The sequence below is a fragment of the Streptomyces bullii genome (genome assembly GCF_042657145.1).
Classification (GTDB): domain Bacteria; phylum Actinomycetota; class Actinomycetes; order Streptomycetales; family Streptomycetaceae; genus Streptomyces; species Streptomyces bullii.
Genome location: NZ_JBHSNY010000010.1, coordinates 286,720 through 342,947, shown reverse-complemented (window position 1 = coordinate 342,947; position 56,228 = coordinate 286,720). Strand labels below are relative to the sequence as shown.

General features: G+C 71.7%; 50 protein-coding genes, 1 tRNA gene and 1 pseudogene (2 of these 52 only partly in view). 27 read left to right on the top strand and 25 right to left on the bottom strand.

The annotated features are described in order from the left end of the window. The 3 genes in view from ACFPZJ_RS28750 to ACFPZJ_RS28740 are tightly spaced (at most 30 nt apart) and all read left to right on the top strand, a layout consistent with a single transcriptional unit that may run on beyond the window. Positions 1-510 carry the 3' portion of an SDR family oxidoreductase gene (locus ACFPZJ_RS28750; RefSeq protein WP_381027436.1) on the top strand. It extends 264 nt beyond the left edge of the window, so only the last 510 of its 774 coding nucleotides appear in the window; the start codon falls outside the window, past its left edge; its stop codon occupies positions 508-510. Beyond that, entirely contained in the window at positions 507-2,171 is a 1,665-nt protein-coding gene (locus ACFPZJ_RS28745; protein ID WP_381027434.1) for a class I adenylate-forming enzyme family protein, read from the top strand. The genes ACFPZJ_RS28750 and ACFPZJ_RS28745 overlap by 4 nt, the downstream gene beginning before the upstream one ends. 30 nt (positions 2,172-2,201) lie before the next feature. After that, the gene (locus tag ACFPZJ_RS28740) at positions 2,202-2,795 is read left to right on the top strand and encodes a TetR/AcrR family transcriptional regulator (RefSeq protein ID WP_381027431.1); all 594 of its coding nucleotides are present in this window, start codon (positions 2,202-2,204) and stop codon (positions 2,793-2,795) included. 87 nt (positions 2,796-2,882) lie between these two features. On the opposite strand, the gene ACFPZJ_RS28735 is transcribed toward ACFPZJ_RS28740, so the two are convergent. Together ACFPZJ_RS28735 and ACFPZJ_RS28730 are read right to left on the bottom strand one after the other, a co-directional pair. Further along, a complete protein-coding gene (locus tag ACFPZJ_RS28735) occupies positions 2,883-4,106 on the bottom strand; it encodes an acyl-CoA dehydrogenase family protein (protein ID WP_381027428.1) in 1,224 nt (407 codons plus the stop codon). Positions 4,107-4,109: 3 nt separating this feature from the next. Continuing rightward, entirely contained in the window at positions 4,110-5,144 is a 1,035-nt protein-coding gene (locus ACFPZJ_RS28730; RefSeq protein ID WP_381027425.1) for a phosphotransferase family protein, read from the bottom strand. 222 nt (positions 5,145-5,366) lie between these two features. Between ACFPZJ_RS28730 and ACFPZJ_RS28725 the strand changes: the two genes are divergently transcribed. Further along, positions 5,367-6,329 carry an NADP-dependent oxidoreductase gene (locus ACFPZJ_RS28725; RefSeq protein WP_381027422.1) on the top strand — a complete coding sequence of 321 codons (963 nt, stop codon included), beginning with the start codon at positions 5,367-5,369 and terminating at the stop codon, positions 6,327-6,329. Positions 6,330-6,350: 21 nt separating this feature from the next. Here ACFPZJ_RS28725 and ACFPZJ_RS28720 read toward each other — a convergent pair whose 3' ends face one another. The 4 genes from ACFPZJ_RS28720 to ACFPZJ_RS28705 all read right to left on the bottom strand — a co-directional run bounded on the left by ACFPZJ_RS28720 (position 6,351) and on the right by ACFPZJ_RS28705 (position 8,890). Continuing rightward, positions 6,351-6,674 (bottom strand): DUF202 domain-containing protein, encoded by a 324-nt coding sequence (locus ACFPZJ_RS28720; protein ID WP_381027420.1) that lies wholly within the window; start codon positions 6,672-6,674, stop codon positions 6,351-6,353. Continuing rightward, positions 6,671-7,063: a YidH family protein gene (locus tag ACFPZJ_RS28715; RefSeq protein ID WP_381027417.1), complete on the bottom strand. Its 393-nt coding sequence runs from the start codon at positions 7,061-7,063 to the stop codon at positions 6,671-6,673. The genes ACFPZJ_RS28720 and ACFPZJ_RS28715 overlap by 4 nt, the downstream gene beginning before the upstream one ends. Positions 7,064-7,130: 67 nt before the next feature. Next, complete coding sequence (locus tag ACFPZJ_RS28710) at positions 7,131-7,646, bottom strand: NUDIX domain-containing protein (protein WP_381027414.1); 516 nt, start codon at positions 7,644-7,646, stop codon at positions 7,131-7,133. A 350-nt stretch (positions 7,647-7,996) separates the two neighbouring features. After that, complete coding sequence (locus tag ACFPZJ_RS28705) at positions 7,997-8,890, bottom strand: DMT family transporter (protein ID WP_381027411.1); 894 nt, start codon at positions 8,888-8,890, stop codon at positions 7,997-7,999. Between the two features lie 394 nt (positions 8,891-9,284). On the opposite strand from ACFPZJ_RS28705, the gene ACFPZJ_RS28700 reads away from it, so the two are divergent. The 4 genes from ACFPZJ_RS28700 to ACFPZJ_RS28685 all read left to right on the top strand — a co-directional run bounded on the left by ACFPZJ_RS28700 (position 9,285) and on the right by ACFPZJ_RS28685 (position 13,431). Beyond that, positions 9,285-10,235: a tetratricopeptide repeat protein gene (locus ACFPZJ_RS28700; protein ID WP_381027408.1), complete on the top strand. Its 951-nt coding sequence runs from the start codon at positions 9,285-9,287 to the stop codon at positions 10,233-10,235. Between the two features lie 114 nt (positions 10,236-10,349). Continuing rightward, entirely contained in the window at positions 10,350-11,936 is a 1,587-nt protein-coding gene (locus tag ACFPZJ_RS28695; RefSeq protein WP_381027406.1) for an APC family permease, read from the top strand. A gap of 74 nt (positions 11,937-12,010) precedes the next feature. Then, complete coding sequence (locus ACFPZJ_RS28690; protein ID WP_381027403.1) at positions 12,011-12,805, top strand: molybdopterin-dependent oxidoreductase; 795 nt, start codon at positions 12,011-12,013, stop codon at positions 12,803-12,805. A gap of 2 nt (positions 12,806-12,807) precedes the next feature. After that, complete coding sequence (locus tag ACFPZJ_RS28685; RefSeq protein WP_381027400.1) at positions 12,808-13,431, top strand: cytochrome b/b6 domain-containing protein; 624 nt, start codon at positions 12,808-12,810, stop codon at positions 13,429-13,431. A 101-nt stretch (positions 13,432-13,532) separates the two neighbouring features. On the opposite strand, the gene ACFPZJ_RS28680 is transcribed toward ACFPZJ_RS28685, so the two are convergent. The 4 genes from ACFPZJ_RS28680 to ACFPZJ_RS28665 form a co-directional block, all read right to left on the bottom strand. Continuing rightward, entirely contained in the window at positions 13,533-14,564 is a 1,032-nt protein-coding gene (locus ACFPZJ_RS28680; protein ID WP_381027397.1) for an L-idonate 5-dehydrogenase, read from the bottom strand. 17 nt (positions 14,565-14,581) lie between these two features. Then, positions 14,582-15,346 (bottom strand): SDR family oxidoreductase, encoded by a 765-nt coding sequence (locus tag ACFPZJ_RS28675; RefSeq protein ID WP_381027394.1) that lies wholly within the window; start codon positions 15,344-15,346, stop codon positions 14,582-14,584. 13 nt (positions 15,347-15,359) lie between these two features. After that, on the bottom strand, positions 15,360-16,757 hold the full coding sequence (locus tag ACFPZJ_RS28670; RefSeq protein ID WP_381027392.1) for a GntP family permease: 1,398 nt from the start codon (positions 16,755-16,757) through the stop codon (positions 15,360-15,362). A gap of 91 nt (positions 16,758-16,848) precedes the next feature. Further along, positions 16,849-17,367 (bottom strand): gluconokinase, encoded by a 519-nt coding sequence (locus ACFPZJ_RS28665; protein ID WP_381027390.1) that lies wholly within the window; start codon positions 17,365-17,367, stop codon positions 16,849-16,851. Positions 17,368-17,505: 138 nt separating this feature from the next. Between ACFPZJ_RS28665 and ACFPZJ_RS28660 the strand changes: the two genes are divergently transcribed. Continuing rightward, the gene (locus ACFPZJ_RS28660) at positions 17,506-18,207 is read left to right on the top strand and encodes a FadR/GntR family transcriptional regulator (RefSeq protein WP_381027388.1); all 702 of its coding nucleotides are present in this window, start codon (positions 17,506-17,508) and stop codon (positions 18,205-18,207) included. Positions 18,208-18,211: 4 nt separating this feature from the next. Here the strand turns inward: ACFPZJ_RS28660 and ACFPZJ_RS28655 are convergent, their stop codons facing one another. Further along, entirely contained in the window at positions 18,212-18,586 is a 375-nt protein-coding gene (locus tag ACFPZJ_RS28655; RefSeq protein ID WP_381027385.1) for a YchJ family protein, read from the bottom strand. Positions 18,587-18,652: 66 nt separating this feature from the next. Further along, positions 18,653-18,737, bottom strand: a tRNA-Leu gene (locus ACFPZJ_RS28650). Positions 18,738-18,933: 196 nt separating this feature from the next. Here ACFPZJ_RS28650 and ACFPZJ_RS28645 point away from each other — a divergent pair. The 3 genes from ACFPZJ_RS28645 to ACFPZJ_RS28635 all read left to right on the top strand — a co-directional run bounded on the left by ACFPZJ_RS28645 (position 18,934) and on the right by ACFPZJ_RS28635 (position 21,708). Then, positions 18,934-20,259 (top strand): M20/M25/M40 family metallo-hydrolase, encoded by a 1,326-nt coding sequence (locus ACFPZJ_RS28645; RefSeq protein WP_381027383.1) that lies wholly within the window; start codon positions 18,934-18,936, stop codon positions 20,257-20,259. Positions 20,260-20,432: 173 nt separating this feature from the next. After that, positions 20,433-20,666 (top strand): chaplin ChpH, encoded by a 234-nt coding sequence (gene chpH, locus ACFPZJ_RS28640; RefSeq protein WP_381027381.1) that lies wholly within the window; start codon positions 20,433-20,435, stop codon positions 20,664-20,666. A 193-nt stretch (positions 20,667-20,859) separates the two neighbouring features. Continuing rightward, the gene (locus ACFPZJ_RS28635; protein WP_381027378.1) at positions 20,860-21,708 is read left to right on the top strand and encodes a chaplin; all 849 of its coding nucleotides are present in this window, start codon (positions 20,860-20,862) and stop codon (positions 21,706-21,708) included. Between the two features lie 57 nt (positions 21,709-21,765). On the opposite strand, the gene ACFPZJ_RS28630 is transcribed toward ACFPZJ_RS28635, so the two are convergent. Further along, positions 21,766-21,954, bottom strand: a complete 189-nt coding sequence (locus ACFPZJ_RS28630; RefSeq protein ID WP_125500254.1) for a DUF5703 family protein — start codon at positions 21,952-21,954, stop codon at positions 21,766-21,768. A 47-nt stretch (positions 21,955-22,001) separates the two neighbouring features. Here ACFPZJ_RS28630 and ACFPZJ_RS28625 point away from each other — a divergent pair, with 47 nt between their 5' ends. After that, positions 22,002-22,706: a hypothetical protein gene (locus tag ACFPZJ_RS28625; protein WP_381027375.1), complete on the top strand. Its 705-nt coding sequence runs from the start codon at positions 22,002-22,004 to the stop codon at positions 22,704-22,706. 88 nt (positions 22,707-22,794) lie between these two features. On the opposite strand, the gene ACFPZJ_RS28620 is transcribed toward ACFPZJ_RS28625, so the two are convergent. Further along, a complete protein-coding gene (locus ACFPZJ_RS28620) occupies positions 22,795-24,972 on the bottom strand; it encodes a helix-hairpin-helix domain-containing protein (RefSeq protein ID WP_381027372.1) in 2,178 nt (725 codons plus the stop codon). Continuing rightward, on the bottom strand, positions 24,969-25,952 hold the full coding sequence (locus ACFPZJ_RS28615; protein ID WP_381027370.1) for an aldo/keto reductase: 984 nt from the start codon (positions 25,950-25,952) through the stop codon (positions 24,969-24,971). The genes ACFPZJ_RS28620 and ACFPZJ_RS28615 overlap by 4 nt, the downstream gene beginning before the upstream one ends. Before the next feature lie 165 nt (positions 25,953-26,117). Between ACFPZJ_RS28615 and ACFPZJ_RS28610 the strand changes: the two genes are divergently transcribed. Both ACFPZJ_RS28610 and ACFPZJ_RS28605 read left to right on the top strand, forming a co-directional pair. Continuing rightward, a complete protein-coding gene (locus ACFPZJ_RS28610; protein ID WP_381027368.1) occupies positions 26,118-27,173 on the top strand; it encodes an LLM class F420-dependent oxidoreductase in 1,056 nt (351 codons plus the stop codon). A gap of 303 nt (positions 27,174-27,476) precedes the next feature. Then, a pseudogene (locus ACFPZJ_RS28605) lies at positions 27,477-28,263 on the top strand (ferritin-like domain-containing protein). A gap of 21 nt (positions 28,264-28,284) precedes the next feature. On the opposite strand, the gene corA reads toward ACFPZJ_RS28605, so the two are convergent. After that, positions 28,285-29,277: a magnesium/cobalt transporter CorA gene (corA, locus tag ACFPZJ_RS28600; protein WP_381027365.1), complete on the bottom strand. Its 993-nt coding sequence runs from the start codon at positions 29,275-29,277 to the stop codon at positions 28,285-28,287. Positions 29,278-29,354: 77 nt separating this feature from the next. Between corA and ACFPZJ_RS28595 the strand changes: the two genes are divergently transcribed. The 4 genes from ACFPZJ_RS28595 to mshC all read left to right on the top strand — a co-directional run bounded on the left by ACFPZJ_RS28595 (position 29,355) and on the right by mshC (position 32,826). Next, complete coding sequence (locus ACFPZJ_RS28595) at positions 29,355-30,041, top strand: histidine phosphatase family protein (RefSeq protein ID WP_381027363.1); 687 nt, start codon at positions 29,355-29,357, stop codon at positions 30,039-30,041. Between the two features lie 87 nt (positions 30,042-30,128). After that, on the top strand, positions 30,129-30,719 hold the full coding sequence (locus tag ACFPZJ_RS28590) for a DUF3090 domain-containing protein (RefSeq protein WP_381027361.1): 591 nt from the start codon (positions 30,129-30,131) through the stop codon (positions 30,717-30,719). Continuing rightward, on the top strand, positions 30,683-31,501 hold the full coding sequence (locus ACFPZJ_RS28585) for an SCO1664 family protein (RefSeq protein WP_381027358.1): 819 nt from the start codon (positions 30,683-30,685) through the stop codon (positions 31,499-31,501). The genes ACFPZJ_RS28590 and ACFPZJ_RS28585 overlap by 37 nt, the downstream gene beginning before the upstream one ends. 95 nt (positions 31,502-31,596) lie before the next feature. Continuing rightward, on the top strand, positions 31,597-32,826 hold the full coding sequence (mshC, locus tag ACFPZJ_RS28580) for a cysteine--1-D-myo-inosityl 2-amino-2-deoxy-alpha-D-glucopyranoside ligase (RefSeq protein WP_381027355.1): 1,230 nt from the start codon (positions 31,597-31,599) through the stop codon (positions 32,824-32,826). Positions 32,827-32,912: 86 nt separating this feature from the next. Here mshC and ACFPZJ_RS28575 read toward each other — a convergent pair whose 3' ends face one another. The 6 genes from ACFPZJ_RS28575 to ACFPZJ_RS28550 form a co-directional block, all read right to left on the bottom strand. After that, positions 32,913-33,908 carry a PAC2 family protein gene (locus tag ACFPZJ_RS28575; RefSeq protein WP_381027352.1) on the bottom strand — a complete coding sequence of 332 codons (996 nt, stop codon included), beginning with the start codon at positions 33,906-33,908 and terminating at the stop codon, positions 32,913-32,915. A 214-nt stretch (positions 33,909-34,122) separates the two neighbouring features. After that, positions 34,123-34,794: a FadR/GntR family transcriptional regulator gene (locus ACFPZJ_RS28570; RefSeq protein ID WP_381027350.1), complete on the bottom strand. Its 672-nt coding sequence runs from the start codon at positions 34,792-34,794 to the stop codon at positions 34,123-34,125. A 237-nt stretch (positions 34,795-35,031) separates the two neighbouring features. Then, positions 35,032-36,648: a glycerol-3-phosphate dehydrogenase/oxidase gene (locus ACFPZJ_RS28565; protein ID WP_381027347.1), complete on the bottom strand. Its 1,617-nt coding sequence runs from the start codon at positions 36,646-36,648 to the stop codon at positions 35,032-35,034. 8 nt (positions 36,649-36,656) lie between these two features. Then, the gene (glpK, locus tag ACFPZJ_RS28560; RefSeq protein WP_381027344.1) at positions 36,657-38,195 is read right to left on the bottom strand and encodes a glycerol kinase GlpK; all 1,539 of its coding nucleotides are present in this window, start codon (positions 38,193-38,195) and stop codon (positions 36,657-36,659) included. A gap of 85 nt (positions 38,196-38,280) precedes the next feature. Then, complete coding sequence (locus ACFPZJ_RS28555) at positions 38,281-39,075, bottom strand: MIP/aquaporin family protein (RefSeq protein WP_381027342.1); 795 nt, start codon at positions 39,073-39,075, stop codon at positions 38,281-38,283. 342 nt (positions 39,076-39,417) lie between these two features. Beyond that, on the bottom strand, positions 39,418-40,182 hold the full coding sequence (locus ACFPZJ_RS28550) for an IclR family transcriptional regulator (RefSeq protein WP_381027339.1): 765 nt from the start codon (positions 40,180-40,182) through the stop codon (positions 39,418-39,420). A 347-nt stretch (positions 40,183-40,529) separates the two neighbouring features. Here ACFPZJ_RS28550 and metH point away from each other — a divergent pair, with 347 nt between their 5' ends. The 4 genes from metH to ACFPZJ_RS28530 all read left to right on the top strand — a co-directional run bounded on the left by metH (position 40,530) and on the right by ACFPZJ_RS28530 (position 48,848). Beyond that, entirely contained in the window at positions 40,530-44,042 is a 3,513-nt protein-coding gene (gene metH, locus ACFPZJ_RS28545) for a methionine synthase (RefSeq protein ID WP_381027336.1), read from the top strand. 363 nt (positions 44,043-44,405) lie between these two features. Further along, the gene (locus tag ACFPZJ_RS28540) at positions 44,406-45,104 is read left to right on the top strand and encodes an HAD family hydrolase (RefSeq protein ID WP_381027333.1); all 699 of its coding nucleotides are present in this window, start codon (positions 44,406-44,408) and stop codon (positions 45,102-45,104) included. Between the two features lie 456 nt (positions 45,105-45,560). Continuing rightward, on the top strand, positions 45,561-47,165 hold the full coding sequence (locus ACFPZJ_RS28535) for an ABC transporter substrate-binding protein (protein WP_381027330.1): 1,605 nt from the start codon (positions 45,561-45,563) through the stop codon (positions 47,163-47,165). A 102-nt stretch (positions 47,166-47,267) separates the two neighbouring features. After that, positions 47,268-48,848 (top strand): ABC transporter substrate-binding protein, encoded by a 1,581-nt coding sequence (locus ACFPZJ_RS28530; protein WP_381027328.1) that lies wholly within the window; start codon positions 47,268-47,270, stop codon positions 48,846-48,848. 160 nt (positions 48,849-49,008) lie between these two features. Here the strand turns inward: ACFPZJ_RS28530 and ACFPZJ_RS28525 are convergent, their stop codons facing one another. Beyond that, positions 49,009-49,680: a response regulator gene (locus tag ACFPZJ_RS28525; protein ID WP_020141342.1), complete on the bottom strand. Its 672-nt coding sequence runs from the start codon at positions 49,678-49,680 to the stop codon at positions 49,009-49,011. 14 nt (positions 49,681-49,694) lie between these two features. After that, entirely contained in the window at positions 49,695-50,588 is an 894-nt protein-coding gene (locus ACFPZJ_RS28520) for a RecB family exonuclease (RefSeq protein WP_381027701.1), read from the bottom strand. Between the two features lie 391 nt (positions 50,589-50,979). Between ACFPZJ_RS28520 and ACFPZJ_RS28515 the strand changes: the two genes are divergently transcribed. The 3 genes from ACFPZJ_RS28515 (at position 50,980) to ACFPZJ_RS28505 (ending at position 54,574) form a co-directional block, all read left to right on the top strand. Continuing rightward, positions 50,980-52,776, top strand: coding sequence for a site-2 protease family protein (locus ACFPZJ_RS28515; protein ID WP_381027325.1), 1,797 nt, complete (start codon positions 50,980-50,982; stop codon positions 52,774-52,776). Positions 52,777-52,835: 59 nt separating this feature from the next. Further along, on the top strand, positions 52,836-53,738 hold the full coding sequence (locus ACFPZJ_RS28510) for a tRNA (adenine-N1)-methyltransferase (protein WP_381027322.1): 903 nt from the start codon (positions 52,836-52,838) through the stop codon (positions 53,736-53,738). A gap of 257 nt (positions 53,739-53,995) precedes the next feature. Continuing rightward, positions 53,996-54,574, top strand: a complete 579-nt coding sequence (locus ACFPZJ_RS28505; RefSeq protein ID WP_381027319.1) for a hypothetical protein — start codon at positions 53,996-53,998, stop codon at positions 54,572-54,574. Between the two features lie 58 nt (positions 54,575-54,632). On the opposite strand, the gene ACFPZJ_RS28500 is transcribed toward ACFPZJ_RS28505, so the two are convergent. Further along, entirely contained in the window at positions 54,633-54,938 is a 306-nt protein-coding gene (locus ACFPZJ_RS28500; protein ID WP_381027317.1) for a ferredoxin, read from the bottom strand. A 246-nt stretch (positions 54,939-55,184) separates the two neighbouring features. On the opposite strand from ACFPZJ_RS28500, the gene arc reads away from it, so the two are divergent. Then, positions 55,185-56,228, top strand: partial view of a proteasome ATPase gene (gene arc / locus ACFPZJ_RS28495; RefSeq protein ID WP_381027314.1) — the 5' portion only. 723 nt of this gene lie beyond the right edge of the window; only the first 1,044 of its 1,767 coding nucleotides appear in the window; its start codon is at positions 55,185-55,187; its stop codon lies beyond the right edge, outside the window.

Below are 56,228 nucleotides of genomic sequence, written 5' to 3'. Positions count from 1 at the left end.
GGCGACGCGACCGCGCCGCTCGACGAGCAGGCCTGGGCGGCCTCCTGGGACGTCAACGTGATGGCCCACGTCCGCGCCGCCCACGAACTGCTGCCCGCCTGGCTGGAGCGCGGCGGCGGCCGCTTCGTCTCCACCGTGTCCGCCGCCGGGCTGCTCACCATGATCGGGGCGGCACCGTACGCCGTCACCAAACACGGCGCGTACGCCTTCGCCGAGTGGCTGTCGCTCACCTACCGCCACCGCGGTCTGAAGGTGCACGCCATCTGCCCGCAGGGCGTACGGACCGACATGCTCGCCGCGACCGGCAGCGCGGGCGACCTGGTGCTCCAGCCGACCGCGATCGAACCGGACGCGGTCGCGGACGCCCTGTTCCAGGGCATCGAGGAGGACCGCTTCCTGATCCTGCCGCACCCGGAGGTCGCCGGGTACTACCGGGCCCGGGCCACCGAACCCGACCGCTGGCTCAGGGGCATGAACCGCGTCCAGCAGCAGTGGGAGGCGACCCGGTGACCGAGTCCCGTTACGCGGCCAAGCCCTGGCTGGCCCTGCTGAACGACGCCCAGAAGGCCCCGGTCAGCCCCGCCGACTCCCTCGTGCACGCCCTGCGCCGGGCCACGGCCGAGGCGCCGGACCGCGTCTTCCTCGCCTACTTCGACGGGCGGCTGACCTACCGGGAGGTGGACGAGCTCAGCGACTCCGTCGCCGGGTACCTCGCTGCACGCGGCCTGGCACGCGGCGACCGGGTCGCGGTCCTGCTGCAGAACTCCCCGCTGTTCGTGCTCGCGGTGCTCGGCGCGTGGAAGGCCGGAGCGGTCGTCGTACCGATCAACCCGATGTACAAGTCGGGCGAGGTGACCCATGTCCTGCGGGACGGCGAGGTGGCCGCGCTGATCTGCTCGGACCGGGCGTGGGAGGCGTACCTGCGCGAGACGGCGGCCGACTCGTCCGTGCGGATCGCGCTGACCGGCTGCGAGCTGGACTTCCAGACGCGGGACGACAGCCGCGTCCTGGCCTTCGAACGGCTGCCGCAGGCCCCCGACGCCGACGACCTGACGGCCGTCGCGGGCGCGGGCCACCCGGCGCCCGAGGGCCGTGATCCGGGCCCGTCGGACATCGCCCTGATCAGCTACACCTCCGGCACCAGCGGCACCCCCAAGGGCGCCACCAACACGCACGCCACCCTCATGTACAACGCCGAGCGGCAGCGGACCGGCCTCGCACTGCCCGAGGCGCCGGTGTACTACGCGCTGGCGCCGCTGTTCCACATCACCGGCATGGTGTGCCAGTTCGGCGCCTGCCTGAACAGCGCGGGCACGCTCGTCCTGGCGTACCGCTTCGAGGCGGGCGTGGTGCTGGACGCGTTCGCCGAGCACCGGCCGCACTACACCGTCGGTCCGTCGACCGCCTTCATGGCGCTGGCCGCCCACCCGTCCGTCACCCGCGACCACTTCTCCTCCTTCCGGGTGATCTCCTCCGGCGGCGCCCCGCTGCCGCCCGCCCTGGTGGAGAAGTTCCGGGCCGGCTTCGGGCCGTACCTCCGCAACGGCTACGGCCTGACCGAGTGCACCGCGCCCTGCGCCTCCGTCCCCCCGCACCTGGAGGCCCCCGTCGACCCGGCCTCCGGAACGCTCGCCGTGGGCGTGCCCGGCCCCGACACGGTCGTGCGGATCGTCGACGACCGGGGCGCGGAGGTGCCCTTCGGGCAGCAGGGGGAGATCGTCGTACGCGGCCCGCAGGTCGTGCCCGGCTACTGGCGGCGCCCCGACGCCACCGCCGAGACCTTCCCCGGCGGCGAGCTGCGCACCGGTGACATCGGGTTCATGGACGAACAGGGCTGGCTGTACGTCGTCGACCGCAAGAAGGACATGATCAACGCGTCGGGCTTCAAGGTGTGGCCGCGCGAGGTCGAGGACGTGCTCTACACGCATCCCGCGGTGCGCGAGGCGGCCGTCGTCGGGGTGCCCGACGGGTACCGTGGCGAGACCGTCAAGGCGTACATCAGCCTGCGGCCGGGCGCCGAGGCGGACCCCGGTGAACTCGCCGCGTACTGCAAGGAGAGACTGGCCGCCTACAAATACCCGCGGCAGGTGGAGATCCTGCCCGACTTGCCGAAAACGGCCAGTGGGAAGATCCTCCGTCGGGAACTGCGTTCCCTCACGCACGACAACTGAGAAACGGAAACGGAAAGGCAGGTGGCGGCAGTGCCCAGGACGACGGACGGTGACGGCACTCCCGTGCCCCAGCGGCTCCTGGCCGCCGCCACCCGGCTCTTCGCCGAGCAGGGGTACGACCGCACCTCGGTGCAGGAGATCGTCGAGGCGGCCGGCGTCACCAAGGGGGCGCTCTACCACTACTTCGGCTCCAAGGACGACCTCCTGCACGAGGTGTACGCGCGCGTGCTGCGCCTCCAGCAGGAGCGCCTGGACGCCGTCGCCGCGTCCGGCGAGCCGGTGGACAAGCGGCTGCGGGACGCGGCGGCCGACGTCGTGGTGACGACCATCGAGAACCTCGACGACGCGATGATCTTCTGGCGGTCCATGCACCACCTCAGCCCGGAGAAGAACAAGCAGGTGCGCGCCGAGCGCCGCCGCTACCACGAACGCTTCCGCGCGCTGATCGAGGAGGGCCAGGAGGCGGGCGTCTTCTCCAAGGCCACCCCGGCCGACCTGGTGGTCGACTACCACTTCGGCTCCGTCCACCACCTGTCGACCTGGTACCGCCCGGACGGCCCGCTCACCCCGCAGCAGGTCGCCGACCACCTGGCCGACCTGCTGCTGCGGGCACTGCGGCCGTAGAGGCTTCGACGGCTGAGACAGGCAAGGGGCGGTCACCCTGGCGACCGCCCCTTGCTCATGCCCGCGCGAGTACGTCCCCGCGTGCCCTCACAGGTACTTCTTCAGCTCCCGCCGCGCCAGCGACCGCTGGTGCACCTCGTCCGGGCCGTCGGCGATCATCAGGGTGCGGGCGCCGGCGTAGAGCTCGGCCAGCGGGAAGTCCTGGCTGACGCCGCCCGCGCCGTACAGCTGGATCGCCTTGTCGAGGATGCCGACGACCGTGCGCGGAGTAGCGATCTTGATGGCCTGGATCTCCGTGTGCGCGCCCCTGTTGCCGACGGTGTCCATCATCCAGGCCGTCTTCAGCACCAGCAGGCGGAGCTGCTCCACGGCGACCCGGGCGTCCGCGATCCAGTTGTGGACCACGCCCTGCTGGGCCAGCGCCTTGCCGAAGGCGGTCCTGGACACGGCCCGCCGGCACATCAGCTCGATCGCCCGCTCGGCCATGCCGATCAGCCGCATGCAGTGGTGGATACGGCCGGGGCCGAGGCGGGCCTGGGCGATGGCGAAGCCGCCACCCTCCTCGCCGATCAGGTTCGACACCGGCACGCGCGCGTGGTCGAAGATCACCTCGGCGTGGCCGCCGTGGTACTCGTCCTGGTAGCCGAAGACCTGCATGGCCCGCTTGACCGTGACGCCCGGGGTGTCGCGGGGGACCAGCACCATCGACTGCTGGCGGCGGATGTCCGGCCCGTCCGGGTCGGTCTTGCCCATCACGATGAAGACCTTGCAGTCGGGGTGCATCGCCCCGGAGATGTACCACTTGCGGCCGGTGATGACGTACTCGTCGGTGCCGTCGGAGGCCCGCTCGATGTGCGTGGTGATGTTGGTGGCGTCCGAGGAGGCCACCTCCGGCTCGGTCATCGCGAACGCCGAGCGGATCTCCCCGGCCAGCAGCGGCTCCAGCCACTGCTTCTTCTGCCGCTCGTCACCGAACTGCGCGAGGACCTCCATGTTGCCGGTGTCCGGCGCCGCGCAGTTGGTCACGGTGGGCGCCAACTGCGGGGAACGGCCCATGATCTCGGCGAGCGGGGCGTACTGGAGGTTGGTGAGCCCGGCGCCGTACTCCGAGTCCGGCAGGAACAGGTTCCACAGGCCCTGCCTGCGGGCCTCGGCCTTCAGCTCCTCGACCACCGGCACGGTCTCCCACGGCGAGGCAAGCCCCGCCCGCTGCTCGTGCGCGACCTGCTCGGCCGGATAGACGTACTCGTCCATGAAGGCGAGGAGTTTGGCGCGCAGTTCCTCGGTGCGCGCGTCGAACGTGAAGTCCATGGGTCAGCCCTCCTGGAGGCCTTCGTGAAGAGTCGTCAGACCGTGCTCGATGAAGACGGGGACGAGGTCGCCGATGCGGTCGAAACCGCGCCCGACCGTCTGGCCCAGCGTGTAGCGGTAGTGGATGCCCTCCAGGATCACGGCGAGCTTGAACCAGGCGAACGCCGTGTACCAGGAGACCGCGGAGACGTCGCGCCCCGAGAGCGCGGCGTACCGCTCGATGAGTTCGGACGGCGCCGGGTGCCCGGGGGCCTCGGCGGTCGTGGAGACGGGGGAGTCGGGCATGCCGAGCGGCATGCTGTACATCACCAGCAGGCCCAGGTCGGTGAGCGGGTCGCCGAGCGTGGACATCTCCCAGTCGAGGATCGCCCGGATCGTGTCGTCCTCGCCGATCAGGACGTTGTCGAGCCGGTAGTCGCCGTGCACCACGGCCGGGGCGGGGGAGCGGGGCAGCTCCCGGCCGAGGGAGGCGTGCAGTTCGTCGATGCCGGCCAGCTCGCGGTTGCGGGAGGCGGCCAACTGCTTGCCCCAGCGCCGCAGTTGCCGGTCCAGGAAACCCCCGGGCCGGCCGAAGCCGGCCAGCCCCACCTCGTCCGGGTCCACCGCGTGCAGCTCGACGAGCGTGTCCGCCAGGTTCAGCACCGCGCCCCGGGTGCGTTCCGGGCCGAGCGGGGCGAGCTGGTCGGCGGTGCGGTACGGGGTGCCCTCGACGAACTCCATGACGTAGAAGGGCGCCCCGAGCACCTCCTCGTCCTCGCACAGCAGCACCGGGCGCGGCACCGGCACGGCCGTCGGGTGCAGCGCGCTGATCACCCGGTGCTCGCGCTTCATGTCGTGCGCGGTGGCCAGGACGTGGCCGAGCGGCGGCCGCCGTACGACCCACTTGGAGGTGCCGTCGGAGACGGCGTACGTGAGGTTCGACCGTCCGCCCTCGATCAGCCGGCCGGACAGCGGGCCGTTCACCAGGCCGGGCCGCTCGCGCTCCAGCAGGCCACGCAGCCGGTCCAGATCGAGTCCGGGCGGGTGGTCGGGGCTCATCATCGCTCCTCCGGGGCAGGTGACCAGTACCCGACTCATGATGCCGACCGGTCGGTATGTCGTCCAGTGCGGGAGCGAAACGTGATCGGAGCCACGATAGGCCGAGGGCGCGGCGGGAGAGGCCTCAAGACACTGCCGATCCGCCTCTTCGGGCCACGCGAACGGCATGGATCCCGGTCACTCGGCTTGCGTGCCCTGCGGCCACCCCGGAGGGTCGGACGCATGAAGGCCATCAGCTACGCGCGGTACGGCGGGCCCGAGGTGCTCGCCCTCGGGGAGGTCCGCGACCCGAAGGTCGGCCCGGACTCGGTCCTGGTGAAGGTGCGGGCGGCGGCCGTCAACCCCGTCGACTGGAAGGCACGCGAGGGCCACCTCGACGGGCTGTTCGAGTCCGCCTTCCCGGTGGTCCCCGGGTGGGACGTCTCGGGCGTCGTGGTGCAGCCGGGCGTCGCGGTATCGGAGTTCGACGTCGGCGACGAGGTGATCGGGTACGTGCGCGAGGACTTCCTCTCCCGGGGGACGTTCGCCGAGTACGTGGCCGCGCCCCTGCGCACCCTCGCCCGCAAGCCGGGCAACCTCTCCTACGAGGAGGCGGCGGGTCTGCCGCTGGTGGGCCTCACCGCCTACCAGGTGCTGAGCAAGGTGCTGCAGGTCAAGCGGGGCGAGACCGTCCTGGTGCACGCCGCGGCCGGCGGGGTCGGCTCGATGGCGGTCCAGCTCGCCGCCCACCTCGGCGCCCGGGTCATCGGGACGGCGAGCGAGCACAACCACGACTTCGTGCGCGGGCTGGGCGGGGAACCGGTGACGTACGGCGAGGGCCTGGGCGAGCGGGTGCGGGGGCTGGCCCCCGAGGGCGTGGACGCGGTGTTCGACACCGTCGGCGGGGACACGCTGCGGGTCTCCGCGAACCTGGTGGCGCCCGAGGGCCGTCTGGTGTCGATCGCCGACGTCGACGTGGTGACCTACGGCGGCCGGTACTACTTCGTACGGCCCGACCCCGAGGACCTGCGACGGCTGTCCGAACTCGCCGAGGCGGGCGTGCTCCGCGTCCACGTCTCCGAGACGTTCCCGCTGCACCGCGCGGCGGACGCGCACCGCTTGAGCCAGGAGGGGCGGACCCGGGGCAAGATCGTCGTCGTGGTGGACTGGGACGCCGGGGCGGAGGGCGGTTCGCAGGGCGTCTAGGGCAGGCCGTGTCCAGGGCTCCTAAAAGACCAGAGCCGCCCCGCACAGGGCCGTCGCCACCGTGCACAGGACGGCCGCGGTGGCCTTCCGGGGCGCGAGCGGCACCGGGGTGTTCGTCGCGGTGAGCGCGCGGAGGCGACGGTGCGCCAGGTGCAGGAAGCACAGCCACAGCAGGCAGCACAGGGCGGACGCGACGATCCCGGCCGCCGACGCGCCGCCGTGCAGGGCCGTCTTCACGGCGAGTACGGCGCAGACGGTGCCCGTCAGCGTCGTACGCCGCCACGCGAGGCGGGTCCGCTCGGGCTGCAGACCGGGGTCCCGGTCCTGGGCCGCCCGGGCGCTCACCCCTCCCACCCGACCAGCACGACGACCACCATGGCGACGGCCACGACCGCGATGACCAGACTCAACAGCGCCGGGAACCGGGACACCGGCAGGTCCTCGCCCCGGCGCATGGCCCGTTCACAGCGCACCCAGTGGTTGACCGCCCGCACGGAGCACAGCACGCCCGCGGCGAGCAGCGCGAGCGCCAGTCCGACCCGCCAGCCCCAGCGCAGGTCCGGCAGGAACTGGTCCACGGCGAACCCGCCGCCGATCAGCGCGAGCGCGGTGCGCAGCCAGGCCAGGAACGTGCGTTCGTTCGCCAGCGAGAACCGGTAGTCGGGCGTCTCCCCGTCCCGCCGGACCTCCTGGGGCGCGAACCACAACCGGACGTTCCGTACGAACTCGCTCACGCGCAGGACCCTACCCGGGCCCGTCCCGGGGTGCGTCGCCGGTCTCCCCCCGGCACCCAGCAGATGCTCAGCCCGTCGACCGGTACGCCTTGAGCCGCCCGTACGCCGCCAGCCCGTCCGGCACCCACTCCCAGTCGCGCAGGCGGCGTTCGACCTCGTCCTCCGGCAGGAAGCCGTACCAGGCGACCTCCTCGGCCTGGGGGCGGACGGGAAGGTCGCAGCGGACCTGGTACACCGCCGACCACCAGGTCCGGCCGGCGCCGTCGTCGTACAGGAACTTGAAGAGGTACTCGGGGCGCGGCAGACCGCTCACGCCCAGCTCCTCCTCGGCCTCGCGCAGGGCGGCCTCGTCGTAGGGCTCGCCGGCGCCGACCACTCCGCCGACGAACATGTCGTACAGCGAGGGGAAGACCAGCTTGGTCGGAGTACGGCGGTGCACGAAGATCCGGCCCTCGGCGTCACGGGCCTCGATGAAGACGCAGCGGTGCCGCAGCCCCTTGGTGTAGGCCTCGCCGCGCGGCGATGTCGCGACGACCCGGTCGTTCTCGTCGACGATGTCGAGGATCTCGTCAGCAGAGCTCATGGGCCCATCCAACCAGCGCCCACGATCAGAGCACCGGCCCGGGGCCGTCGCTCAGGGCGGCGGCGTGTGCTCACTGCGGCGGGCCGTCGCTCAAGGCGGCCGGCGTATGTCCCACGGCGGTGACTTTGGCCAGGGGGCGTGCACTCGGGGTGGCGGGCGTATGTCCCACGGCCGTGGCCGTGGCTCAGGGCGGGGCGTGCGGTCGGGGCGGCGTGTGCTCACTGCGGGGGGCCGTCGCTCACGGCTCGGGCTTGCGCCACGACTCAGGCCGTCGCTCGGCTCGGGCGTGCCCTCACCGCTCGGGGTCGCGCTCACCGCTCGATCCGCGCCCACCGCTGCGGGGCCCGCGCTCACTGCACCTGGAGCGCCGGGGCGGGTTCCCGCGCCACCGTCCCCTGCGGCATCGCCGGATGCATGCCCAGCAGCACGATGCCCGCGATCACTGCCGCGAGACCGCCCGCCTCCCACATCAGCGCGCCCGCGTCCATGCGCAGCCGGTCGCCCAGGAAACCGACCCCGCAGATGATCCCGGCGATCGGCTGGGCCGCGGTCAGCGCGGGGAGGCAGGCGCGCAGCGAGGCCGTCTCGAAGGCGCTCTGGACCAGCACCAGTGCGGTCAGGCCCAGGGCCAGCACCGCGTACGGCTGCCAGCCGGTCAGCAGTTCCAGGAAGCCGCCCTCGGAGAAGCGCTGCCCGCTGACCCGGGTCAGCGCGTCCTGCACGCCGTACAGCAGCCCGGCGGCCAGTGCCAGGAGCACCGGGCCCGAGCTCAGCCGCGAACGCTTTGCGCACGCCGTGAGCAGCAGGGCGAGACCGACCATGCCGCCGATGATCAGCCAGTGGCGCAGTGGGTCCGGGAGCGTGTGGCCGCCGCGCGGCTGGCCCGCCACCAGGAAGACGGTCACCCCGCCGGCGAGGAGTCCGAGCCCCGCCCAGCCCTGCCGGCCGAGCGGCTGCCGGGTCTGCCGGCGCGACAGCGCGAGCGCGAACAGCAGGTTCGTCGCCAGCAGCGGCTCCACCAGGGAGACCTGCCCCTGGCCAAGCGCCACCGCGCCGAGCGCCATGCCGACCACCATGAACGCGATCCCGCCCAGCCAGCGCGGCACCCTCACAAGGTCCAGGAGCAGCCTGGGGGAGAGGAAGTCGTTCAGCGGGGCCCGCTGGGCGGCGTTCTGCTGGAGCACGAACCCGAAGCCCAGACAGCACGCGGCGCTCACCGCGAGCACCAGAACCAGAAGCGACACGCTGCGTTCCTCGATCGTCGGGGCCGGGTCGCGGAGAGGCGGGGAGCCGCGACCACACGTCCTGCCATGCTGCGGGTCGGGCGCCGGCCTGGCTATGACGTACGCCACAAAAGTGCGAAAAGGATGAAAAGGGTCAAATCAAATGTCCGGCTCTGCCTCGTCCGACCCTCGACGGCTGTCGAACCCCTCTGATCGGCTCTCGGGTACGCGGTCACTCCGGCCACAACGTGCCCATCGGTCGCGTCACTTGACGCGTGTAACGCTCCGCTCGCCCTTGACTCCACCTGTCGGCTGCCGGTTTGCTGTGCGTGATCAGTTCATGGCAACGCGCGCACACCCATGCCCACGACCCGCCTTGAACCGAACCACAAATGAACGCGTGAGGAAATTCGCGGTGTCCCCACCCCCGCCTCCCCTCGGCCGCGGCCGCAGACGTGCGGCCCAGGCCTTCGACGAGGCCCTCGACGACGCCGCCCTCGTCGACGCGCGCGCCGCCCTGGCGCAGGGCCGGTGGCAGACCGCCCGCTCGCTGCTGGTGCACACGGGGGACGACTGGGACCGCCGAGGGCACCGCATCACAGTGCTCGCCCGCGAGCCGTACTGCGCCGCCTGGGCCAAGGAGTGGCTGATCGCCGAGCCCGAGTCCGCCGACGCCGCTGTCCTGCTCGCCCTGGCGGAGGTCCGGCGGGCCTTGCGCGGCAAGCAGAAACCGCCGCGCGCCCGCGAGGCCTGCCACCGCGCCGCCCGGCTCGCCCCCGCCGACCCCACCCCCTGGCTGGGCCTGCTCATGCTGGAGCGAGCCCTGGGCGCCGACGAGGACGTGGTCCGGCTCTTCGAGGAGGTCCGCGCCCGGTACGCCGACCACCACCACGCGCACCACCTGATGGTCGCCCGGCTGGCCGAGCGCCGCGCCGACACCGGCCCGGACCCGCTGCACGAGGTGTACGACTTCGCCAACTGGGCCGCCGAACAGGCCCCGGCCGACTCCCCGCTCGCGATCCTGCCGGTCATCGCGCACGCCGAGCGCTACCGCGTGCTGGCCGCCGCCGGGCACGAGCCCGCCGACCCGGCCGTCTGCGGCCACTGGGCCGGCCGCCGCGCCCGGCAGGTGATGAAGGCCGCCTTCGACTGGTGGCTGGAGTGGGAGCACGAGGGACACCCGCGCCGTCTGGTCGACCTGAACTTCCTCGCCCACGCCAAGGTCTGCGAAGGCCGGGGCGCCGAGGCCGCCGCTCTCTTCCACCGCATCGGCGACCACTCCACGCCTGCGCCCTGGTCCTACCCGGACCGCGACCCGCACGCCGCCTTCCGCGCCGCCCGCGCCGCCGCGCTCGGCACCGTGTGAGGCCCGGCCCGAGACGCCCCGACTCCCCGAGACTCCGAAAAGCCGAGACGCCCCGCCCGAGACGCCCGACTCCCCGAAACCCCCGACAAGCTCCCTCGAAAGGACGACAGTGAGATGACGACGGACAGTGCGAGCACCAGCAGATCCACCGCCCCCGGTGGCGGGATCAGTACGTTCAAGGGCCAGGAGCGCGCCCTGCGCGCCGACCGGCTGGGCACGGTCGGCCTGCTGCTGTCCGTGCTCGCCGCTACCGCGCCCCTGATGGTGGTCGCGGGTGTCATGCCCACCACATTCGGGGTGATGGGCATCGTGGGACAGCCCCTGCTGTTCGTGATCCTCGCCGCCGTCCTCGCCCTCTTCAGCGTCGGATACGCCGAGATGAGCCGGCACGTCCACAACGCCGGCGCCTTCTACGCCTACATCTCCCGCGGCCTCGGCGGCACGGCCGGCGCCGGCGCGGCCCTGGTCGCGCTCGTCGCCTACAACGCCCTCCAGGTCGGCATCTACGGCATCTTCGGCTTCGAGGTGTCCGGACTGTTCGCCACCTACCTGGACATCGAACTCGCCTGGTGGATACCGGCCCTGCTGGCCGTGCTCGCCGTCGGCGCGCTCGGCTGGCTGAAGATCGACCTCAACGCGCGCGTGCTCGGCGTCCTGCTGCTCATCGAGGTCGCGCTCGTCGTCATCTTCGACGTCGCCGCCCTCGCCGACCCCGGCCCCGAGGGCCTGTCGCTGCACGCGTTCGACCCGGACACGCTCACCGGCGCGGGCGTCGGCACCGCCCTGTGCTTCTGCGTCGCGGCCTTCCTCGGCTTCGAGCAGGCCCCGGTCTACGCCGAGGAGACCAGCCGCCCGCACGTCCTGGTGCCCCGCGTGATGTTCCTGGCCATCGGCGGCATCGCGGTCTTCTACACGATCAGCTGCTGGGCCATCACCGTGGCCACCGGCCCTGCGGCCGTCGTCGGCACCGCCCAGAAGCAGAGCGCGGGCCTGCTGTTCTTCCTCACCGGGGACCTCCTCGGCGACACCTTCACGGACGTGCTGCACGTGCTGTTCGTGACCGGCATGTTCGCGGCGATGCTCAGCTTCCACAACGTCGTGGCCCGGTACGCCTTCGCCATGGGCCGCGAGGGCCTGCTGCCCGCCGCGTTCGGCCGCACCAGCAGCGCCAGCGGCGCCCCCGGCACCGGCTCCCTGCTCCAGACGGCCGTGTCCCTGCTGGTCGTGGTCGCGTTCGCCGTCACCGACGACAAGCCGGCCGGCGACCCGACCGCGCCCGTGCTGCACCTGTTCACCTGGATGGGCAGCCTGGGCGCGCTCGGCGTCACCGTGCTGATGGCCGCCGCCTCGCTCTCCGTGGTCGTCTTCTTCGTCCGCCGCGGGGCCGCAGGCGCCCAGCTGTGGCGGCTGGCCGCCTCCGGGCTCGCCGTCGTCGCGCTGGTCTTCATCGTCGTCTACACCGTCAAGGACTTCGACGTCCTGATCGGCGCGGGCCCGGACTCGTCGCTGAGTCGGCTGCTGCCCGGCGTCGTCGCGCTCGCCCTGGCCGTGGGCGTGCTCCAGGGCCTGGTCATGCGTGCCCGCAGGCCCGCGGCCCACGCCCGCATCGGCCTCGGCAACGAGGCGTTCCAGCTGGAGAAGGCGGCCCGGAGCGCCTCGCAGGAGGCCCCGCAGGACGTGCCTCGCCGGGAGGCACCGTAAGAAGTGGTTACGGAACGCTGACGGGCACCCGTGAACCCTGGCACGGCCGGGGCCGCGGGTGCTCGAATGTGGACGTGAACCCCGAACGACCTGCGGAACACCCTGCGCAACGGCCCAGGGGACACTCCGAGGAGCCCTCTGAGGAGCACCCCGGGGAGCGAGGCGAGCGAGGCACCCCCATCGGCCGCCGCGTGCTGCTCGGCACCCTCGGCCTGGGCGCCCTCGGCGTGGCCGCCGCGCCCACCCTGCAACGCGGTCTGGAGTCCCTCCTCGCCGGTGCCGCCGACAAGGACCCCACCGGCCTGACGGGCCTGCTCCCGAACGGCGGCGGCTTCCGCTACTACTCGGTCGCCTCCTCGGTCCCCCGCAAGAGCGCCCGCACCTACCGTCTCACCGTGGACGGCCTCGTCGACCGCCCCACCGCCTACACCCTGGCCGACCTCAGGGCCCTGCCACAGACCCGTCTGGTCCGTGACGTCCAGTGCGTCACCGGCTGGCGGGTCCCCGACACCCCCTTCGAGGGCGTACGGCTGTCCCGGCTGCTGGACGCGGCCGGGGTGCGCCCCATCGCGAAGGCGGTCCGCTTCACCTGCTTCGACGGCACCTACACCGAGAGCCTCACCCTCGACCAGGCCCGCCGCGCCGACGTGCTGGTCGCCCTGCGCATGCAGGACAAGGACCTCGCCCACGCCCACGGCGGCCCGGTCCGCCTCTACGTCGCCCCCATGTACTTCTACAAGTCCGCCAAGTGGCTCTCCGGCATCACCGTCACCGAGGACGTCCGGCCCGGCTACTGGGAGGAACGGGGCTACGACGTCGATGCCTGGGTGGGCCGCTCCAACGGACGCGACGACGAGCCCACGAGCTGACGATGACCCTACGACTCGACGCCCCGCCGTCCGCCGCCCGCGTCCGCCGCTTCAGCGGGACACAGCGGTGGGTGCACCGCACGACGGCCGCGCTGATGGGCGTGTGCGTCCTGACGGCGGCCTGTCTGTACGTGCCGCAGCTCGCCCAGCTCGTCGGCCGCCGCCCCCTGGTGGTCACCCTGCACGAGTGGGCCGGCCTCGCCCTGCCCGTGCCCGTACTCGCCGGACTCCTCTCCCGCGCCTTCCGCGCCGACCTCGGCCGCCTCAACCGCTTCGGCCGGCACGACCGGGTCTGGCTGCGCGCCGCCCTGCGCCGTGACCGGCGGCCCGCGTCCCGCCCGGCGGGCAAGTTCAACGCCGGACAGAAGATGTACGCGGCCTGGATCGCCGGCGCCACGCTGGTGATGCTCGGCACGGGCCTGATGATGTGGTTCACCCACCTCACCCCGCTCGTGTGGCGCACCAGCGCCACCTTCGTCCACGACTGGCTGGCGCTGACCATCGGTATCGTCCTCGCCGGGCACATCGGCATGGCCCTGGCCGACCCGGAGGCCCGCCGGGGCATGCGGACGGGCTCGGTGAGCGAGGAGTGGGCGCAGCGGCAGCATCCGCTGTGGCGCCCGTAGCCGGCGCGCGCTCCGAAGGGGCGCGGGGCAGCACTGGCCTTGTGGTTCCGCCGCGCGGGTGCGACCACGAACCACCCGCACCCGCGGCAGAGCCACCACCCCTACGGCGCCTGGGTGAGATCCAGCAGCACCTTGCACGACCGGCTCCGGTCGGCGGCCAGCGCGAACGCCGACTCCGCCTCCCGCACCGGCACCACGGCGCTGACCAGCCCGTCGAAGGACGGCTCCGCCGCGAGCAGCTCCAGCGCCTCGTCGAACTCCCCGTCGAAGCGGAACGCCCCGCGCAGCTCGATCTCGCGGCTCACCACCAGGTTCCCCGCGAACGGACTCCGCCCCGGCGGCAGCATGCCGAGCTGCACCACGACCCCGCCGCGCCGCACCCGCCGCAGACAGGAGTCGAGCCCCGCGGCCACTCCGGACGCCTCGATGGCCACGTCCACCTCGCCCGGCCACCCCGCGTCCTGCGCATCGTCGGCCCGTACGAGCGTGTCGGCCCCGGCGACGCGCGCGTACACCAGCGCCTCGGGCAGCAGGTCGGCGGCGGTCACGCGCCCCGCCCCGGCCGCCTTCGCCGCCGCGACCACCAGGCAGCCGATGGGCCCGGCGCCGGTGACCAGGACATGCCGCCCGGCCACCTCCCCGGCCCGGCGCACCGCGTGCAGCGCGACGGACAGCGGCTCGGCGAGCGCGGCCCGGCGCAGCCCGAGCCCGGCCGGAAGCGGCCTGACCTGCTCGGCGGGCACGGCGACCCGGGCGGCGAAACCGCCCTGGACGTGCGGGAAGCGGGCCGCGCTGCCGAGGTAGCGGGTGTCCCGGCACACGTTGCGCCGTCCGTCCGCGCACTCCGGGCACACCCCGCAGGGACTGGCCGGGTGCACGGCAACCTCCGTACCGGGGGCCGGACCTGACACGCCGTCACCGTACGAGACGACCGTCCCGACCACCTCGTGCCCGAGCACCATCGGCTCCCGCAGCCGGAAGTCGCCGACCCCGCCGTGCCGCCAGTAGTGCAGGTCGGACCCGCAGACGCCGCCGTAGCGGACGGCCACCAGGGCCTGTCCGGGCCCCGGGACGGGCACGGGAAGGTCGGCGACCCTGAGATCGCCCGCCCCGTGGATCACACAACCCAGCATCACGCTCTCCCGGGGAGTCACAGCACGCTCGTCATGCCGCCGTCGACGTACAGCACCTGCCCGCTGACGAAGTCCGCCGCGGGCGAGGCGAGGAACAGCACCCCGCCCACCAGGTCCTCCGTACGGCCCCAGCGGCCGGCCGGGGTGCGCCGCCGCACCCACGCGCTGAACTCCTCGTCCTCGACGAGGGTTCTGGTCAGCTCGGTCTCGATGTAGCCGGGGCCCAGCCCGTTGACCTGCACGCCGTACGGCCCCCAGTCCGCGCACATGCCCTTGGTGAGCATCTTCAGCGCGCCCTTGGTGGCGGCGTAGGGCGCGATACCGGGGCGGACCACCTCGCTCTGCAGCGAGCAGATGTTGACGATCTTCCCGTGGCCGCGTTCCGTCATCCGGCGGGCCGCCTCGCGGCCGACCAGGAACGCGCTGGTGAGGTTGGTGTCCAGGATCCGGTGCCAGTCGGCGTCGCCGAACTCCAGCAGCGGGGCGCGCAGTTGCATCCCCGCGTTGTTGACCAGGATGTCGAGCGGGCCCACCCGCTCCGCGACGTCCGCGATCCCGGCCCGTACGCAGTCGCCGTCGGTGACGTCGAACGCGGCCGTGTGCACCCGGTCGCCGGGCAGGCGGGCGGCCGCCTCGGCCAGCCGGTCAGGGTCCCGTCCGTTCAGGACGACCGTGCAGTCCGCCTCGGCCAGACCCCGGGCGAGGGCGAGTCCGATTCCCCGGCTGGAGCCGGTCACCAGGGCCGTACGGCCGCTGATGTCGAAGAGAGGGTGAGCCGTCATCGTCGTACCGCTCTTAGATCACCAGGGACAACAGCAGGACCACACCGCCGGCGACGACGGAGATGATGCACTCCATCACCGACCAGGTCTTCAGGTTCTGGCCGACGCTGAGCCCGAAGTACTCCTTGACCAGCCAGAACCCGGCGTCGTTGACATGGCTCAGGAACAGCGAGCCCGCGCCGATGGCCAGCACCAGCAGGGCGGCGTGGGTCGTCGACATGTCGGCCGCGAGCGGGGCGACCAGACCGGCCGCCGAGACCGTCGCCACCGTCGCCGAACCGGTCGCCAGCCGGATCGCCACCGCGATCAGCCAGGCCAGCAGCAGAGCCGGGATCGACCAGTCCTCGGATATCTCCAGGACCATCCGGCCCACACCGGAGTCGATCAGCGTCTGCTTGAAGCCGCCGCCCGCGCCGACGATCAGCAGGATGCCCGCGATGGGACCGAGGCTCTTCTCGACGAGCGGCGAGATCCGCTCCTTGGCGTACCCGGCGGGCCGCAGCAGCGTGAAGATGCCGACGAGCACGGAGGCGAGCAGGGCGATCATCGGGGCGCCGATGACGTCGAAGACGCGCTGGAGGAGGTTCTCGGGGTCGTCGATGACGATGTCGACCAGGGCCTTGGCGAGCATCAGGATGACCGGCAGCAGGACCGTGAACAGCGTGGCGCCGAAACCGGGCCGCCTGTCCAGTTCCTCGGACGCCCGCTGCGGGATCATCCGCTCCGGGGCGGGGACGTCCACCCACTTGGCCGCGTACCGCGAGAAGAGCGGGCCGGCGATGATCACCGTCGGGACGGCGACCAGCACACCCAACGCCAGGGTCACGCCCAGGTCGGCCTTGACGGCGTCGATCGCGACCAGCGGGCCGGGGTGCGGCGGGACCAGGCCGTGCATCACGGACAGACCCGCGAGCGCCGGGATGCCGATGCGCATCAGGGAGTAGTTGCCGCGCTTGGCGACCATCAGGACGACGGGGATCAGCAGCACGATGCCGACCTCGAAGAACAGCGGCAGACCGATCACGGAGGCGATCAGCACCATCGCCCACGGCATGGACCGGCCGCCCGCCTTGTCCAGGATGGTGTCCACGATCTGGTCCGCGCCGCCGGAGTCGGCGAGCATCTTGCCGAGGACCGCACCGAGGGCGATGAGCACGCCCACACCGGCGACGGTGGAGCCGAGCCCGGTGCTGAAGCTGGTCAGGACCTTGTCCAGCGGTGCCCCGGCGAACGCGCCGAGGGCCAGTGACCCGATGGTCAGCGCCAGGAAGGCGTGCAGCTTGAACTTGGTGATGAGCAGGACGATGACGGCGATGCCCGCCAGGACGGCGATGCCCAGCTGAGCGTGGCCGGCCGAGGTGATCGGCTCGGGTGCGTCCGCTGCCAGCATCTCGACGCTGAGTCTGGTCACGGTGGGTTCCCTTGCGTTACGGGGACATGGGGAGGGAGCCCGCGGGCGGTGGGGACGCCCGCGGGGCGGTGCGGGAAACCGGCCGACGGCCCTACTGGGTCCGCTCGGGGAGAGCCTCCAGGGCGTGCATCGCCCGCTCGGCGATCTCCTCCGGGCCGCCCGCGACGTCCACCGCGACTCCCACCTCGTCCGCCTGGAGCGGCTGGAGCGTGGCGAACTGGGAGTCGAGCAGCGCCGTGGGCATGAAATGCCCCTGCCGGTGCGACATCCGGTCCTCGATCAGCGCGCGGTCACCGGTGAGGTGCACGAAGACCACGCCGGGCGCGGCCGCCCGCAGCCGGTCGCGGTACGACCGCTTCAGCGCCGAGCAGCTGACCACCCCGCCGAGCCCCGCCCGCCCCTGCGCCCAGTCACCGATGGCGTCCAGCCAGGGCCACCGGTCCTCGTCCGTCAGGGGCGTGCCGGCCGACATCTTGGCGATGTTGGCCGGCGGGTGGAAGTCGTCGCCCTCGGCGTACGGGACGCCGAGCCGGGCCGCGAGCAGGGGACCGATGGTGGTCTTGCCGGTGCCCGCGACGCCCATCACCACGACGACATGGGGGGAGTTCATCGCTGCCTCACTGTCTGCTGTCCGAGGTCGACACGTGATGTCGACGCAACTGAAACCCATTAGGTAAGACGAATTCAAGAGCCCGTGACAAATAAGTCCGACTTTTTGAGCCAGTGATCTACCCCGTACTCTGAGTGCATGACCACACCGGGCCGGGGGCTGCACGGCCACGTACTGGACACCCTGGGCCCCGAGATCACCGCGGGCGAGTACCCTCCGGGCAGTGTCCTGCTCACGGACGAACTCGCCCAGCGTTTCGACGTGTCACGCTCCGTGATGCGCGAGGTGGTCCGCGTCCTGGAGTCCATGCACCTGGTCGAGTCCCGCCGCCGCGTGGGCGTCACGGTCCTGCCGACGACCGAGTGGAATGTGTACGACCCGCAGGTCATCCGCTGGCGCCTGGCGGGCAAGGACCGCCCCCGGCAGCTGCGCTCCCTCACGGTGCTGCGCTCGGCGATCGAACCGGTGGCGGCGGCCCTGGCCGCGAGAAACGCGACACCGGAGCAGTGCGCCGCGCTCACCGAGTGCGCGCTCGGCATGGTCGCCAACTCGCGCGGCCACCAGCTGGAGGAGTACCTCGTCCACGACGTGGCCTTCCACCGCGTGATCCTCAACGCCTCCGGCAACGAGATGTTCGCCCGCCTCGGCGACGTCGTCGCCAAGGTCCTGGCCGGCCGCACCCATCACGACGTGATGTTCGACGACCCCGACCCGGCCGCCGTTACCCTGCACGTCCAGGTGGCGGAGGCCGTACGCGAGCGCGACGCGGCCCGCGCGGAACGGCTCACCCGGGAGATCACGGTGGGCGCGCTCCAGGAACTGGACATCCTGGCGCCGTAGCGCCTTACTCCAGGAACTCCCCGTCGACGTACACCCAGGCCCCGTCCACCCGCTCGAACCTGCTCCGCTCGTGCAGCGAGCCACCCCGGTAGGACGCCCGGAAGGTCACGGTCCCGGTGGAGTGGAAGGCGGTCCCGTCGCCGGTGTCCAGGATCTCCAGCCCAATCCACCGCATGCGCGGATCCAGATCGAGCCGTTCCGGCCGCGTCCGGGGATGCCAGGTCCGCAGCAGGTATCCCGCGTCGCCCTTCACGAACGCGGTGTACCGCGACCGCATGAGCGCCTCGGCGGTCGGGGCGGCGGCAGCCCCGGAGTGGAAACGGCCGCAGCACGCCTCGTAGGGCTCCGGGAGCCCGCACGGGCAGGAACGCCTGGTCATGGGTCACCTTCCGCGGTAACGCGTGAGGGCCGCGACCTCACGGTCGCGGCCCTCACGCATCTCGTGTGTCCGAGGGGGGACTTGAACCCCCACGCCCGATAAAGGGCACTAGCACCTCAAGCTAGCGCGTCTGCCATTCCGCCACCCGGACAAGGTGTCTGTCGCGCGGGCTCCGCTCGCGGCGACGACGTAAACATTACCAGGCTTTCAGGGGTGGCCGATCACCCCCCGGGTGCCGGCCCGCCCCACGTGAACGGCGTGTGACGGGCCGGGGCCCGTCTTGGGTACGCGCGGTGGGGGAGGGAGGATGAGCAGGACCCAGCAGCAGTGACAGCGGGAGGATCCACGTGAGCGAGACGGGCACGGCCAAGGGCGTCACCGGCGAGGACGAGGTCGTGGACCTCTGCCGCGAGCTGATCCGGATCGACACCAGCAACTACGGCGACCACTCGGGTCCGGGCGAGCGCAAGGCGGCCGAGTACGTCGCCGAGAAGCTCGCCGAGGTGGGACTCGAACCGAAGATCTTCGAATCGCACCAGGGGCGGGCCTCCACCGTGGCCCGCATCGAGGGAGAGGACCCCTCCCGGCCCGCGCTGCTCATCCACGGGCACACCGACGTCGTCCCGGCCAACGCGGACGACTGGACCCACCACCCCTTCTCCGGCGAGATCGCCGACGGGTGCGTGTGGGGCCGCGGGGCCGTCGACATGAAGGACATGGACGCGATGACCCTGGCGGTCGTCCGCGACCGGCTGCGCAGCGGGCGCAAGCCCCCGCGGGACATCGTGCTCGCGTTCCTCGCCGACGAGGAGGCCGGCGGGACGTACGGCGCCAAGTACCTCGTCCGGGAGCACCCTGAGCTCTTCGAGGGCGTCACCGAGGCGATCGGCGAGGTCGGCGGCTTCTCCTTCACCGTCAACGAGAAGCTGCGGCTCTACCTCGTCGAGACCGCCGAGAAGGGCATGCACTGGATGCGGCTCACCGTCGACGGCACGGCCGGCCACGGCTCCATGACCAACACCGACAACGCGATCACCGAGCTGTGCGAGGCCGTCGCCCGCCTCGGCCGCCACACCTGGCCGGTGCGGATCACCAAGACCGTACGGGCCTTCCTCGACGAGCTCTCCGACGCGCTCGGGGTCGAACTCGACCCGGAGAACATGGACGAGACCCTCGCCAAGCTCGGCGGCATCGCCCGGATGATCGGCACGACCCTGCGCAACTCGGCGGCGCCCACCATGCTCGGCGCCGGCTACAAGGTCAACGTCATCCCCGGCCAGGCCACCGCCCACGTCGACGGCCGTTTCCTGCCCGGGTACGAGGAGGAGTTCCTCGCCGACCTCGACCGCATCCTCGGCCCGCGCGTCAAGCGGGAGGACGTGCACGCCGACAAGGCCCTGGAGACCGACTTCGACGGCAAGCTCGTCGACGCCATGCAGAGCGCGCTGAGCGCCGAGGACCCGATCGCGCGAGCCGTGCCGTACATGCTCTCCGGCGGCACCGACGCCAAGTCCTTCGACGACCTCGGCATCCGCTGCTTCGGCTTCGCGCCGCTGAAGCTGCCGCCGGAGCTGGACTTCGCGGGCATGTTCCACGGGGTGGACGAGCGCGTGCCGGTGGAGGGGCTGAAGTTCGGGGTGCGGGTGCTCGACCGGTTCATCGACGCGTCCTGAACCCCGGTACGCCGAGCCCCTTTGGCCATGGGTAACGCTTCGGTAATCGATCGCGTGTACGACAGTGCCCGACAAAGAGTGAATGCGACCATACGCTCGTAGCCCGATTACTCCGTCCTCGTTACTGGTCATGTGATCCGCAATTGGGATCGCATTGCCAACGAGGAGGAATAATGATCAAGAAGGTCGTCGCTGCTGCGGCTGCCACCGGTGGTCTGGTTCTTGCGGGCGCGGGCGTGGCCGCCGCCGGCGCGGGTGCCCAGGGTGCTGCCGTGCACTCCCCGGGCGTCCTGTCCGGCAACGTCGTTCAGGCGCCTGTTCACGTCCCGGTGAACGTCTGCGGCAACACGGTCTCCGTGATCGGCCTGATGAACGCCGCCTTCGGCAACACCTGCATCAACAAGTGACGTGGTGCCTCGCCCCCAAGAGCCCGGGCCCTTGAGGGTTGGAGCCCGTCGGCCCCGGAGCGCCTGCCATGCGTTCCGGGGCCGACCGGTCTTCTTCGCAACATCGGAACGTCGGAACGTTGGAATGCCGGAATGCCCGAAAGTCGAATCGGCTGAGATTCCGGCGACAAGGTCGAAGGCAGGGATTTCAGTAATGCGACAGGTCACCCGCAAGGGCCTGATGACCGTGGCGGCCGCGACCGGCGTGATCGCCGCGGCGGGCGGCGCCGCCCACGCCACCACCGGATCGGGCGCGTACGGCTCCGCCTCGGGGTCGCCCGGCGTGCTGTCCGGGAACTCGGTGCAGGCGCCGGTGCACGCGCCGGTCAACGTCTGCGGCAACACGGTCAATGTCATCGGGGTGCTCAACCCCTCGATGGGCAACTCGTGCGCCAACCAGGGCGGCGGAGCATCGTCGGGGGGACACGGCGAATCCGGCGACCAGGGCGGCGCCCACACCGGCGGCCACGCCGGTGACTCGCCGGGCGTCGGCTCCGGCAACCACGTCGAGGCCCCGATCCACGCACCCGTGAACGTCTGCGGCAACAGCGTCAGCGTCATCGGCGTGGGCAACTCCACCACAGGCAACGACTGTGCGAACGGCGGCTCGGGTGGTCAGCACACCACCCCGCCGGGCGGCGACGAGACCCCCGGACAGCCCGGACAGCCCGGACAGCCCGGACAGCCCGGCGACCCGGGCAGCCCCGGGAACCCCGGGAACCCCGGGAACCCCGGGAACCCCGGCACCCCCGGAAACCCGGGCGAGCCGGCCGACCCCGCGGAGCCCAGCAGCCCCGGCGCCCCCGGCACGGACGACGGGACGACGCCGGCCGGCCGCGCGCAGGGCAACCAGCCGGTCACCCACGCCGTCACCCAGCCCAAGGCCGCCGCGCAACTCGCGCACACCGGCAGCGACCTGCCGATGGGTCTCGTCCTGCCGGTCGGTGCGGGAGCGCTGCTGGCCGGTGCGGTCCTCTACCGCAAGGCGCGGCAGTCGGCGTGACACCCGGGCACACGGAGTGGGCCCCGCGTCCGCGGGGCCCGCTCCGTTCGTGTCACCTCACCATGTGGCGCGTACCTGGCGGATGATCCGCCGCCGCAACCTGACCCTGCGGCTGCCGTCGCGCAGCAGGCTCAGGCGGTACAACTCCCAGTGTCCGTACTCGGCGTGGTCCGTCAGCAGACGTGTCGCCTCCTTGCGGGAGACCCCGCGCGGTACGTACACGTCGACAAATTCGTATTCCGGCATCGCATCTATTGTGCGGTCTGGGGCCTGGTACGGATAGCGTCTGCACTATGTCTGATGCTGCGCAGCCCACCGCTGCCGAGGTACGCGCCGCCGCCGAGGCGGTCAAGACCGCGCTCGACCGCCACCTGGCCGCGGTCGAACGCAGGTCGGGGGAGGACGACCCGGCCGTCTACGAGGCGTTCAACCAGCTGGCCGCGGCCGCAGAGGCGTACGACGAACTGCTCTACGACCGCTACGACGAGGTCACGCCCTTCGAGATCCCCGGGGCGGAGGACGCGCTGCCGCCGTACACGGGCCCCGAGGAACCGAACGCGCTGAGCGTGCTGATCCGCCGCGACTACTCGGTGGCGGAGCCGCAGCGGCTGCTGGCGCAGGCGCAGCGCATCGAGGCGGCGGACGAGGACGCGGCCACGGACGTCTCCGGCACGGTGCACGGTGCGCTCGGCCTCCTGTTCGGCGAGTTCGAGCCGGACGAGATCGCATCCCGGCACAAGGAGTTCGGGCTGGAGGAGGGCGACTCCACGCTCTGGGTGACGGCGGCGGACGAACCGGCCGATCCCGGCGAGTGGCTGGAGGCGCCGTTCGAGCAGGTCGATCCGCAGCGGGTGGTGTGCCGCTTCGACGTCAGCGCGGTCTTCGACGACGAGATCGACGACATGGACGACGACGAACTCGAGGACGAGCTCGACACGGACCTGGACGAAGACGGGGACGGGGACGGGGACCTGGAGCTGCTGGACGCGGATCGCTGAGCGGCCGGACCGGCCGGACCGGCCCTCACGACGGCGGGGGCCACGGGAAGCGCCCGTGGCCACCGCCGTCGTCCGTGACGGACCGGCCTCAGCCGGCCGCCGGCACCTGCGGGGCGAGCAGCACCGGCAGCCGGGTCGTGCGGGGTTTGGCCGGGACCTCGCTCACGGCCCGGGGCAGCGCTTGCTCCACGCCGTGCACCACGGACAGATGCCGCTCGGCCCGCCCGAACGCCGTGTACACCCAGGGACGGCTGAGCACCTGCGCGGCGTCACCGGGCAGCACCACGACCACGGCGGGCCAGCGGCCGCCCACCGCCTGGTGCGCGGTCAGCGCCCATCCGTGCCGCACACAGCTCTCCACCCGCTCCTTCGGTACGACGACGGCCTCGCCCGCGCACGACAGGTGCAGCCCCTCGGCGTCGGCTCTCACCACCCGGCCCGGCAGCGCCCGCCCCGGGGCGGGAGAGTAGACGATCCGGTCACCCGGGTCGAAGCCGCCGAAGCGGCCGGGGCCGGGGTTGAGCCGCTCCTTCAGAGCCGCGTTCAGCGCGCGCGTGCCGGCGGCGCCGCCGTGCCCGGGGGTGATCACCTGCGTCTCCTCGGCCGGGACGCCGATCGCGCGCGGCACCGAGTCCGCCACGAGCTGCACGGTGCGGTGCACGGCCTCGCCCGCGTCCCGCACCGGCACGATCACGATCTCCTTGCCGGGGGCCTCGACCTGGTTCAGCTCGCCGACGCCGATGCCTGAGACCAGCTCGCCCAGCGGGCCCGGGTCCGGGCGCCGCGAGGCGACCTGTGGGCAGATCCGCGCCGCCAGCAGGTCCGCGAACACCCGCCCGGGGCCCACCGACCACAGCACGTTCGGGTCCCCGGCCAGCACCAGCCGGGCGCCGTCCGGCAAGGACTCCGTCACCAGTGCCGCCGCCTCCACGTCCAGCTGAGGGGCGTCGAGCACCACCAGGAGGTCCAGGTCCAGCGACCCGTCGGCGTCCCGCCCCGGCCCCTCGGCGCCGGACAGCAGCCCGGCGACGGTGGCGACGGAAGCGGCAGCGGGACCGCCGGCCGGCTCCGGGCGGCACAGCAGGGCCGCGAAGCGGTCGCGGCCGATCGGACCGTGCGCGGCGGCCCAGGCCCGCAGACCGAGGCCGTGCGCCGCCCGGAGCAGCGCCGCCGGTTCGGCCAGCGAGGCGTCGCCGCCGGTGTGGAGGACGAGACCGTGGGAGGCGACCGCGCGGATCAGCTCACCGGCCGACCCCTCGGCCGCGGCGGCGGCCCGCTCCCAGTCCGCACCGGAACCGTCCTGCTTCGGCACGGAGTTGACCAGCCGGGCCAGACCGTCGGCGAGGCTCTCCTCGGCGAGGGCGTACCGCTCGAGACCGACCAGCACGCGCACGGGCCTGTCCGCGTCCTCCTCGGCGGTCTCGGCGGGCTGGGTACCGGGCTCGTCCAGAGCGTCCTGGAAGACCAGCGCCTCACCCTCGGCGAGGGCGTTCTGCACGGCGGAGTCCGCATCCGGCACTCCCCGCTGGGCCAGCGCCGCGGTGAGCGCCGGCATCTCCAGCGCGGTGTGCCCGGCCAGAGCGGCCTGCTCCAGGAGCCAGACGGTCACCGCCCGGCCCCGCCGCTCGTCGTCCGGGCCGCACTCCGGCCCGAGCAGGGCCCGCGCGAACCCGTCGGCCTGCTCCGGCCGCACGCCGGTGACCCGCAGCAGCTGCCAGGGATCGGCCCGCAGCATCTCCTCGGCGCCCTCCCCGAGCACCGCGGCGACCTGTGGCGCGAGCGCTTCGGGCGCTCCACCCTCGGCCAGCACGGCCCGTACGGCCCGCACGGCCTCCGCGGGCGGAGCCGCGGGCGGGCCGGCCGCCTCGGCGGACACGGGCTGCGGTCGGCGTACCGGCTCGGGCGCGGGGCGGCGCGGGGCGCGGTCCGGTTCGCTGAACACCGTGCGCGCCGGTTTCTCACCGCTCTCCACGGCCCGTACGGCGGCGAGCAGTTCGGCGGCCTTGCCGCTCAGCTTCGCCCCGCTCTCGATCGGACCCTGCCTCTCGGCCTTGCGCCGCTCGATGCGCTCCCGCTCCAGCCGCTGGGCCAGCAGTTCGGCCTCGGTCTCGGACAGCTGCCCGGACTCGGCCTGCGCGCCCTCTCCCTCGGCGGACGCCGCCTCCTGTGCGCCCTCGCGCTCCGGGGCGCCGTCCTCCGCCGCGGCGTCCGGGGTTCCCGGCTCGGCGTCCACGGCGTCCTCAGCGGGCTCGGGCTCCGTGCTCACAGCGTGCTCCAGTCGTGATCGGGATAGCGGTGCACGGGCGCCGACACGTCGTCGAGCGCCCGGCAGATCTCGTCAGGAAGACTAAGGGTCTCCACTGACAACGCGGCCGTGAGCTGCTGCGCGTTGCGGGCGCCGACGATGGGGGCGGCCACCCCGGGCCGGTCGCGGACCCAGGCCAGGGCCACCTGCAGCGGCGTGACCGCCAGCCCGTCCGCCGCCGTCGTGACGGCGTCCACGATCCGGCTCGCCGTGTCGTCGAGGTAGGGGGCGACGAACGGCGCGAGATGCTCGGAGGCACCGCGTGAGTCCGGCGGCGTCGCGTTGCGGTACTTGCCTGTCAGTACCCCGCGCCCGAGCGGCGACGACGGCAGCAGCCCGATCCCCAGGTCCAGCGCCGCGGGCAGCACCTCCCGCTCCACGCCCCGCTGCAGCAGCGAGTACTCCATCTGCGTGCTCGCCAGCCGGGTCCGCGTGCCCGGTGCCGCCAGCTGCCAGGTCGCCGCCTTCGCCAGCTGCCAGCCGCAGAAGTTGGAGACACCCGCATAGCGGGCCCGTCCGCTGCTGACCGCCAGGTCGAGCGCCTGGAGGGTCTCCTCCAGCGGGGTGTACGGGTCGAAGGCGTGCACGTGCCACACGTCGACGTGGTCCGTGCCCAGCCGGGCGAGGGAGGCGTCCAGCGCGGAGAGCAGATGGCCGCGGGAGCCGTCGAACCGGCGGTCCGGGTCCGGCACGCTGCCCGCCTTCGTCGCGATGACGAGGTCCCGGCGCGGCACCAGTCCGTCTGTCAGCTTGCCGAGCAGGTACTCGGCCTCTCCGTCGCCATACACGTCCGCGGTGTCGACGAGGTTCCCGCCCGCTTCCCAGAACGTCTTCAAGAGGTCCGCGGCGTCGTGCTCGTCGGTGTCCCGGCCCCAGGTCAGGGTGCCAAGACCGATGCGGGACACGCGCAGGCCGGTGCGGCCGAGATGCCTCTGCTCCATGAACGCCGAGATTACTGGCCGCACCCTGGGGATCGGGGGGCCTGTGGACAACCGATTTCCGGGCCGGGGCGGGAGGCGCCGCGGGCATCCCGCCCCACCGCCGCAGGCCACCGCGCGCTATGGTCTCCGCCAAGGGACGTTACTGATCGGTAAGGGGAGGCGGGCATGCAGCTCGGAATCAACCTCGGCTACTGGGGCGCCGGGATGGACGCGGACAATCTCGCCGTCGCGCAGGAGGCCGACCGGCTCGGTTACGCCGTCTGCTGGGCCGCCGAGGCCTACGGCTCCGACGCCGCCACCGTCCTCAGCTGGGTCGCCGCCCAGACCGAGCGCATCGACGTGGGCTCGGCCATCTTCCAGATCCCGGCCCGGCAGCCCGCGATGACCGCGATGACCGCCGCCACGCTCGACTCCCTCTCCGGCGGCCGCTTCCGGCTGGGCCTCGGCGTCTCGGGGCCGCAGGTCTCCGAGGGCTGGTACGGCGTGAAGTTCGACAAGCCGCTGGCCCGCACCCGCGAGTACGTCGAGATCATCCGCAAGGCGATGACCCGCGAGCGCCTCACCTACGAGGGCGAGCACTGGACCCTGCCCTTGCCCGGCGGACCCGGCAAGCCCATCAAGCTCACCGTGCACCCGCAGCGCGAGCACATCCCGCTGTACATCGCCGCCATCGGCCCGAAGAACCTGGAGCAGACCGGCGAGATCGCCGACGGCGCCCTCCTCATCTTCCCTTCCGCCGACCACCTCGAAGACACCGCGATCTCCTACCTGCGCGCCGGCCGTGAGAAGGCCGGAAAGAGCCTCGAAGGCTTCGACGTCTGCCCGACCCTCCCGCTCGCCGTCGGCGACGACAAGGACGTCACGACGCTCGCCGACACCTTCCGTCCCTACACGGCGCTGTACGTCGGCGGCATGGGCAGCCGCAAGCAGAACTTCTACAACCAGCTCGCCCGGCGCATGGGGTACGAGCAGGAGGCCGCCGAGATCCAGGACAAGTACCTGTCCGGCGACAAGCAGGGCGCCGCGGCCGCCGTACCGCACGACCTGATCGACAAGACCACACTGCTCGGCTCCGTGGACCGCATCGCGGACCGGATGAAGGCCTACGCCGAGGCCGGGGTCACCACCCTCACCCTCGCCCCCGCCGGCTTCACGCTGGACGAGCGGATCGCCGCGCTCCGCGCGGGCACCGAGGCACTGGAGCGCGCGGGGCTGGCGTAAGCGGGTCGATGTGATGCGCGTACTGGCGTCCTGCGCGGGTTGGCGTGAAGCGCGGGACGGTGCAAGAGCGCCACTGCGCACCTGACAGAGGATTCTTACGGCCGTGGTGGGGGCTCGGGGGTCTTCCCCGCCACGGCCGTCACGCGGAACAACGCGCCGCGGGCCGCACGGTTACGCGCCCGTCGTGCTCCGCCGTACACCGGCGGTCCTCCGTTCGGCGGAGTCGCCGCGCACACCTGTTGCAGCACCCCTTGCGCGGCATTTGACTCGTTCTTCGCGGAGCCGGGCAGAGAGGTGCCCACGATGCTTTCGGCCAGGGGTCTGTTCCCGGAGATCCTCGACAACGACGACTCCTTCGCCCTGTTCTGCTCCATCGCCGCGAGCGGCGAGTCCCAGGACGGCTGGGAGAACGCCCGCATCGCCGCGCTCGTCCCCGAGACGGCGCGTGACCTCGCCCGCAGATCACCCGTCACGGCGCCGACGAGGACAAGCACGGCCACATCTTCAACGCCCTGATGAAGCAGCGGGGGGTGCGGCCCGTGCCGGTCCCGCCCGAGACCGACTCCACCATGCTCCTGGAGAACAACGGCAGGGGCCTGGCCCACGACAAGCTCCGGCGCGACGAACCGCTCATGGCCCAGGACGTCGTCACCTACCTCGCGCACAGCCGGGTCACCGAACAGCGGGGCCACCGGGCAGATGGAGCCGCTCCGCAAGCACTTCTCCGACCACCCCGGCATCGGCCGCGCGGTCAGGCAGATCGCGAACGACTAGGACAACCATTTCGCCTACTGCCACGAGGAGTTGCTGCGTCTCGCGCGCGCCGGTCAAGGCGGGCGATCCAGCGCACGCTGCGCGCCGGCGCGCTGACCGAGATCCGGATCCACCGGGACGTCAGCCTCGCCGTCATGGCCCACATGGGACGCATCCTCGGCGGGCCGAAGTCCAAGTCCGTGCTCCTGGCCGCGGGCATCCACACCGTGTACTGGTACGAACGGCTCGGCGGCTGGCGCCGGATGGTGAGCCTGAGGACGCCCGAGCGCCGCGACGCCCTCGGCGGCCGGCCACCGCGGCCCCCGAGTTCGCCTGAGGACCGCGGACCGGGCAGCCCCTACAGCCACCCCCGCCGCTTGAACATCCGGAACACCAGCACCTCCAGAACGGCCATCACGCCGATCAGCGCCGGATACGACCACTCCCACCGCAGTTCGGGCATGTGGTCGAAGTTCATGCCGTAGATCCCCGCGATCATCGTGGGAATCGCGGCCATGGCCGCCCACGCGGAGATCTTGCGCATGTCGTCGTTCTGCCGGACGCTCATCTGCGCCAGATGCGCGGAGAGGATGTCCGACACCAGCCGGTCCAGCCCCTCCACCGACTCGTTCACGCGCGTGAGGTGGTCGCTGACGTCGCGGAAGAACGGCCGCGCCTTGTCGTCCACGAAGGGCACCACCACACCGGACGGGGCCGTGCCCGCCAGCCGGCTCATCGGCAGGGCCAGGGGCCCGGTCGCCCGCCGGAACTCCAGGATCTGCCTCTTGAAGTTGTAGATCCGCGACGCGGTGTGCCGGGAGCCGCCGTCGGGCGAGAACACCTCCGCCTCCAGCTCCTCCAGGTCGGTCTGCAACTCGGTCGCCACGTCCAGGTAGTGGTCGACGGTGGCGTCGGCGATCGCGTACAGCACCGAGGTGGGGCCCTTGCCCAGCAGCTCCGGCTCCTGCTCCAGGCGGCTCCGTACGGCCTTCAGCGGGGCGCCCTCGCCGTGCCGGACCGTCACCACGAACGAGTCGCCGAGGAAGACCATGATCTCGCCGGTGGAGACGGCGTCGCTGCGCGGTTCGTACGCCACCGGTTTGAGGACCACGAAGAGCGAGTCGTCGTAGATCTCCAGCTTGGGCCGCTGGTGGGCCTTCAGGGCGTCCTCGACGGCCAGCGGGTGCAGCGCGAACTCCCGCGTGACATGGTCGAACTCGCTCTCCGTCGGCTCGTGCAGGCCGATCCAGACGAAACCGCCCGCCGCCCGTGCCTCGCCGAGTGCGTCGGAGAAGTCCTCGGGGCCCTCCATACGGTGCCCGTCACGGTAGATGGCACAGTCGACGATCACGAAACGCACTCTCCCGCCACTCGAACTCCTCGCTCTCCCACGACACCGCACGCGCGTGTGCGCCTACGCTGGGCCGCATGCCCACGTTGATCCTGGTCCGGCACGGACGTTCCACCGCCAACACCGAGGGACTGCTCGCCGGCTGGACGCCCGGCGTCGCCCTCGACGAACGCGGGGCGGCGCAGGCCGCCGCGCTGCCCGGCCGGCTCGCCGAGCTGCCGATCGCCGAGGTCGTCAGCAGTCCCCTGCAGCGCTGCCAGGAGACGATCCGGCCGCTGCTGGACGCCCGCCCCGGACTCACGGCGCACACCGACGAGCGCATCGGGGAGTGCCACTACGGCGACTGGTCCGGCCGCAAGCTCGCCGAACTCAAGGACGAGCCGCTCATGGAGGTGGTGCAGGCGCACCCGTCGTCGGCGGCGTTCCCGGGCGGCGAGTCGATGCGGGCGATGCAGACGCGGGCCGCCGAGGCCGTCCGCGAGTGGAACGCGCGCGTGGAGCGCGATCACGGCGCCGACGCCGTCTACCTCATGTGCTCGCACGGCGACATCATCAAGTCGCTCGTCGCGGACGCACTCGGACTTCATCTCGACCTCTTCCAGCGGATCTCCGTTGAACCGTGTTCCATCACCGCGATCCGTTACACACGGCTACGACCGTTTCTCGTCCGCCTCGGCGACACCGGCGACTTCGCGTCCCTGGTGCCGCGCGAGGAACCGCCGGGCGACGACGCCACGGTGGGGGGTGGTGCGGGCGCACCGTGATCGTCTTCCGCAGTAGGGTGAAGCGGTCGCAGCAGTCGCCCTACCCCCGATGTCCCTCGATCCCCCGACTTCCCATGGAGACAGGACGTGTCCCGTCAGGTGTTCCTCTACGACCAACCGGACCGTTTCGTGGCCGGTACGGTCGGACTGCCAGGGCGCCGTACGTTCTTCCTCCAGGCCTCCGCCGGCTCCCGGGTGACCAGCGTGGCCCTGGAGAAGACCCAGGTCGCCGCGCTCGCCGAGCGCATGGAAGAACTGCTCGACGAGGTCGTACGCCGTAGTGGCGGCAGCGCCGCCGTCCCCGCCGTGGCGCCGTCGGAGATCACCGACACCGCCCCGCTGGACACCCCCATCGAGGAGGAGTTCCGCGTCGGCACCATGGCGCTGGCCTGGGACGGCGAGGAACAGCGCATGATCGTCGAGGCACAGGCGCTCGTGGAGCTCGACGCCGACTCCGAGGAGGACCTCGCCGAGGCCGAGGAGCGGCTGCTCCAGGACGAGGAGAACGGGCCCCCGATGCTGCGGGTCAGACTCACCGGCGCGCAGGCCCGGGCCTTCGCCAAGCGTGCCCTGGACGTCGTCAACGCCGGGCGGCCGCCGTGCCCGCTGTGCAGCCTCCCGCTCGACCCGGAAGGACACGTATGTCCGCGCCAGAACGGATACCGCCGCGGAGCGTGACGGAAGCCGACCTGCTTGCCCTCGGCGAGCTGACGGTGCGCGGACGCATCCGGGAGGCCTCCAACGCGGCGCTGTACTGCACGGTGACCCACGAGGGCCGGGAAGCCGCCTGTGTCTACAAGCCGGTCGCGGGGGAGCGGCCCCTGTGGGACTTCCCCGACGGGACGCTCGCCCAGCGGGAGGTCGCCGCGTACGAGGTGTCCGAGGCGACCGGCTGGGGGCTCGTCCCGCCCACCGTGCTGCGGGACGGGCCGTACGGCGAGGGCATGTGCCAGCTGTGGATCGAGGCGACGGCGGACGCCGAGCTGCTCGCCCTGGTGGACGGTGAGGAACCCGGACCCGGCTGGAAGGCCATCGGATTCGCCGAGGTCGGCGAGGGCCGGACCGCCCTGCTGGTGCACGCCGACGACGAGCGGCTGCGGCGCCTCGCGGTGCTCGACGCGGTGATCAACAACGCCGACCGCAAGGGCGGGCACCTGCTGCCCACCGGGGACGGGCGGCTGTACGGCATCGACCACGGCGTCACCTTCAATGTCGAGAACAAGCTGCGCACGCTGCTGTGGGGCTGGGCGGGGGAGCCGCTCACGGAGGAGGCGATCAGCGTCCTCACCGGCCTGCGGAAGGGGCTCGCGGAGGGCGGCGCGCTCGCCACGCGGCTGGCCGGGCTGATCACCGGCGCCGAACTGGACGCCACGCGCGCGCGGGTCGACGCGCTGCTGGCGTCCGGGAGCCACCCGCAGCCGGGCGGGGAGTGGCCTGCGATCCCCTGGCCGCCCGTCTAGCAGCACAGTCGGCGGCGAGGAACAAGACGGCGTTCCCGGCCATCCGGGCCGCTCCGGTTCGTATGCGGAACATCCGTCCGGTTAGGCTCATGTACATGCATGCCTGGCCCGCTTCCGAGGTCCCCGCCCTGCCTGGTCAGGGCCGCGACCTGAGGATCCACGACACCGCGACCGGCGGCCTGGTCACCCTCGACCCCGGTCCCGTCGCCCGTATCTACGTCTGCGGCATCACGCCGTACGACGCCACCCACATGGGACACGCGGCGACCTACAACGCGTTCGACCTCGTGCAGCGCGTGTGGCTCGACACCAAGCGGCAGGTGCACTACGTCCAGAACGTCACCGACGTCGACGACCCGCTCCTGGCGCGCGCCCAGCGGGACAGCATCGACTGGGTCGCCCTCGCCGAGAAGGAGACGGCCCTCTTCCGTGAGGACATGACGGCGCTGCGGATGCTGCCGCCGCGGCACTACATAGGCGCCGTCGAGGCGATACCCGGCATCGTGCCGCTCGTCGAGCGGCTGCGCGACCTCGGCGCCGCGTACGAACTCGACGGCGACGTCTACTTCTCCGTCGAGTCCGACCCGAATTTCGGCAACGTCTCCCGGCTCGACGCCGCCGCCATGCGGCTGTTGTCCGCCGAGCGGGGCGGCGACCCCGACCGGCCCGGCAAGAAGAACCCGCTCGACCCGATGCTGTGGATGGCGGCCCGGCCCGGTGAGCCCAGCTGGGACGGCGGTTCGCTCGGACGCGGGCGGCCCGGCTGGCACATCGAGTGCGTGGCCATCGCCCTGGACCACCTCGGCATGGGTTTCGACGTCCAGGGCGGCGGCTCCGACCTGGCCTTCCCGCACCACGAGATGGGCGCGTCCCACGCCCAGGTCCTCACCGGTGAGTACCCCATGGCCAAGGCGTACGTCCATGCCGGCATGGTCGGCCTGCACGGCGAGAAGATGTCCAAGTCCAAGGGCAACCTCGTCTTCGTCTCGCAGCTGCGCCGTGAGGGCGTCGACCCGGTGGCCATCCGGCTGGCGCTGCTCGCCCACCACTACCGGGCCGACTGGGAGTGGACCGACCAGGTCCTCCAGGACGCCGTCGACCGGCTCGGCCGCTGGCGTGCCGCCGTCTCCCGGCCCGACGGGCCGCCCGCCGAGGCGCTCGTCGAGGAGATCCGCGACGCCCTCGCGCACGACCTGGACGCCCCGGCCGCGCTCGCCGCGGTCGACCGCTGGGTCGCGCTCCAGCAGCAGACCGGCGGAACGGACACGGGCGCGCCCGGTGTCGTCTCACGCGCCGTGGACGCCCTGCTCGGCGTCGCCCTGTAGGGGCCGGGGCCGGTACGCCGCCGTGGCGGTCGCCCGCGTATGAGAGAGGGGCGGTGGGTGCGCAGCGCGCCCACCGCCCCTTCGGCTCAGTCCTCCGACGACTCCTCGTCGTCCGTGCCGGGTTTCGGCGGCTTGGGCGGGCGGGTCCGTCCGCCGGGGTTGTCCCGCAGATACGACGTTCCCGGCCCGGGCGCGGCGTCGCCGCCCTCGGCGGTCGCGTGCCCGCCGGGCGGGCCGGCCCCTCCGTCCCGCCGCCGCAAGTAGCGCTCGAACTCCCGGGCGATGGCCTCGCCCGACGCCTCCGGCAACTCCGCGGTGTCGCGGGCCTCCTCCAGCGTCTGGACGTACTCGGCGACCTCGCTGTCCTCGGCGGCCAGCTGGTCCACGCCCACCTGCCAGGCGCGCGCGTCCTCGGGCAGCTCGCCCAGCGGGATGCGCACGTCGATCAGGTCCTCCAGACGGTTCAGCAGGGCCAGCGTGGCCTTCGGGTTCGGCGGCTGCGACACGTAGTGCGGAACCGCCGCCCACAGCGACACGGCGGGCACGCCCGCGTGCGTGCAGGCCTCCTGCAGGACGCCGACGATGCCCGTGGGCCCCTCGTACTTGGTCTCCTCCAGGTCCATGCGGCGGGCCAGGTCCGGATCGGACGTGGTCCCGCTGATCGGGACCGGACGCGTGTGCGGGGTGTCGCCGAGCAGGGCGCCCAGGATGACCACCAGCTCCACGCCCAGTTCGTGCGCGAAGCCCAGCAGCTCGTTGCAGAACGAGCGCCACCGCATGGACGGCTCGATGCCCCGGACCAGGACGAGATCGCGCGGCTTGTCACCGCCGACCCGGACCACCGACAACCTTGTCGTCGGCCATGTGATCTTGCGGACGCCGCTCTCCATGAACACCGTGGGGCGGTTCACCTGGAAGTCGTAGTAGTCCTCGGCGTCCAGCGCCGCGAACACCTCGCCCTTCCATTCCCTGTCCAGATGCGCGACCGCGGTGGAGGCGGCGTCGCCGGCATCGTTCCAGCCCTCGAACGCGGCCACCATGACCGGGTCGATCAGCTCGGGAACCCCCTCGAGCTCGATCACCCAGTGCCTCCTTCCGACGTGCCCTCACGTACGCCCCAACCTTACGGCGTGCCAGGGGGGCGCCCGCAGCCCCCTGGTCCGGGGGAGTGCCCCCATCACTGCCCCGTGAGCCACTCCGGAACACCCAGAAGTCATCCGAGCTGTCGTGGACCTCGCCGGTACCGGGGCCGGACAGTGCCCGTCGACGCGCCCTTCGGCGCGGCCGGGTGGTGTGTCACAGGGTCGAGCGCAGCCACTGCTCCACGGACGCGATGTGCACCGTCGCCCACGACCTGGCCGCCTCCGCGTCCCGGTCGCGCAGCGCGGCGAGGATCGCCCGGTGCTCGCGCAGGGTGCGCCCCACGGCGTCCCCCTGGGTGAGGCCGCGCCAGACTCGGGCCCGGGTGGTGGGGCCCGACAGGCCGTCCAGCAGCGAGCAGAGCACGGAGTTGCCGCAGCTCTGCGTGATGCCCCGGTGGAAGTCCAGGTCGCAGGCGACGAGGTCCGCCACGGACGGATCGTCGCCGAGCTCGTCCAACTGCGCGGACAGGGCGTCCAGTTGCTGTTCGCCGATGCGGCTCGCGGCCATCGCCGTGGCGGCCGGCTCCAGGATGCGGCGTACGGCCAGGAACTCCAGGACCGTGTCGTCGCGGTGGAAGTCGACGACGAAACTCAGTGCCTCCAGCAGCAGTTGGGGGTCGAGACTGGTGACGTACGTGCCGTCGCCCTGCCGTACGTCCAGGATGCGGATGAGCGACAGCGCGCGCACGGCCTCCCGCAGGGAGTTGCGGGACAGCCCGAGCTCGGCGGCGAGTTCGCTCTCCTTGGGGAGCCGGTCGCCGGGGCGCAGCGCGCCGGAGACGATCATTCCCTTGATCTTCTCGATCGCCTCGTCGGTGACGGCCATGCCGGCCTCCCTCGTTCAGACCTCCGATGTATCAGGTCATTATGAGGTCGCCGAGGGGCCACGTCGCCGTGCAGGCCATCGGGCCTCGCGCCGGGGCGGTGGTGCCGCGCCGGCGCCGGCTGGCGAGCCGCCGCCCGGGAGCGCGTGAGCGCGGGCGGGCACGCGAAAGGGGCGGCTCCGTCGGCGTGGAGTCGCCCCTCTCGGCGCCGGCTCCCGTGCGGGGGAGCCGGAGCTCGGCTACTTCTTGTCGAGCAGGTCCTGGACCTTGGCGCGGACCTCGTCCGTGGCCAGGCCGCGGATCGTCAGGGTCGTACGGCGGCGCAGCACGTCGTCGGCCGTCTCCGCCCACTCGTGGTCCCGGGCCCACACGACCTGCGCCCAGATCTCCGGGGCGTCCGGGTGGACGCGCTCGGCGAGCGCCGGGTCGTCGTTGGCCAGGCGGGCGATGTCGAAGGCCAGCGAACCGTAGTGGGTGGCCAGGTGCCTGGCCGTGTCGGCCGCCATGCGCGGGCCGGGCGCCGGGCGGTCGGTCAGCAGCCGGTGGGCGACCGCGCGCGGGTTGGCGATGCCCGGCAGCGGCAGCTTCTTCGGCAGCGAGGAGATCGGCTCGAAGTCGTCGCCCAGCGGGTGGCCCGGCAGCGACTCCAGCTTCTTCATGACCGTCCGGCCGATGTGGCGGAAGGTGGTCCACTTGCCGCCGGCGACGGACAGCATGCCGCCACGGCCCTCGGTGACCACCGTCTCGCGCTTGGCCTTCGCCGTGTCGCCGGGGCCGCCCGGCAGCACCCGCAGGCCCGCGAAGGCGTACGTGATCAGGTCACGGTCGAGCTGCTGGTCGCGGATGGAGAAGGCGGCCTCGTCGAGGATCTGGGATATGTCCTTGTCGTTGACCGCGACGTCCGCCGGGTCGCCCTCGTACTCCTCGTCCGTCGTGCCGAGCAGCAGCATGTCCTCCCAGGGGAGGGCGAAGGTGATGCGGTACTTGTCGATCGGGGTGGCCAGCGCGGCCCGCCACGGGGCGGTCCGCTTCAGGACCAGATGCGCGCCCTTCGACAGGCGGATGGACGGCGCGGCACCGGGGTCCTCCATCCTGCGCAGGTGGTCGACCCAGGGACCGGTCGCGTTGAGCACGAGCCGGGCGTTGACGCCGAACTCGTCGCCGGACAGGCGGTCCTTCAGTTCGGCGCCGGTGACCCGGCCCCGGGTGAAGCGCAGGCCGGTCACCTCGGCGTGGTTGAGGACGACCGCGCCCGCCTCGACGGCCGCGCGGACCGTCATCAGCGCCATGCGCGCGTCGTTCATCTGGTCGTCGCCGTACACGGCCACGGCCTTGAGGTTCTCGGTGCGCAGCTCCGGCACGTCCTGCGCGGCCTTGGCCGGCGAGAGCAGGTGCCCGACACCGTCGCCGAAGGCCGACAGCGCGGAGTAGGCGAAGACACCCGCCCCGAGCTTCGCCGCGCCGTGCGGCCCGCCCTTGTACACGGGGAGGTAGAACGTGAGCGGGTTCGCCAGGTGGGGGGCCACCTGGCGGGAGACCGCACGGCGCTCGAAGTGGTTCTCGGCCACCAGCTTCACCGCGCCGGTCTGCAGGTAGCGCAGACCGCCGTGGAGCAGCTTCGAGGAGGCGGACGACGTGGCACCGGCGAAGTCGCCGGCGTCGACCAGAGCCACCCTGAGGCCGGACTGCGCGGCGTGCCAGGCGGTGGAGATGCCCAGAATGCCGCCGCCGATCACGAGAAGGTCGTACGACGCCTTGGCGAGCTGCTCCCGGGTCTCGGCTCGGCTCGGATTCGAGCCATAGGCCGGGCGCGTGCCCAGGGCAGGTACGGACTGCAGGGTGGACTGACTGGTCATGCGGTTTCTTACTCCTCGTCCTCGAGCCAGCCCATGGTCCGCTCGACGGCCTTGAGCCAGTTCTTGTACTCACGGTCGCGGGTCTCCGCGTCCATGCGGGGGGTCCACTCGGCGGCCCGGCGCCAGTTGGCGCGCAGGTCGTCGGTGCTGGTCCAGAAGCCGACGGCGAGGCCGGCGGCGTAGGCGGCGCCGAGGCAGGTGGTCTCGGCGACCATCGGGCGCACCACGGGGGCGTCCAGGACGTCCGAGAGCGTCTGCATCAGCAGGTTGTTGGAGGTCATGCCGCCGTCGACCTTGAGAGTGGCGAGCGGGACACCGGAGTCCTTCGTCATGGCGTCCGCGATCTCCCGGGTCTGCCAGGCGGTGGCCTCCAGGACGGCGCGCGCGAGGTGCGCCTTGGTGACGTACCGGGTCAGGCCGGCGATCACACCGCGCGCGTCGGAGCGCCAGTACGGGGCGAACAGGCCGGAGAAGGCCGGTACGAAGTAGGCCCCGCCGTTGTCCTCGACCGACAGCGCGAGGGTCTCGATCTCGGCGGCGGTGGAGATCAGGCCCATCTGGTCGCGCATCCACTGCACCAGCGAACCGGTGACGGCGATCGAGCCCTCCAGGGCGTAGACCGTGTCCTGGTCGCCGATCTTGTAGCCGACGGTCGTCAGCAGGCCGCTGTAGGAGTTGATGATCTTGTCGCCGGTGTTCATCACCATGAAGGTGCCGGTGCCGTACGTCGACTTGGTCTCGCCCTCGGCGAAGCAGGTCTGGCCGAACAGGGCCGCCTGCTGGTCGCCGAGCGCGGAGGCGACCGGGATGCCGCCGAGCAGGTCGCCCAGCTTGCCGCCCTTGATCTCGCCGTAGACCTCGGCGGAGGAGCGGATCTCGGGCAGGATCCGCGTCGGCACGCCGATGGACTCGCAGATCTTCGCGTCCCACTCCATCGTGTGGAGGTTCATCAGCAGCGTGCGGGAGGCGTTGGTGACGTCCGTGACGTGCTTGCCGCCGTCGACACCGCCGGTCAGGTTCCAGATGACCCAGGTGTCCATGGTGCCGAAGAGGATGTCGCCCGCCTCGGCGCGCTCCTTGAGGCCCTCGACGTTGTCGAGCAGCCAGCGGGCCTTGGGGCCGGCGAAGTAGGAGGCCAGCGGCAGGCCGGTTTCCCGGCGGAAGCGGTCCTGCCCGACGTTGCGGCCGAGCTCCCGGCACAGGGCGTCGGTACGGGTGTCCTGCCAGACGATGGCGTTGTGGACGGGCTCACCGGTGTTCCTGTCCCACAGCACGGTCGTCTCGCGCTGGTTGGTGATGCCGATGGCCTTGATGTCGTCGCGGGTGATGCCGGCCTTCTCGATGGCGCCGGCGACGACCTCCTGGACGTTGGTCCAGATCTCGCTGGCGTTGTGCTCGACCCAGCCCGGCTTGGGGAAGATCTGCTCGTGCTCCTTCTGGTCGACGGAGACGATCCGGCCGTCCCGGTCGAAGACGATGCAGCGGGACGAGGTCGTGCCCTGGTCGATGGCCGCGATGAAGGGGCCGGCGGTGTGTGCGTCGGTCACTGTGTGCTCCTGGGAGAAAATCCGTCGTTACGGGGCTTCATGTACGGCGCGCGCTGAGTTCCGCGAATGCGCAGGCGGGGCGCACTCAGGCGAAGGCGACGTTGTAGATGCCTGCGGCGATCGCGCCGCCGATCAGCGGACCGACCACCGGCACCCAGGCGTAGGCCCAGTCGGAGCCGCCCTTGTTGGGCAGCGGCAGCAGGGCGTGCACGATACGCGGACCGAGGTCACGGGCCGGGTTGATCGCGTAGCCCGTCGGACCGCCGAGGGACAGACCGATCGAGACGACCACCAGTGCGACGATGAGCGCGCCCAGCGTGCCCAGACCGTTGCCGTTGTCGTTCAGGCCCTGCGTGAGGATCGCGAGCACCAGCACGACCGTGCCGATGATCTCCGTGGCGAGGTTCTGCCACACGACTCTGATCTCGGGGCCGGTGGAGAAGATGCCGAGCACCGGGCCCGCGCCCTTCTCCTGAGCCTCGACGGCCTTGGCGGCGGTGGCCTGTGCGCCCGGGCCGCCGACGATCTCGCGGTCGGTGAGGTGGGCGTGGAACTGGCCGTAGTAGGCGAGCCAGACCAGAGCCGCACCGATCATGGCGCCGAGCAGCTGCCCGGCGACGTACGTCGGAACGTTGCTCCAGTCACCGTCCTTGATCGCGAGTGCGACCGTCACGGCCGGGTTCAGGTGGGCGCCGGACAGCGGCGCCGAGGTGTAGACCGCCGTGAGTACTGCGAAGCCCCACCCGAAGGTGATGGCGAGCCAGCCGGCGTTGCGGGCCTTGGAGGCCTTCAGCGTGACGGCGGCGCACACTCCGCCGCCGAGCAGGATGAGTATGGCGGTACCGATGGTCTCGCCGATGAAGATGTCGGAGCTGGACACCCGCGACTCCTTTGTCCTTCGTCCAGGGAAGCCGACCCCCGGGTCCCGCCGGGGATTGGCGCCCTCGGGGGTGAGAGCGATGCCGGCCCTTGGCGTTGCCACACTCTAGCGCGTATTGCCGGTAGGTGTTCGACAATGCCGACCGATGGACGGGAGTCTCGCTGCGGGGTCACACATGCGTCAAGAGCTCTGTTATCGAATGCACGATCGTTATTGATCGTCACCGGTTATCGATCTTCCGGTGGGTCTGCGCGCCTTCCACCTGGTATGCCCCCCAGGGCATGGCTGCACGCCGGAACGCCGTACGGCGCTCCGGTCCTCCGTAGGTGGGCCCGTGACCCCTCAGAACCGCCCGGCGCCCAGATCCCGCGACACCGCGCGGGCGCAGTCCCGGACCGCCGCGATCAGCTCGGGGCGCAGCTCGCCGTCCCGGCACAGCCGCTCCACCGCGCCGGTGATGCCGACGGCGCCCACCGGCATGCGCCGCCGGTCGTGGATGGGGGCAGCGATGGAGGCCACGCCCTCCCAGGTCTCCTCGACGTCCGCCGCGTAGCCACGCGCGCGTGTCAGGTCGAGGATGTGCTCGAAGGCGTCGAGCTCGCACACGGTCCGGTCCGTGAACGCCTTGCGGTCGGCCTCCAGGGCCTCGCTGTGGGCGACCGGGTCGTAGGCCGACAGCACCTTGCCGAGGGCGGTGGAGTGCAGCGGCTGCATGGCCCCTATCTCCAGGACCTGCCGGCTGTCGTCGGGCCGGAAGACGTGGTGCACGATCAGCACGCCCTGCTGGTGCAGGACGCCGAGATGGACGCTCTCGCCGCTGGACCGGGCCAGGTCGTCCGTCCACACCAGGGCGCGCGCCCGCAGCTCGTGCACGTCGAGATACGTCGTACCGAGCCGCAACAGCTCCGCGCCCAGCTGGTAGCGCCCGGAGGCGTCGTCCTGCTCGACGAAGCCCTCCTGCTGGAGGGTCCGCAGGATGCCGTGGGCGGTGCCTTTGGCGAGGCCCAGCGACGAGGCGATGTCCGACAGGCCGAGCCGCCGCTCGCCGCCCGCCAGCAGCCGCAGCATCGCGGCCGCCCGCTCGAGCGACTGGATGTTCCGTGCCATCGCCGTACTGCCTCCGTCCCCTTCGACCGCCGACGCGCAACACCGCTGCCGCCGTTCGGCAATGCCGAACACTACCGGTCGATGCCGACCTTCCGCTAATGGTCGGTCGCTGTGGGTTTCGCCGCCGGTGGCCTCTCGCGTCATCTCAGGCGCCACATCAGTCCCACAAGGACCGCCCTGTCCGCCATCCGAGTCCGGCCCGTGGACGCCCTGCACATCCCGACCGACTCCCGGTTACGCTGGCGCCGTGCGCCTCTTTCCGGCACGTCCCGGCAGGACGCCCTTGCCGCCGGAGGTTCCGGGAAGCCGCATAGCCGACAGCCGTCGCACCTGAGGGAGCCCCTTTCATGGCCTCGTTGCCGCCGACCCCTTCCGCCGACAGCCGGACCCGTGCGTCCGCGCTCCGCGAGGCACTCGCCACCCGTGTGGTGGTCGCCGACGGAGCGATGGGCACCATGCTCCAGGCGCAGGACCCGAGCCTGGAGGACTTCCAGAACCTGGAGGGCTGCAACGAGGTCCTCAACGCCACGCGGCCCGACATCGTGCGCTCCGTGCACTCCGCCTACTTCGACGCGGGCGTGGACTGCGTGGAGACGAACACCTTCGGCGCCAACCTCACCGCCCTCGGCGAGTACGACATCCCCGAGCGCATCACGGAGCTGTCCGAGGCCGGCGCCCGGATCGCCCGCGAGACCGCCGACGAGTACGCCGCCCGGGACGGACGGCAGCGCTGGGTGCTCGGCTCGATGGGCCCCGGCACCAAGCTGCCGACCCTCGGCCACACCACCTTCGACGCGATCCGGGACGCCTACCAGCAGAACGCCGAAGGCCTGCTCGCGGGCGGCGCGGACGCCCTGCTCGTGGAGACCACCCAGGACCTGCTCCAGACGAAGGCCTCGGTCGTCGCAGCCCGGCGTGCCATGGCCGTCGCCGGCTACGACGTCCCGCTGATCGTGTCGGTGACCGTGGAGACGACCGGCACGATGCTGCTGGGCTCGGAGATCGGCGCGGCACTGACCGCGCTGGAGCCGCTGGGCATCGACATGATCGGCCTGAACTGCGCGACCGGCCCGGCGGAGATGAGCGAGCACCTGCGTTACCTCTCCCGCCACGCCCGGATCCCGCTGTCCTGCATGCCCAACGCCGGTCTGCCCGTGCTGACCAAGGACGGCGCGCACTACCCGCTGACCGCGCCGGAGCTGGCCGACGCCCAGGAGAACTTCGTCCGCGACTACGGCCTGTCCCTGGTGGGCGGCTGCTGCGGCACCACCCCCGAGCACCTGCGCCAGGTCGTCGAGCGGGTCCGCGGGCTGACCCCGGCCGAACGCCGCCCGCAGCCCGAGCCGGGCGCGGCGTCCCTGTACCAGTCGGTGCCGTTCCGGCAGGACACCTCCTACCTGGCCATCGGTGAGCGCACCAACGCCAACGGCTCGAAGAAGTTCCGCGAGGCCATGCTGGACGGCCGCTGGGACGACTGCGTGGAGATGGCCCGCGAGCAGATCCGCGAGGGCGCGCACATGCTCGACCTGTGCGTGGACTACGTCGGCCGGGACGGCGTGGCCGACATGCGGGAGCTGGCCGGCCGCTTCGCCACGGCCTCCACCCTGCCGATCGTGCTGGACTCCACCGAGGTCGACGTGATCCGGGCGGGGCTGGAGAAGCTCGGCGGCCGCGCGGTGATCAACTCGGTGAACTACGAGGACGGCGACGGCCCCGAGTCCCGGTTCGCCAAGGTCACCGAGCTCGCCAGGGAGCACGGGGCGGCGCTGATCGCGCTGACCATCGACGAGGAGGGTCAGGCCCGCACCGCCGAGAAGAAGGTCGAGATCGCCGAACGGCTGATCGCCGACCTGACCGGGAACTGGGGCATCCGCGAGGAGGACATCCTCGTCGACTGTCTGACCTTCACCATCTGCACCGGCCAGGAGGAGTCCCGCAAGGACGGCATCGCCACCATCGAGGCGATCCGGGAGCTGAAGAAGCGCCACCCGCTGGTGCAGACCACCCTGGGCCTGTCCAACATCTCCTTCGGCCTCAACCCGGCCGCCCGCATCCTGCTCAACTCCGTCTTCCTCGACGAGTGCGTCAAGGCGGGCCTGGACTCGGCGATCGTGCACGCGAGCAAGATCCTGCCGATCGCCCGCTTCGACGAGGAGCAGGTGCAGACCGCCCTCGACCTGATCTACGACCGCCGCAGCGAGGGCTACGACCCCCTCCAAAAGCTCATGCAGCTCTTCGAGGGCGCCACCGCCAAGTCCCTCAAGGCCGGCAAGGCCGAGGAACTGGCCGCCCTGCCGCTGGACGAGCGCCTCAAGCGCCGCATCATCGACGGCGAGCGCAACGGCCTGGAGGCCGACCTCGATGAAGCCCTGCGGACTCGCCCGGCCCTCGACATCGTCAACGACACCCTCCTGGACGGCATGAAGGTCGTCGGCGAACTGTTCGGCTCCGGCCAGATGCAGCTGCCGTTCGTGCTCCAGTCCGCCGAGGTGATGAAGACGGCGGTGGCCCACCTCGAGCCGCACATGGAGAAGACCGACGAGGCCGGCAAGGGCACCATCGTGCTGGCCACCGTGCGCGGCGACGTGCACGACATCGGCAAGAACCTCGTCGACATCATCCTGACGAACAACGGCTACAACGTCGTCAACCTCGGCATCAAGCAGCCGGTCTCCGCGATCCTGGAGGCCGCCGAGGAGCACAGGGCCGACGTCATCGGCATGTCCGGGCTCCTGGTCAAGTCCACGGTGATCATGAAGGAGAACCTGGAGGAGCTCAACAGCCGGGGCCTGGCCACCCGCTTCCCGGTCATCCTCGGCGGAGCCGCCCTCACCCGCGCCTACGTAGAGCAGGACCTGCACGAGATCTACGAGGGTGAAGTCCGCTACGCCCGCGACGCGTTCGAGGGCCTGCGCCTGATGGACGCCCTCATCGGCATCAAGCGCGGCGTGCCCGGCGCCAAGCTGCCCGAACTGCGGCAGCGCCGCGTCAGGGCGGCCACCGTCGAGGTCGAGGAACGGCCGGAGGAGGGGCACGTCCGCTCCGACGTGGCCACCGACAACCCCGTCCCCGAGCCGCCCTTCCGGGGCACCCGCGTCGTCAAGGGCATCCAGCTCAAGGAGTACGCGAGCTGGCTGGACGAGGGCGCCCTGTTCAAGGGCCAGTGGGGCCTGAAGCAGGCCCGCACCGGCGAAGGGCCGACGTACGAGGAGCTCGTCGAGACCGAGGGCAGGCCCCGGCTGCGCGGCCTGCTCGACCGGCTCCAGACGGAGAACCTGCTGGAGGCGGCGGTCGTCTACGGCTACTTCCCGTGCGTGTCGAAGGACGACGACCTGATCATCCTGGACGAGTCCGGCAACGAGCGCACCCGGTTCACCTTCCCGCGTCAGCGGCGCGGCCGGCGGCTGTGCCTGGCCGACTTCTTCCGCCCGGAGGAGTCCGGCGAGACGGACGTCGTCGGCCTGCAGGTCGTCACCGTCGGCTCACGGATCGGCGAGGAGACCGCCCGGCTGTTCGAGTCCAACGCCTACCGCGACTACCTCGAACTGCACGGCCTGTCCGTCCAGTTGGCCGAGGCGCTCGCCGAGTACTGGCACGCGCGCGTGCGCGCCGAACTCGGCTTCGCCGGCGAGGACCCGGACGAGATGCAGGGCATGTTCGAGCTGAAGTACCGCGGCGCCCGCTTCTCCCTCGGCTACGGCGCGTGCCCCGACCTGGAGGACCGCGCCAAGATCGCCGACCTGCTCCAGCCGGAGCGCATCGGCGTCCACCTGTCCGAGGAGTTCCAGCTGCACCCCGAGCAGTCCACGGACGCCATCGTCATCCACCACCCGGAGGCGAAGTACTTCAACGCCCGCTGACCCGCACGACGGGGTGCCCGGGAGGTCCCTCACCTTCGGCGCCGACCTCGGTGGGGTCGAACCCGCTGGGGCCCCGTACGTCGGTTGCCCTGGCCCCGGTGGGTGGCCGAACCGCTGTGGTTCCGTACGACGGGGTGCCCCGGCCTGGGTGGGCGGCCGAACCCGCTGTGACACGCCTCGGCGGTGTCACAGCGGGCCCTTGTGGCACACACCGGGTCGCCCCCCGGCGCTCCTCCCGTGTGCCCCGGACCGCATCGGCCAAACAAGGCGTTTCCTCCGCGCACGACGTACACTGGTCGATCCACTGCAGGCCGGTTCCTCTCGTGGGGAACCGGCCTGATCGTCCCTCAAGGAGGTAGGTGGATGACCAGTACGGTCCCCGCTCTCGGCACCCGTACGGCCGAAGGCTCCGCCCTGCAGGCGGTGCTCCTCGACATGGACGGCACCCTGGTGGACACGGAGGGCTTCTGGTGGGACGTCGAGGTCGAGGTCTTCGCCTCCCTCGGTCACACGCTCGACGAGTCCTGGCGCCATGTCGTCGTCGGCGGGCCGATGACCCGCAGCGCCGGCTTCCTGATCGAGGCGACCGGCGCCGACATCACCCTCGCCGAACTCACGGTGCTGCTGAACAACGGCTTCGAGGAGCGGATCGGCCGCACCCTGCCGCTGATGCCCGGCGCCGCCCGCCTGCTGGCCGAGCTGTACGAGTACGAGATCCCCACCGCCCTCGTCTCGGCCTCGCACCGGCGGATCATCGACCGTGTGCTGACCTCGCTCGGAGCGCACCACTTCGCCCTGACGGTCGCCGGGGACGAGGTGCCGCGCACCAAGCCCCACCCCGACCCCTACCTCGTGGCCGCCGCCGGACTCGGCGCCGAGCCGGCCAGATGCGCCGTCATCGAGGACACCGCGACCGGCGTCGCCGCCGCAGAGGCCGCGGGCTGCCACGTCGTGGCGGTGCCCTCCGTGGCCCCCATCGCACCGGCCACCCGGCGGACCGTCGTGACCTCGCTGGAAGACATCGACCTGACATTTCTGCACGGTCTGATCGCCGCCCCATGACAGAAATACGCCGGGTGTTCACCCAGGGTGCGGTGTCCTTAGGGCGGCAATTTCCCAGCCGTGTGTCCGAACGAACAGAACAAGCGTCCGACGGAATTCCGGCCGCCACGGACGGCCTAATTCCCGTGCCCCGGGACCGGCCGGAGGTGTGACGTTCCCCACCTCGGAACGGGTCGACAGGGAGCCACGCGCGTGCTGTTCACCCCCCTGCGGGGGCGGTCGGCGCGCCTTTGTGTCCCGATTGATGGGACGCTGCACGAATCCTTCCGCCGACGGGTTTTCGGTCTGTCCACGCCCGGTTCCCCTGCGTGATGGGGGCTCAACTCCACTGGTGTCAACCCCTCCTGCTGCTGCGGACTAATCTCGTCGCGAGAACATCGCCCCCAGCTCCGGGATCCGCTGCGCCACCCATGCATGCCGGATACACGGAGTCGACAGCTCTGGAGAAACTCGAGCATGAACCGCAGAACTTTGGTGCTGCCGGCCGTGATCGGCCTGCTCGCGCCGGTGCTCGCCGCCTGTGGCAGTACCGACGGCACGAGCGGCGGCGGCGACGCGATCGTCGTCGGCACCACGGACCGGTTCACCGCCTCGAAGGACGCCCCCGCGCCCCTCGATCCCGCGTACGCCTACGACGTCGGCACCTGGAACATCCTGCGCCAGACCGTACAGACCCTGATGGTCCAGCCCCGTGGCGAGGGCGAGCCGGTGCCCGAGGCCGCCGAGAAGTGCGGCTTCACCGACGTCGGCAACGAGCGCTTCGCCTGCACCCTGCGGCAGGGCCTGAAGTTCGCCGACGGCGACCCCGTCACCGCGGCCGACGTGAAGTACTCCATCGACCGCGCCCGCTCCCTCAAGGCCGACAGCGGCGTGTTCGCCCTGCTGTCCACCATCGACACCGTCGAGACCCAGGGCGACCGCGAGGTCATCTTCCACCTCAGGACCTCCGACGCCACCTTCCCGTACAAGCTGTCGACGCCCGTCGCGGGCATCGTCGACCCGGACGACTACGCGAAGGACGAGCTGCGCGACGGCTTCGCCGTGGACGGATCCGGCCCGTACACCCTCCAGGCCGAGACCGAGGGTGACGAGCTGGTCAAGGCCGTGTTCACCAAGAACCCCCACTACAAGGGGTCGTTGCAGGTGAACAACGACAAGGTCGAGATGGTCTCCTTCGACGGCCCGGACGCCATGGGGCAGGCGCTGGAGAAGGGCGACATCGACCTGATGACCCGCACCATGTCCCCGGAGCAGATCCACGAGCTCTCGGCTGGCTCCGACAGCGACATCGACCTCGTCGAGATGTCCGGCCTGGAGATCCGCTACCTGGCGTTCGACACCAACGCGCCGGCCGTGAAGTCCAAGGCCGTCCGCCAGGCGATGGCCCAGCTCGTCGACCGCGGCGAGCTCGTCTCCAAGGTCTACGGCTCCCAGGCCGAGCCGCTGTACTCGCTGGTCCCGGCCAGCATCACCGGGCACTCCAACGCGTTCTTCAACAAGTACGGCGACCCGAGCGTCGCCAAGGCCAGGGCTCTGCTGGCCAGGGCCGACATCACCACGCCGGTGAAGCTGACGCTGCACTACACCACCGACCACTACGGCGCGGCCACCAAGAAGGAGTTCGAGCTGCTGCGCAAGCAGCTCAACGACAGCGGCCTGTTCGACGTCAGCATCGAGGGAAGCCCCTGGTCGACCTTCCGCCCGGCCGGGCAGAAGGGCGAGTACGAGGTCTACGGCATGGGCTGGTTCCCGGACTTCCCCGACCCGGACAACTTCCTGGCCCCGTTCCTCGACAAGGACAACTTCCTCGGGTCGCCGTACGCCAACAGCCGGATCCGCGACGTGCTGATCCCGCAGTCACGCCGCGAGGCCGACCGGCTGTCGGCCGAGGACAGCCTGACGAGCATTCAGGACATCGTCGCCAACGACGTACCGGTGCTGCCGCTGTGGCAGGGCAAGCAGTACATCGCCACACACGGCGACGTCACCGGCGCCGCGTACGCGCTCAACTCCTCCGCGACGCTCCAGCTGTGGGAGCTCGGCCGCGGTGTGAGCGGCTGACCGACCTCTGCGTGCCCGGGCCCTCGACCAGGGCCCCGGGCTCGTGCCGGGTCCCTGGGACGGGTCCCGGCTTCCCGAGAACCGACGACAAGGCACACTCACGTGAACATGCGCAACCAGTGGCCGGTCCTGCCCATCGTGGCGGGGCTGGCCTCCGGCCTGCTGACCGGCTGCGGAGCGGAGTCCGGCGACGCCGGGGGAGACGGCTCCGCCGTGGTGATGGGGATGTCCGACGACGTCCTGGCCACGGATCCCGCCTCGGGCTACGACCCCGGCTCCTGGCTGTTGTTCAACAACGTCTTCCAGTCACTGCTCAGCTTCCCCAAGGGCGCCACGGAGCCACAGCCCGAGGCCGCGGAACAGTGCGCCTTCGCGGACACACAGACCAAGGTCTACAAGTGCACGCTGAAGGACGGGCTCAAGTTCAGCAACGGTGACGCCCTCACCTCCGAGGACGTCAAGTTCTCCTTCGACCGCATGCTGAAGATCAACGACCCGGACGGCCCCGCCGTCATGTTCCCCACGCTCGACAAGGTGGAGACACCCGACGACAAGACCGTCGTCTTCCGGCTCAACACGCCGGACGCCACCTTCCCCAGCAAGATCGCCTCCGGCGCCGGCTCGATCGTCGACCACCGCCAGTACGACGGGGACAAGCTGCGCAAGGACGGCGTGGCCGTCGGCTCCGGCCCGTACAAGCTCGACTCGTTCGGCGACGACAAGGCCGTCTTCTCGGTCAACGAGAACTACAAGGGCACTGCCGAGGTGCAGAACACCGGCGTGACGCTGAAGTTCTTCCACGGCGACCAGGCCGCGCTCAAGCAGGCCCTCATGGACGGCGAGGTCGACATCGCCTACCGCGGTCTGACCGCGCACGACATCGCGGACATCGAGAAGGCCGACGACGGCTCCGGCGTCGAGGTCGTCGAGGGCAGCAGCGCCGAGGTCCAGCACCTGGTGTTCAACATGGACGACCCGGTCGCCGGCAAGCTCGGCGTGCGCAAGGCCATCGCCCACCTCATCGACCGCGAAGCCCTCATCAGGGACATCTACAAGGGCACGGCCACCCCGCTCTACTCGATCATCCCGGCCGGTATCGCCGGCCACAACACGGCCTACTTCGACACCTACGGCGCCCGCCCCTCCAAGGCCAAGGCACAGGCCGCGCTGCGGGCCGACGGCATCACCGGCAAGGTGAAGCTGACCCTGTGGTCCACCCCGTCGCGCTACGGCCCGGCCACCGACGACGAGTTGAAGGCGATCGCCGGCCAGCTCAACGCCAGCGGGCTGTTCGAGGCCGACGTGCAGTCCGTCGCCTTCGACCAGTACGAGAAGGACATCGTCGCCGGCAAGTACGGCGTGTACGTGAAGGGCTGGATCCCGGACTACCCGGACCCGGACAACTTCACGGCCCCCTTCTTCGGCGAGGGCAACGTGCTGGGCAACAACTACAGCAACAGCGTGATCAACGGCACGCTCATCCCGCGCACCGCCGCGCAGAGCGACCGCTCCGCCACCGACAAGGAGTTCGGCCGGCTCCAGGACATCGTCGCCGACGAACTGCCCGTGCTGCCGGTCTGGCAGGCCAAGCAGTACGCGGTCGTCCGCGACAGCGTCTACGGGCTGGAGTACTGCCTCGACGCCTCGACCGTGTTCCGCTTCTGGGAGCTCAGCAAGGGCTGAACCGTCCACAGGCCGAGGGGCGCTCCTTCCTCCAGCGGAGGCGGGAGCGCCCCTCGGTTCTCGTGCGACGGTGCCGCGCACCACCGTCTTTCGCAGGACGGTCTTCGGCATGACTGTCTTTTGCACGACGTCCGTCGCGCCACGGTCCGTCGCCGACGGTCTACTGCGCGCCGGGGCGCACCAGCCCGCTCTCGTAGGCGTACACCGCCGCCTGCACCCGGTCCCGCAGGCCCAGCTTGGTCAGGACGTGCCCGACATGCGTCTTGACGGTGGTCTCGCTGACGAACAGGTCGGCGGCGATCTCGGCGTTGGACAGCCCCCGAGCCACCAGCTTCAGCACCTCGACCTCGCGGTCGGTGAGCGTGTGCAGGGTGTCCGGCACCGGCTCGTCGCCGGACGGCAGATGCGTGGCGTACTTGTCGAGCAGCCGGCGCGTGATGCTCGGCGCGAGCATCGCCTCCCCGGCGGCCACCACGCGGATCGCCTGCACCAGTTCGTTGGCCGGGGCGTCCTTCAGCAGGAAGCCGCTGGCTCCCGCCCTGAGGGCCTCCACGACGTACTCGTCGAGATCGAAGGTGGTCAGCACCAGCACCTTCGCCGGGCCGTCCCGCCCGGGCCCGGTGATCTGCCGGGTCGCCTCCACACCGTCCATCCGCGGCATGCGGATGTCCATCAGGACCACGTCGGGCTGCAGGGCCCGCACCTGGTCGAGCGCCTGGAGGCCGTCTCCGGCCTCGCCGACGACCGCGATGTCCTGCTCCGCCTCCAGGATCATCCGGAAGCCCGTACGCAGCAGCGGCTGGTCGTCGACCAATAGGACGCGGATGGCCACGTAAGTCTCCTTCGCTAGTCCGGCCCCATTCTGCCCTGGGCCCCGGCTTCCGACTCGGCCGCCCTCACCGGGAGCGGATACGGCGGGGGAGTGCCGCCGAACTCCGGGCAGTGCGCCTGGTGGTCGCACCAGCCGCAGAGCTTGGTAGGGCGGGGCCGCCACTCGCCCGTCTCCGTCGCGCGCCGGATCGCGTCCCACAGCGCCAGCAGCTTGCGCTCGACACGCTCAAGGTCCGCGAGAACGGGGTCGTACGTCAGGACGTCACCGCTGCCGAGGTAGACCAGCTGCAGCCGCCGGGGGATCACGTTCTTCAGCCGCCACACCACCAGCGCGTAGAACTTCATCTGGAACAGCGCGCCCTCGGCGTACTCGGGGCGCGGCGCCTTGCCCGTCTTGTAGTCGACGATCCGCACCTCGCCGGTGGGCGCGACGTCGACCCGGTCGATGATCCCCCGCAGCCGCAGCCCCGACTCCAGCTCGGCCTCGACGAACAGCTCGCGCTCGGCGGGCTCCAGCCTGCTCGGGTCCTCCAGCGTGAACCAGCGCTCGACGAGTCGCTCCGCCTCGGCGAGCCAGCGCGCCAGCCGCTCGCCCTCCGGGTCGTCCGCGAACAGCTCCCCGACCTCCGGCCGTGTCTCGCGCAGCCGGTCCCACTGGCCCGGGATCAGCGACTTGGCCCGCGGCGCGGTGCGCTCGGCCGCCGGGGCGTCGAAGAGCCGTTCGAGCACCGCGTGCACCAGAGTGCCCCGGGTCGCCGCCTCGCTCGGCTTCTCGGGGAGCCGGTCGATGACGCGGAAGCGGTAGAGCAGCGGGCACTGCATGAAGTCGCCGGCACGCGAGGGGGACAGGCTGGCGGGCGCTATGGCGACGGGCTCGGTGACGGTGGTCGCGGTCATGGTCTCGGTCATGGTCGGGGCTGCGGTCGTGGTGGTGGAAGTGGTCGCTGCCGCAGCCGCTGTCCCGATCGTGGGCGTGACCGCGGCCGGGTCCCTCGTGGTGGTTGCCGATGCCGTCGTCCCGGCCGCTCCCGCGGCCTTCCCCGCCTCGGCTGCCGGCGGCGGGCGGTCCGCCGCCGCGGCAGGGCTGCTGGGGGCGTCCGTCCCGCCCTCGGTGCTCGTCTCCATGCCCCAGACCTTACGGCCCGCCACTGACAGTGACCCGGTCGCCGTCACGACGCCTGCGACGCACGGTGACACAGGGGTGCCGGGGCGGAACGCGTCGCGACGGCCGCATACCATCGACTCGAGACCCTCCCGTCCGCCAGGTGCGGGAGACGCTTCTTCGATCGAGGGGACACCGGTGGACGAGAGCGGCGGGCGCGGGCAGCCGCGGTCCGGCAACGACGAGTCGGCCGAGCGCCACGCAGGGCCCGCGGCCCCGGCCGCCGACCCCGCACGCCCCGACCCGGGACCCACCGAGCCCGCCCCGGCCGACGAACAGCCGCCGGGCGCAGTGCGGTTCGCCTCCGCACAGCCCGAGTCCGAGCGGTCGGCGCACCCGACCGGCACGCCGGACGACGCGGCGCGGCCCGCGTCCGAACGGCCCGACGACAACGCCGGTTCCACGGGTCGGTCAGCCCAGGGGGCTGACGCAGCGGACGGAGGGGGTTCGGGTGCGGCGGGCCGACGGAGTTCGGCCGCACCCGCGGACGAGGCGGACCACCGCCGTCCGGGAGGATCGGCCGTCGGCGGCGCGGCTCCGCACCCCGCCGGGTCCGGCGACAGCCCTCCGGCCGGCGACACGGCCCGGGCCGTCGACGGCCGGCAGGACCGGACGGCGGGTCAGGGGCGAGGCGAGGACCAAGAGGAGCGCACGGGCAAGTCGCTCGGCGGCCGACCCGACCCCGGCGCCCGCGCGCGCCGGCCCGTCGGCTCCACCGCCGGTCACCACGACCGCACACTCGCCCACTCCGGTACCGAGCAGAACCCCGGGCCCCGTTCCCCCGAGCCCCGGGGCGGGCTGCTGATGGGCCGGCCCTTCGGGGTGCCCGTGTACGTCGCGCCCAGCTGGTTCCTCGTCGCCGCCCTGATCACCTGGGTGTTCGGCGGCCAGCTCGACCGCGTGCTGCCCGAGCTCGGCGCCCTGCGCTACCTGGTGTCGCTCTTCTTCGCGGTCGCCTTCTACGCCTCGGTACTCGTCCACGAACTGGCCCACACGGTCGCCGCCCTCCGCTTCGGACTCCCGGTGCGGCGCATCCAGCTCCAGTTCTTCGGCGGTGTCTCCGAGATCGAGAAGGAGGCCGAGACCCCGGGCCGCGAGTTCGTGCTCGCCTTCGTCGGCCCGCTGCTGTCCCTCGCCCTCGCGGGCGGGTTCTACCTCGCCATGCAGGCCGTCGAGCCCGGCACTGTCCCGGGCGTCCTGCTGGCCGGCCTGATGATCTCCAACCTGATCGTCGCCGCCTTCAACCTCCTGCCGGGCCTGCCCCTGGACGGCGGCCGCATGCTGCGCGCGGTCGTCTGGAAGCTCACCGGCAAGCCGATGACCGGCACGATCGCCGCCGCCTGGGTCGGCCGCGCCCTCGCCGTCTCCGTCCTGATCGGACTGCCGCTGCTCACCCAGTCCGGTGCACTGGGCTCCGACGCCGTGGACAGCGTCGGCATGGACACCGTCCTGGACGCCCTGCTCGCCGCCATCCTCGCCGCGATCATCTGGACCGGCGCGGGCAACAGCCTGCGCATGGCCCGCCTGCGCGAACACCTCCCCGAGCTGCGCGCCCGTACCCTCACCCGCCGCGCGGTCCCCGTGGAGAGCGACACCCCGCTCTCGGAGGCCCTGCGCCGCGCCAACGCCGCCGGCGCCCGCGCGCTCGTCGTCGTCGACGCCGAGGGCAGGCCCCTGTCGATCGTCCGCGAGGCCGCCATCGTCGGCGTACCCGAGCACCGCCGCCCCTGGGTCGCGGTCAGCGGCCTCGCCCAGGAGCTCACCGACGGCATGCGCGTGTCGGCGGAGCTGGCGGGCGAGGAGCTCCTGGACGCCCTGCGCGCGACCCCGGCGACCGAGTACCTGGTGGTGGAGGAGACCGGCGAGATCTACGGCGTGCTGTCCGCGGCCGACGTCGAGCGCGCCTTCGTCAAGGCCATGGCCCGCCCCAGCTGAGGAGCCGGCGGCACCCGCGGGTGGTCGGCGGCCCCCCGAAACGCCGGTAGGCTGGTCACATGTCCGAACCGACCGGTGCCGCCCGCAGGCGCGGGCCCTTCAAGGTCGGGGACCAGGTACAGCTGACCGACCCCAAGGGCCGCCACTACACGTTCACGCTCGAGGCCGGGAAGAACTTCCACACCCACAAGGGTTCCTTCCCGCACGACGAACTGATCGGCGCTCCCGAGGGCAGCGTTGTCCGCACCACCGGGAACGTCGCCTATCTCGCGCTGCGCCCCCTGCTCCCCGACTACGTCCTGTCCATGCCCCGCGGGGCAGCCGTCGTGTACCCGAAGGACGCGGGTCAGATCCTCGCCTTCGCCGACATCTTCCCCGGCGCGCGCGTCGTGGAGGCGGGCGTCGGCTCCGGCTCGCTGAGCAGCTTCCTGCTGCGCGCCATCGGCGACCAGGGCATGCTGCACAGCTACGAGCGCCGCGAGGACTTCGCCGAGATCGCGAAGCAGAACGTGGAGCGCTACTTCGGCGGCCCGCACCCCGCCTGGCAGCTGACCGTCGGCGACCTCCAGGACAACCTGTCCGACACCGACGTCGACCGCGTCATCCTCGACATGCTCGCCCCCTGGGAGTGCCTGGAGGCCGTCTCCAAGGCCCTCGTCCCCGGCGGCATCCTGTGCTGCTACGTCGCGACCACCACGCAGCTCGCCCGGACCGTCGAGTCCATCCGCGAGATCGGCTGCTTCAACGAGCCGACCGCCTGGGAGACGATGATCCGCAACTGGCACATCGAGGGCCTGGCCGTCCGCCCGGACCACCGGATGATCGGCCACACCGGCTTCCTGCTCACCGCCCGCCGTCTCGCGGACGGCGTCGAGCCGCCCATGCGCCGCCGCCGCCCCGCCAAGGGGGCCTACGGCGAGGACTACGAAGGCCCCAACGCCACCGGAGGCACAGGCCGCTGAGGCGGCCCGGTGCCGCGTACAACGGGCGGGCGCCGTGGCCGAGTTCCCCCGACCCGGCGGGAAACCGGCCACGGCGCTTTCGTGTTGACAGGCCACCAGAGACCGTCACCCGCGCGACCGGACCACACGCGTTGCCCGAACCCATGCGAGTTCCCGCACAGGAGGGAAGTTCACACCCCCGCCGTTCCCACGGACTGTGACGTGTGGCACGATGCTGGCCACCCCCACCGGCACAGCCCTCACAGGAGACCCTCCTAGTGCAGCCTTCCGCCGTCCCGGAGCTCGCCCACACCCACACCCGCCCGATCCACTGGCTCGCCACCGCCACCGCCCTCGCCGGCGTCGTGGCCCTCTCCTCGGTCCTGCAGCCGGGCGCGGCGACGGCGGCCCAGACGGCCGGCCCGCAGACGAACAGCGCCCCGGCGAACACCGCGCCGCCCGACCCGGCGGACGTCGACCTCCCCCTCGACTGCGGCCCGGTGAAGGCCGTGGTGAAGAAGCGGGCCTCGGGGGACCTCGACGGCGACGGCCGGCCCGAGACGGTCGCGGTGGTCCACTGCGACGCCCCCATGGGCACCCCGCCGGACGGCGTGTACGTCCTCACCCGCGACTCCGCCGGCGACAAGCCCCGCGTGGTGGCCACCCTGCTCGACCCCAAGGACGGCACCCTCGTCAGCGACTTCGCCGTACGCGACGGCGCGGTCACCGCCACGCTCCTCGGCTACTCGTCGGCGGACGTACCCCGTTGCTGCCCGGACGTGCAGAGCGAGGCGAAGTGGCGCTGGGAGAACGGTGCGTTCGTACGGTCCACACCGGCCGGGGCCCGCAGCGTGTGAAGCAGGCTCACCTGGTGTGTGAGAAACAAGACAGTTGTGACCGGCCGTGCCGAAGTGGTCACTCGGCGTCGGGGCCGTACACCTCGACCTTGTCCGAAACGCGGCGCACGTGGATGCACTCGCCCGGACACTCCTTCGCGGAGTCGATCACGTCCGTGAGAAGCGGCAGCGGCACGGGCGTTGTCGCGCCCCTGTCCTGGAGAAGCTCCTCGTCGGCGCTCTTCACATAGGCCAGACCGTCGATGTCCAGCTCGAACACCTCGGGCGCGTACTGGGCGCAGATGCCGTCGCCGGTACACAGGTCCTGGTCGATCCAGACCTCCAGTGCCTCCGCGCCGGCCCCGGCCTGCTGCTGCACGCTCATCTCTCCTGCCGTTTCCTGCGTCGAGCCGTACCGGGAATCCGGCCAGCTCTGACGGGTGTTGAACGCTTCGACCCTACCTCCGACTGGGTTCCAATCATGTCCGGTGGGTATTCCCCTGGCGTGAGGGAGAGCGCAAGGGTGAAGATCGGACACACCCCGACCGTCTTTGTGATCTAGGGGTTTCAATCGACACCCGCCCAGGTAGGGTCTGGAAGCGTCCAGCTCCCCTTGGAGGAGGTGAGGACCGTGGCAGCCCACGACGACGACATGAACCGCGGCATCCGCCCGGGACGCGGGTCCGACGACCCGGCCGGGCAGATCGCCTACCTTGAGCAGGAGATCGCCGTCCTGCGACGTAAGCTCGCCGACTCTCCGCGACACACGAGGATTCTCGAAGAGCGGATCGTCGAGCTGCAGACCAACCTGGCCGGCGTGTCCGCCCAGAACGAACGACTCGCCAACACGCTCCGTGAGGCCCGTGACCAGATCGTGGCCCTCAAGGAGGAGGTCGACCGGCTCGCACAGCCCCCGGCCGGCTTCGGTGTCTTCCTCGCGGCGAACGAGGACGGCACGGCCGACATCTTCACCGGGGGCCGCAAGCTCCGGGTGAACGTCAGCCCGAGCGTCGAGCTCGACGAGCTGCGGCGCGGCCAGGAAGTGATGCTCAACGAAGCGCTCAACGTGGTCGAGGCCATGGAGTTCGAGCGCGTCGGTGACATCGTCACCCTCAAGGAGATCCTCGAGGACGGCGAGCGGGCCCTGGTGCTCGGGCACACCGACGAGGAGCGGGTGGTACGGCTCGCCGAGCCGCTGCTGGACGTCACCATCCGCCCCGGCGACGCCCTCCTGCTCGAACCGCGCTCCGGGTACGTCTACGAGGTCGTGCCGAAGAGCGAGGTCGAGGAGCTCGTCCTCGAAGAGGTCCCCGACATCGGATACGAGCAGATCGGTGGCCTCGGCAACCAGATCGAGGCGATCCGCGACGCGGTCGAGCTGCCGTACCTCTACCCCGACCTGTTCAAGGAGCACGAACTGCGGCCGCCCAAGGGTGTCCTGCTGTACGGGCCTCCTGGCTGCGGCAAGACCCTGATCGCCAAGGCGGTGGCCAACTCGCTGGCCAAGAAGGTCGCCGAGGTGACCGGCCAGGCCGCCGGCAAGAGCTTCTTCCTCAACATCAAGGGTCCCGAGCTGCTGAACAAGTACGTCGGCGAGACCGAGCGGCAGATCCGCCTGGTCTTCCAGCGTGCTCGTGAGAAGGCCAGCGAGGGCACCCCCGTGATCGTCTTCTTC

Excerpts from the sequence above, each read along its gene's own strand:
- ACFPZJ_RS28735 (WP_381027428.1), bottom strand. The coding sequence starts at position 4,106 with ATGGACTTCACGTTCGACGCGCGCACCGAGGAACTGCGCGCCAAACTC.
- ACFPZJ_RS28730 (WP_381027425.1), bottom strand. The coding sequence starts at position 5,144 with ATGAGCCCCGACCACCCGCCCGGACTCGATCTGGACCGGCTGCGTGGC.
- ACFPZJ_RS28725 (WP_381027422.1), top strand. The coding sequence starts at position 5,367 with ATGAAGGCCATCAGCTACGCGCGGTACGGCGGGCCCGAGGTGCTCGCC.
- ACFPZJ_RS28710 (WP_381027414.1), bottom strand. The coding sequence starts at position 7,646 with ATGAGCTCTGCTGACGAGATCCTCGACATCGTCGACGAGAACGACCGG.
- ACFPZJ_RS28695 (WP_381027406.1), top strand. The coding sequence starts at position 10,350 with ATGACGACGGACAGTGCGAGCACCAGCAGATCCACCGCCCCCGGTGGC.
- ACFPZJ_RS28685 (WP_381027400.1), top strand. The coding sequence starts at position 12,808 with ATGACCCTACGACTCGACGCCCCGCCGTCCGCCGCCCGCGTCCGCCGC.
- ACFPZJ_RS28680 (WP_381027397.1), bottom strand. The coding sequence starts at position 14,564 with ATGCTGGGTTGTGTGATCCACGGGGCGGGCGATCTCAGGGTCGCCGAC.
- ACFPZJ_RS28675 (WP_381027394.1), bottom strand. The coding sequence starts at position 15,346 with ATGACGGCTCACCCTCTCTTCGACATCAGCGGCCGTACGGCCCTGGTG.
- ACFPZJ_RS28665 (WP_381027390.1), bottom strand. The coding sequence starts at position 17,367 with ATGAACTCCCCCCATGTCGTCGTGGTGATGGGCGTCGCGGGCACCGGC.
- ACFPZJ_RS28660 (WP_381027388.1), top strand. The coding sequence starts at position 17,506 with ATGACCACACCGGGCCGGGGGCTGCACGGCCACGTACTGGACACCCTG.
- ACFPZJ_RS28655 (WP_381027385.1), bottom strand. The coding sequence starts at position 18,586 with ATGACCAGGCGTTCCTGCCCGTGCGGGCTCCCGGAGCCCTACGAGGCG.
- chpH (WP_381027381.1), top strand. The coding sequence starts at position 20,433 with ATGATCAAGAAGGTCGTCGCTGCTGCGGCTGCCACCGGTGGTCTGGTT.
- ACFPZJ_RS28635 (WP_381027378.1), top strand. The coding sequence starts at position 20,860 with ATGCGACAGGTCACCCGCAAGGGCCTGATGACCGTGGCGGCCGCGACC.
- ACFPZJ_RS28630 (WP_125500254.1), bottom strand. The coding sequence starts at position 21,954 with ATGCCGGAATACGAATTTGTCGACGTGTACGTACCGCGCGGGGTCTCC.
- ACFPZJ_RS28625 (WP_381027375.1), top strand. The coding sequence starts at position 22,002 with ATGTCTGATGCTGCGCAGCCCACCGCTGCCGAGGTACGCGCCGCCGCC.
- ACFPZJ_RS28615 (WP_381027370.1), bottom strand. The coding sequence starts at position 25,952 with ATGGAGCAGAGGCATCTCGGCCGCACCGGCCTGCGCGTGTCCCGCATC.
- ACFPZJ_RS28610 (WP_381027368.1), top strand. The coding sequence starts at position 26,118 with ATGCAGCTCGGAATCAACCTCGGCTACTGGGGCGCCGGGATGGACGCG.
- ACFPZJ_RS28595 (WP_381027363.1), top strand. The coding sequence starts at position 29,355 with ATGCCCACGTTGATCCTGGTCCGGCACGGACGTTCCACCGCCAACACC.
- ACFPZJ_RS28585 (WP_381027358.1), top strand. The coding sequence starts at position 30,683 with ATGTCCGCGCCAGAACGGATACCGCCGCGGAGCGTGACGGAAGCCGAC.
- mshC (WP_381027355.1), top strand. The coding sequence starts at position 31,597 with ATGCATGCCTGGCCCGCTTCCGAGGTCCCCGCCCTGCCTGGTCAGGGC.
- ACFPZJ_RS28570 (WP_381027350.1), bottom strand. The coding sequence starts at position 34,794 with ATGGCCGTCACCGACGAGGCGATCGAGAAGATCAAGGGAATGATCGTC.
- ACFPZJ_RS28565 (WP_381027347.1), bottom strand. The coding sequence starts at position 36,648 with ATGACCAGTCAGTCCACCCTGCAGTCCGTACCTGCCCTGGGCACGCGC.
- ACFPZJ_RS28550 (WP_381027339.1), bottom strand. The coding sequence starts at position 40,182 with ATGGCACGGAACATCCAGTCGCTCGAGCGGGCGGCCGCGATGCTGCGG.
- metH (WP_381027336.1), top strand. The coding sequence starts at position 40,530 with ATGGCCTCGTTGCCGCCGACCCCTTCCGCCGACAGCCGGACCCGTGCG.
- ACFPZJ_RS28540 (WP_381027333.1), top strand. The coding sequence starts at position 44,406 with ATGACCAGTACGGTCCCCGCTCTCGGCACCCGTACGGCCGAAGGCTCC.
- ACFPZJ_RS28535 (WP_381027330.1), top strand. The coding sequence starts at position 45,561 with ATGAACCGCAGAACTTTGGTGCTGCCGGCCGTGATCGGCCTGCTCGCG.
- ACFPZJ_RS28520 (WP_381027701.1), bottom strand. The coding sequence starts at position 50,588 with ATGACCGAGACCATGACCGCGACCACCGTCACCGAGCCCGTCGCCATA.
- ACFPZJ_RS28510 (WP_381027322.1), top strand. The coding sequence starts at position 52,836 with ATGTCCGAACCGACCGGTGCCGCCCGCAGGCGCGGGCCCTTCAAGGTC.
- ACFPZJ_RS28500 (WP_381027317.1), bottom strand. The coding sequence starts at position 54,938 with ATGAGCGTGCAGCAGCAGGCCGGGGCCGGCGCGGAGGCACTGGAGGTC.